Below are 56,465 nucleotides of genomic sequence, written 5' to 3'. Positions count from 1 at the left end.
TGCTGCCCGGCGGGAAGTTCGACCTCTGTGGCGGTCAGGGGGAGTTGCGGGTCAGGGGGAGTTGCGGGCGGGTCAGGGGAGCAGGGTGGGGAGGTGGCGTTCGACCAACGGCAGGACCTCGGCCACGGTGACCGGGCGGCCCAGTTCGGCGGTGAGCGAGGTGACCCCGACGTCACGCAGCCCGCAGGCGACGATCCGGTCGTACGCGGCGAGGTCGCAGTCACAGTTGATCGAGAACCCGTGCTGGGTCACGCCCCGGGCCACCCGGATGCCGATCGCGGCCACCTTGCGTTCCGGCCCGCGCTCGTCGGCCGGTACCCAGACCCCGCTGCGCCCCTCCACCAGCATCACGCTGGTCAGTCCGAGTTCGGTGCAGACGTCCAGCAGCAGTTGCTCGGTACGCCGGACGAAGGCGACCACGTCCACCGGCAGCCCGGTGTCGGCGCCGGGGAGCTTGAGGATCGGATAGCCGACGAGCTGACCCGGCCCGTGCCAGGTGATCTTGCCGCCCCGGTCCACGTCGATCACCGGCGTACCGTCCATCGGCCGGTCCCAGGGCTCGGTGCGCTTGCCAGCCGTGTAGACGTCCGGGTGTTCGAGCAGCAGTACGCTGTCCGGCCGCTCCCCGGCGACCACCGCCTCGTGCACCCGACGCTGCTCGTCCCAGGCCGCCAGGTAGTCGACGGTCCCGAGCCGGACGCTTGTCAACCCGGCCATTGTGCTGGTCACCGTCCCAGCTTAGTTCGCTACCGGCGGGTCGCTCCGGTTCGTGGCGGGGCTCACCGGCGCGCGGGCGGGGGGCCGGGGCGGGCATGATGCCCGGATGGACGCGTTGTTGACCATGATGATTCTGCTGCATGCCGGGGTCTCGGCGCTGTGGCTGGGCTCGATGGCGTACAGCCTCTTCGTCGTGGCACCGAAACTGACCCGGATGCTCGGCGGCTCCGACGGGCCGGATCCGGCGCAGCAGGCGGAGGGCCGGCAGCGGGTGGCGGACGCGCAGCAGGCGGAGGCGCAGCGGGTGGAGGAGGCGCAGCGGGTGCTGGCGCACGGCAACCGGTGGCCTGTCGTCGGGTTGATCGGGGTGCTCTGGCTGACCGGACTCGGCCTGGTGCTGCTGGCCGGCGACCGCTCGGCCGGCTGGTGGGCGCTGGTCGCCGTCAAGGCGGTGCTGCTGGCTGCCGCGACGGGGCTTTTCTGGTGGGTTTCCTGGCGGGGCTGGCCGCGCCGGGTCTTCGCCCTGCCCGCCGAGCGGCCGGCGCTGGCCCGCCGGTTCCGCCGGGTCGCGGTGCTGATGCTGGCCCTGGTCGCCACCGCCTACGCCCTCGGCATCCTCGCCGGACATCCCGCATCGTCATGATCACGTAGCGTCCGGCCGGCCAGGACAGGCCGGACGCTACGTGACCATGAGGGGCGGGGTGGGGGTGTTACGGGGTGGGGCGCCAGAGCCAGACGTCGGCGACTCGCTCGGGCGGGCCGAGCAGTGCGGTGGTGACCTCGCGCAGCGCGTCGGTGTGGATCGGGAACTTCGCCCCGTGCGCCCGATCGGTGAGCACCACCGCCTCGACCCGCCAGTAGCGCAGGTCGGCCCGGGCGGCTGCCCGGTCGGCATCGGTGATCACCGGCCGTTCGCCGGTCTCGGCCACCCGCAACAGCAGCGCGTCGGTGGCCCGGGGCACCGGCCCGATCCGACCCCGGCCGTCCGGCCCACCGGGGCCGAGGAAGAAGCCGGACGGGATGCGGAACTCGCCCTGCCGGTGGCTGAGCGCGTACGCCTGCCAGCGTTGCCCGTCCGGGGCCAGGTCGAGGGTGAGCGGCAGCGGGGTCAGCACCCCGCCGGGTGAGACGTACTCCCGCCAGGTGCCGGCGGTGATGAACTCCGGGATCGGTTCCCGGGCGACGGTGAGCAGCGGCACCGGCAGCAGCGGCACGAGTGCCACGGCGAACCCCGCCACCCAGCCGACCCGCGCCCTCGGCAAGACCACACGGGAGACCGGGCGGGAGTCCGCACGGGAGTTCGGCCGGGAGTCGGGGCGGGAGTTGTTCGGACGGGTCAGGAGCAGGTCGACGGTGTGCGCCAGCAGCAGCCCGATCAGCGGGGCCACCACCAGGGCCAGTCGGGACGGCAGGGCGGCGTTGAACACCGGCAGGTGACCGAGCAGGGCGTACGGCAGCGGGAAGTCGGTGTGGGTACCGAAGATCTTCACCCGGGGACCCCAGGAGAGTACGGCGAAGACCAGCGTGGTCACCCCGATCGCCCGTACCGTGGCCCGGCGCTCCAGCCCGGCGCGCCGCCACAGCGCCACGAAGCAGACCACGGCCAGCACCAGCAGTGGCAGCCCGAGGAAGGAGTTCTCCTCGGTCGGGTTCGGGGCCAGCGAGGTGCCCAGCCCGACCTCCCCGGCCAGGGTCCGCTGCGGGTACGCCCCGTACGCGGCGATGTCCTCGGCGTGGATCACCGGATCGAATCCGGTGCCGTGGAACCGCTGCGGGCCGAGGAAGTGCAGCCACAGCGGGTACGCCAGCAGCACGAACGCCACCAGTGCGGTGACGCCGAGCCCGCGCAGGAAGTCCGGCAGCGCGGCCCGCGCCTCGGCCCGACGGTGCCGGTCGAGTGCCCAGGTGCCGAAGAAGACACCGCAGGCCAGGGCGGTGAAGAAGAGCCCCTCGGCGGCGATCGAGAAGGCGACCGCGACCAGCACTCCGAGCAGCAGTCCGCCCCCCAGCCAGCCGCCGGGCCGACGCAGCCGGAGGATGCCCCAGAGCAGCATCGGGACCACCCAGCCGGCGCTCCAGTTCAGGTGCGCGTTGGCGTGCGCGACCATGCCGGGGGCGAAGCCGATGAAGAGCCCGCCGAGTACCGCGGCCGGGGTGCTCCGGACGAGTTTCCGGGACAGTAGCCAGTACCAGCCGAATGCCGTGGCGGCGATGTTGCCGGTGAGGATCACCAGGAAGGTGGCCGGGGCGCCGACGGTGTAGGTGAGCGGGGCGAAGACGGCGGCGTAGACCGTGACCGAGGTGTTGACCGCGAGGTTGACCCCGTCCGGGACGTTGATCAGGTCGGTGAAGAACGGGTTCTGCCCGTGGCTGAGCGCGTGCGCGCCGTACGCGAGGAGCCACTCGAAGAGGGCCTGGTCGCTGGAGTTGACGGTGATCGCCCGCCCGTTGGGGTCGAGCCAGAGCCCACTGGTGACCCAGACCGCGCCGACGATCGCGACCAGCGCGACGAGCAGGTCGGTCCGGCGACTCCGTCGGGCGCCCGGGGGCGGAGGCGACGGGGGCGTGGTCGGCCCGGCGAGCGCGGGCGGGGAGTGCGGCACGGGCCGGAGGTTACCAACCCCGGCTCGACACGCCGAGGAAGCGGGCCGCTTGACGAGTCTGATGGAAATGATTTCCAATTGGATTAACGTCGCAGAGTGCACCGGAGGAGCCGTACCGTGAAAATCTCGTTCGTCGGCAAGGGCGGTAGCGGCAAGACGACCCTGGCCGCCCTCTTCGCCCGGCACCTCGCCGCGCCCGACCCGCCCGGCGGCGCTCCGCCGCCGCTGCTCGCCATCGACGCCGACATCAACCAGCACCTCGGGACCGCGCTCGGCGCCAGCGAGGCGGAGGCGGCCCGGCTGCCGACGCTCGGCGACCACCTGCCGCAGATCAAGGAGTACCTGCGCGGCCAGAATCCCCGGATCTCCTCGGCCGCGGTGATGGTCAAGACCACCCCGCCCGGCCGTGGCTCCCGACTGCTGCCGGTCGACGGCGACAACCCGATCTACGCGGCGGTGGTCCGCGAGGTGTCCGGTGTCCGGCTCGCGGTGACCGGCCCGTTCGGCGCCGACGACCTCGGGGTCTCCTGCTACCACGCCCGGGTCGGCGCGGTGGAACTGCTGCTCAACCACATGATCGACGGCCCCGGAGAGTACGTGGTGGTGGACATGACAGCCGGGGCCGACTCGTTCGCCTCCGGGCTGTTCACCCGGTTCGACGCGACGTTCCTGGTCTGCGAGCCGACCCTGCGCAGCGTCGGCGTCTACCGGCAGTACGCCGGCTACGCCCGGGAGTACGGCATCCGGGTGCACGTGGTCGGCAACAAGGTCGACGACCAGGCTGACGTGGAGTTCCTGCGCCAGCACGTCGGTGCCGACCTGCTCACCTGGCTCACCCGCTCGGACTACGTGCGTGACGCGGAACGGGGCGTACCGGCACCGCTGCACGCCCTGGAGCCGGCCAACCGGGCCGCGCTCGACCTGCTCCGGAGCACCGTGGACGCGCAGGTGCAGGACTGGGCGACATTCCAGCGGCACGCGGTGGAGTTCCACCTGCGCAACGCGGCCGCCTGGGCGAACGACCGGACCGGCGAGGACCTGGCCGGCCAGGTGGACCCCGACTACCTGCCCGGCCCACAGGCGGTGGCCCGCCCACAGGCGGTGGCGGGTTCAGCGGCGGTGACTGGATCGCAGGCGGTGGCCGGGGCACCTGCGGTGGTTCGCTGACCGCCCCGGTGGCCGGCACCCCGATCGGTGCCGGTCGCGATGTGCCGCCGGTCCGGGCCAGCCAGTCCGGGCCGGGTCGAATCCACGACAGGAGGAGAAAAGATGTCCCTGGAGGTACCCGCCGCACTGTTGGAGCGGGCCGAGGCGGGCCGGGTCGACGACGAGGAGTTCGTCGACTGTGTCCGGCGGTCCCTGCCGTACGCCTGGGCGGTGGTCGCCGAGGTGTCCACCCGGGTTCACGCGAGCACCGCCGACTACGCCGACCATGCCGTACCGCCGCCGAGCGAGGCGGAGCGGGGTCAACTGCTCCGCGCACTGGCCAGCGACGCCATCCGGAGTGGGCTGGAACGCCACTTCGGGGTACGCCTGGCGTTCCAGAACTGCCACCGGGTGGCCGCGTTCCGGCCGGGGGCGGTGGGCGGTACGACGTACCAGCGGTTCGTCTCGCCGCTCGCCCAGATCCGCAACCAGTCGCCGGAGTTGCGTGACTGCTGAGTGCGCGGTGCGGGGCCGGCCGGCTGTCCGGTCGGCCCCGCACCGGCTCCGGTCCGGCGACAGCGGTTCGTCTGCGGCGACAGCGGTTCGTCGGGAAGGGCCCGAGGTGGGGCGCGACCGGTCAGCTGTCGGTGGCCACCGGCTCGTACGTCAGCAGAAGCGCACCCGATGTGAACTGCCGGGTGCCCGTCAGCCGCAGGTTGGTGCGCGGGTACCGACCGTCGAACAGGCGCGTGCCGCCGCCGAGCAGCACCGGGTTGACGATGATGCGGTACTCGTCGATGACGCCCAGCCCGGCGGCGGCGCTCGCGGCTCGACCGCCCGCGAAGAGCGCGATGTCCCGGCTGCTCTGCTGCTTCAGCCTGGCTATCGCGTCGGCGGGGTCGTGGTTGAGGATGTGGGAGTTGTGCCAGTCGCTGTGCCGGAGGGTGCGTGACAGCGCGTACTTGGGCAGTTCCCGCATCCGGCGCACCTGGACCGGCGAGGCTTCCGGGCCGGCATTCGGCCAGTAGCTCGCCAACTCCTCGAAGGCCACCCGCCCGAACACCATGCCATCGATGTCGTTGAGCAGGTCATCGAGGTACCGCTGGAACTCCTCGTCCGAGAAGTGCCAGTCGATCTCGCCGTCGGCGTCGTTGATGTAGCCATCCAATGACACGTTGATGTGCAGAAACAGTCGTCCCACGGGTGCTCTCCAGCGGATCGGGGTTATTTTTGGTCATGTGACCAAGAAGTTGCCCTCAAGCTAGCTCTTCTTGGACGAGCGGTCAAGAAATGACGTAGCATCTGCGTCATGGCGCGCACGGGTCGACCCCGCTCCTTCGATGACACGCAGGTCACCGAACGCGCCAAGGAGGTCTTCTGGCGGCGCGGATATGCCGGCACGTCGATGCGGGTGCTCAGGGACGAGTTGGGTGTCCTGCCCGGCAGCCTGCACGGAGCCTTCGGCGACAAGCACACGTTCTTCCTACGGGCGCTAGAGCAGTACGCCGAGGATGTGCGGGAGACTGCCGCAGCGGTCCGGGCGGACGGGCCGGCGCTGTCGGGCGTACGTCAGTTGCTCATCGAGGTGCTCGACGCGGCACAGTCCACGCCGGGACGCGGCTGCATGCTCGGCAACACGGCTGCGGAAGTGCTACCCGAGGACGAGGAGGCTGGCCGGATCGTCCGGCGGGCATTCGGTGAACTGGAGGCCGGCCTCGAGGAGGCGCTGATCAACGCACAGCGGGCCGGCGAGGTCCGTACCGATGTGGACTGCGGCGCTCACGCTCGGCTGCTGCTCGCACTCATGCAGGGACTGCACGTCGTCGCCCGGGCGGAACGCGAGCCGCGCCGGCTGCTCGATGCCGTCGACGCGGCTCTCGCACCCATCATGACGTCCTCCGGCAGGCCGTGAAACCAGCTGCCACCCGGGCCAGGCCAGCTCAGCGGTCGGCCAACGCCGCCTCCAGCGCGCTGGGCAGGTCGGGATGCCGAAAGACGAAACCGGCCCGGTTCAGCACCCCGGGCAGTACCCGCAGGCTGCGCAGTGGCTCGATCGACATCTCACCGAGCAGGATGCGCAGCGCGATCCCGGGTACCGGCATCACGGTCGGTCGGTGCAGCGCCCGGCCCAACTCCCGGGTGAACTCCGCATTCGTCGCCGGCGCCGGCCCGACCACGTTGACCGGCCCGGCGATGTCCTCTCGCTCCAGCAGGAACGTCATCGCGGCCAGCCAGTCCGCCATCGAGATCCACGGAATCCACTGCCGCCCGCTGCCGAACTTGCCCCCGATGCCGAGCCGGTACGGCAGCAGTTGCGGCTTGAGCAGTCCGCCGGTGTGCTCCAGTGGCAGTCCGATGCGCAGGCGTACCACCCGTACCCCGGCCTGCTCGGCCGGTGCGGTCGCCGCCTCCCAGACCCGGCACAGATCGGCCATGAAGCCGTCGCCGGGCGGCTCGTCCTCCTCGACCGGGCGGTCGCCGGTGTCGCCGTACCAGCCGATCGCCGAGCCGTTCAGCAGCGCCCGGGGACGCTGCTCGGCCGGCAGTGCGGCGATGGCCCGAGCAAGTGTGGTGGTGGTGTCGACCCGGCTGGCCCGGAGCACCTCCTTGAAGCGGGGAGTCCAGCGCTGGTCGCCGATGTTGGCGCCGGCCAGGTTGATCACCGCGTCGACGCCGGCCAGGCTCGTCGGGTCGAGCTGACCGGCGGCAGGATCCCAGCGCACCTCGTCCGGGCCCTGCGCCGGGCGCCGGACCAGCCGGACGACGTCGTGGTCCGTTGCCCGGAGCCGCTCGATCAGATGGGTGCCGAGCCAACCGGACGAGCCGGCGATCAGGATACGCATCCCTGTATCTTCGCCCATCCCGTCTGGATCGGCCGGAAGCGGCTCTGCGGCTCCCCCGGACCGGCGGGTGGGGCGGGGGCGCGAACGGCGGGTGGGGCGGGGGCGCTAACGGCGGGTGGGGCGAGGGCCGTAAACGGCGGTGGGGCGCCCGGCCGACGGCCGGGCGCCCCACCGGGACACTGCTTCGGTCAGGAGAGCCCGAGTTCCGCCTCGAACTGGGCGGCCTCCAGCCGCTCCTTGACCGCGGTCAGGAACCGGGCGGCATCCGCACCGTCGACCAGCCGGTGGTCGTAGGAGAGCGCCAGGTAGACCATCGAGCGCGGCGCGATCACCTCGCCGAGCTGCGGGTCGTTGACCACCATCGGACGCTTGACCACCGCGCCGGTACCGAGCATCGCCGACTGCGGCGCCGGCACGATCGGCGTGTCGAAGAGCGCACCCCGGCTGCCGGTGTTGGTCAGCGTGAAGGTGGCCCCGGCGATCTCGTCCGGGCTGATCTTGTTGGTACGGGTCCGCTCGGCGAGGTCGGCGACCCGGCGGGCGATCCCGGCCAGGTTCAGGTCACCCGCGTTGTGGATCACCGGCACCATCAGGCCGCGCTCGGTGTCGACGGCGATACCCAGGTGCTCCGCCTCCGGATAGGTGATCGTCCCCGCTTCGAGGTCCATCCGGGCGTTGACCACCGGGTAGGTCTGCAACGCCTCGACGGCGGCCAGCGCGAAGAACGGCAGGAACGACAGCTTGACCCCGTGCCGCTGGAGGAACGTCTCCTTCGCCCTGGCCCGCAGCCGGGCCACCTTGGTGACGTCCACCTCGACGACCGTGGTGAGCTGCGCCATCTCGTGCAGCGACTCCTGCATCCGCTTGGCGATGACCGCACGGATCCGGGGGAGCTTCTGCGTGCTGCCCCGCAGCGGGCTCGGTGCCGCCTTCGGGGCCGGTGCGGCGGCCTCCGGGGCCGGCTGGGCGGCCGGGGCCTGCGCAGCCGCCCGGGCCCGCTCCGCCGCTTCGAGTACGTCCTGCTTGCGGATCCGGCCACCGACCCCGGTACCGCTGACGGTGGAGAGGTCGACGCCCTGGTCGCTGGCGAGCTTACGCACCAGCGGGGTGACGTATCCGGCACCGTTCTGACCGGAGGGTGCCGGAGCCGGCGCGCCGGTCCGGGTACCCGTCGGTGCGGGCTGTGCCGCCCGCTCGGTCCGGGCGGGCTGCTCGGACCGCTCGGTCTCCGGCGCCGGGGTCTGGTAGGACGCACCGGCCGCCGGGGCCGACTCCTCCTTCGCCGCCGGCTTGGCGGGCTCCGGCTCGGGGGCCGGCTTCGCCGCCTCCGGAGCCGGCTCCGCTGCTTCGGGGGCCGGCTTCGCCGGTTCGGCGGCCGGGGCGGCACCGCCGGCCTCGCCGATCACCGCCAGGTCGGCACCGACCGGCGCGGTCTCGTCCTGGCCGACTCGGATCTCCAGCAGGGTGCCGGCGACCGGGGACGGGATCTCGGTGTCCACCTTGTCGGTGGAGACCTCGACCAGCGGCTCGTCGGCCTCGACGGTGTCGCCGATCTCCTTCAGCCAGCGGGTCACCGTGCCCTCGGTGACGCTCTCGCCCAGTGCCGGCATCTTGAGGACGGTGCCCGAGTCGCCGGCCGGCGCGGTCTGCGCCGCCACCGTCTCCGGCTCGGCCTGCTCCTGCTGGCCGTCCTGCTCCTCGGCCGGCGCCGCTGCCTCGGCGGGCGCCTGCTCCGCCTCGGGCTGCTCCGCCTCGGGCTGCTCCGGCTCGGCCTGCTCCGGCTCGGCCTGCTCCGCCTCGGCCTGCTCAGGCTGGGCCGGGCGGGCCTCGCCGCCCGCCTCACCGTCGCCGTCGATCACCGCCAGCTCGCTGCCGACCTCGGCGGTCTCGTCCTCGCTCACCACGATCCGGGCCAGCACGCCGGCCGCCGGGGAGGGGATCTCGGTGTCGACCTTGTCGGTGGAAACCTCGAGCAGGGGCTCGTCGACCTCGACGCGGTCGCCCTCCTGCTTCAACCACCGGGTGACGGTGCCCTCAGTGACGCTCTCGCCCAGCCGGGGCATGGTGACCGATACCGGCATCTTCAAAGACTCCTTCGTGGCCTGTGCGATCCTGGCCCGGTTGGTGCCGGGCGCGGGCGCGGAGATTCTGTGGTCAGGCGTGTGTGTGCAGCGGCTTGCCGGCCAGGGCCAGGTGAGCCTCGCCGAGCGCCTCGCTCTGGGTGGGGTGGGCGTGGATGAGCTGCGCCACCTCGGCCGGGTACGCCTCCCAGTTGAAGATGAGCTGCGCCTCGCCGACCAGCTCGCCGACCCGGGCCCCCACCATGTGCAGGCCGACCACGGGACCGTCGTCGACCCGGACCAGCTTGACGAAGCCGGCGGTCTTGAGGATCTGGCTCTTGCCGTTGCCACCGAGGTTGTAGTTGTAGGTCTTCACCTTGTCGGCGCCGTACTGCTCCTTGGCCCGGGCCTCGGTGAGCCCGACCGAGGCCAGCTCCGGGTCGGAGTAGGTGACCCGGGGGATGCCGTTCTCGTCGATCACGGCGGGGTTGCGGCCGGCGATCTCCTCGGCCACGAAGATGCCCTGCTGGAAGCCCCGGTGCGCGAGCTGGAGGCCGGGCACGATGTCGCCGACCGCGTAGACGTTCGGCACTCCGGTACGCAGCCGCTCGTCAGTGATCACGAAGCCCCGGTCGAGCTTGACGCCCTGCTCCTCGTACCCGAGGTTGGCGGTGTTCGGGCCACGGCCGACCGCGACGAGCAGCAGCTCGGCCTCGAAGGTCTCGCCCCCCTCGATGGTGACCTTGACGCCCTTCTCGGTGTGCTCCACCTTCTCGAAGCGCTTGCCGGTCTTGAAGCCGATGCCGCGCTTGCGGAACGCCCGCTCCAGCGCCTTCGAGGACTCCTCGTCCTCGGCCGCCACCAGCCGGGGCAGCGCCTCGATGATCGTGACGTCGACGCCGAAGGACTTCCAGACGCTGGCGAACTCGACGCCGATCACGCCACCGCCGAGCACGATCGCCGAGGTCGGCACCCGGTCCAGGGTCAGCGCGTGGTCGCTGGTGATGACCCGCTCGCCGTCGACCTCCAGGCCGGGCAGGGTCCGGGCGTACGAGCCGGTGGCCAGGATGACGTTGCGGCCGGTGTAGCGGGCCCCGTTCACCTCGACGGTGTCGGCGGAGACGAGCTTGCCCTCGCCCTCGACCAGAGTGATCTTGGCGCCCTTGACCAACCCCTGCAGGCCCTTGTAGAGCCGCGAGATCACGCCGTCCTTGTACGAGTTGACGCCGGCCATGTCGATGCCGACCAGTTCGGCCTTGACGCCGAACTGCTCCGACTCGCGGGTCTGGTCGGCGATCTCCGCCGCGTGCAGCAGCGCCTTCGTGGGGATGCAGCCGTTGTGCAGGCAGGTGCCGCCGACCTTGCCCTTCTCGATCATCGCGACCGAGAGGTCCAGTTGGGCGGCACGCAGCGCCGCCGCGTAACCGCCGCTGCCACCTCCGAGGATGACGACATCGAACGTTCCGCCGTTCGGCTCGCTCACAGTTAACTCCCAGGTCGCGTCGCTGCTACGAGGGTGATGCCGGTCAATCGGGCATACCGCCACCCCGAGCCGGGTTCTCCGGCCGGTGTGGCGTGGACTTTCTCCGGAACTGACAGTAGGACCGGGGACCGCCCACCTCGGTCATCTTGTCACTAGTGCAACCGGGCCGCGTACCGAGGTGCCCAAGGACACGTCGTCGGGACGTACGCTTGCCGGAAGTCGCCAGTTTCGCCGCAGGGCGGCCGTGCCGGGGAGGAGAGGGTCGGGTTGGCCTGGTTTCGCCGACGGAAGAAGGCCGTTGTCACGGCGGGTGACCGTCCCGCCAACCGTGCGGATCTTGACCATCTTGAACAGTTCGTCCGGTCGAGGCGCGGGGTCGAGGCGTTCATCGAGCCCCGCACGACCGTGACCGAGACCACCGTCATGCTTATCGCACACGACGGCGAATGGACCCGGCGCCGGATCGACGGCCCGGACGGCGCCCGCCGGTTCGCCCACAAGCTGGCGATCCCGATCTACGACGTCCGGCTGGTCGGCTATCCGCAGCGGATGCGCGACTTCAACGAGCGCCGCAAGCGGCGCCCCACCGCCGACCCCACCGCCTGACCGTCGAACCGCCGCCGGCCCGCTGCCTGACCGCCGCCGCCTTCACCACCTGGCCGTCGAACCGCCGCCTGACCGCCGACCCCAGCTTCCGGGGTCGGCGGCCTACCGGCGTCAGTCGTTCGCGGCGATGTCGTCGACCAGCTCCAGCAGGGTACGCACCGGCACGCCGGTGCCGCCCTTGGTCCAGTACCCGGTCGGCTCGCCCGAGTGGTAGCTCGGCCCGGCGATGTCGATGTGCGCCCACGGCACCTCGTCGGCGACGAACTCGCGCAGGAAGACGCCGCCCTGGAGCATGTGACCGGCCCGGTCCATCGACGCGTTGACCTGGGAGATGTCGGCGACCTCGGAGTCCATTCCCTTGCGGACGTCGTCCGGCAGCGGCATCGGCCAGGCCGGCTCGCCGGCCGCGTCGCCGGCCCGCTGCACGCGCTGGCAGAGGTCGGTGCTGCCCATCACCCCGGCCACCCGCTTGCCCAGCGCCACCACCTGGCCGCCGGTCAGCGTGGAGGTCTCGACCAGGTAGTCACAGCCGTCCTCGCAGGCCCGGGCCATCGCGTCGCCGAGCACCATCCGACCTTCGGCGTCGGTGTTGAGCACCTCGACCCGCTTGCCGTTGTACATCGTCACCACGTCGCCCGGCCGGTAGGCGGTGCCCGACGGCATGTTCTCGGCCATCGGCAGGTACGCCGTCACCGCCACCGCCGGCTTCAGCTCGGCGACCGCCAGCATGGTGGCGGCGACCGCCGCCGCGCCCGCCATGTCGGACTTCATCTCCCACATGCCCTGGGCCGGCTTGATCGAGACACCCCCGGTGTCGAAGGTGATGCCCTTGCCGACCAGCGCGAGCCGCTTCACCGACCCGTTGGCACCGGCGGCGGCCGGGTCGTAGCTGAGCTTCACCAGCCGGGGCGGCGCCTCCGAGCCGAGCCCGACGGCCAGGATGCCGCCGTAGCCACCGGCGGCCAGCGCCTGCTCGTCGAGAACCTCGACGCCGAGCCCCGCCTCCCGGGCGGCGGCGGCCACCGAGTCGGCGAAGGAGGGCGGGCGCAGCTCGTTCGGCGCCGTGTTGACCCAGTCCCGGGTACGGGTGACCGCCCCGGCCACCACAACGGCCCGGGTGATCTCCGCCTGGGCCCGGTCGTCTCCGGCGTCCGGCACGTGCACCGCGATCGCGGCGACCGGCGGGCGTCGGGTCGGCTGCGGCCGGGTCTTGTAACCGGCGAACCGGTACGCCCCGAGCAGCGCACCCTCGGCGGTGGCGCGCAGCGCCGCCGGGGCGTCCTCGTCATCGGGCAGCGGAAGGGTCAGCGCGACCCGCTCGGCACCGGCCAGCGCCCGGACGGCCGAGGCGGCCGCCCGGCGCAGCGTCTCGGGTGCCGGGGCCGCGCCGGTCGGCTCCGAGCCGAGCCCGACGGCGACGACAAGCGGCGCGGTGACGGTGCCCAGGGTGGCCAGCTTGATCACCTCACCCGGGCCGCCGGTGGCGCCCAGCAGCGCCAGGGTCTCCGTCAGCCGGCCGTCGAACGCCGCGGCGATGCTCTCCGCGCCGGTCGCGAGGAGCAGAGCCCCGGCGGCGTCGGCGCCGGAACCCGGGTCGTCCGCCGGCTGGCTGTGCAACCCGATGACGACGGCATCGACGGCGAGTTCGGCGGGGTCTGTGTCGACCAGGCTGAGGCTGGTGCTGGGCGATGTCACTGCGCGGCTCCGGACGGGCGTGTGGCCGGCCGCCTGGTTGCGGCCGGGGCGTTGTGGTCTCCGGCGCAACCTACCCGCCGGACGAAGGGGCTGTCCCGCCGACGGTCTGCCGGAGGGGTCCCGCCGATGCTAACCATCAGCCGGATCGCAGGTAGGTTGCGACCCATGACCGACCCGACGCAGGTGACCGGCGAGACCCCGGAACCTTCCGCCGACGTACTCCGCCAGTCGCCGCTGCACGAGCGGCACGCCGCGCTCGGCGCCAAGTTCGCCGCCTTCGGCGGCTGGTCCATGCCGCTGGAGTACGCCGGGGGCGGAGTCCTCCGGGAGCACACCGCGGTACGTACCGGGGTGGGTGTGTTCGACGTCTCGCATCTCGGCAAGGCCCGGGTCACCGGCCCCGGGGCGGCCGACTTCGTCAACGACTGCCTCAGCAACGACCTCGGCCGGATCGGGCCGGGACGGGCGCAGTACACGCTCTGCTGTGACGAGGCCACCGGCGGCGTGGTGGACGACATCATCGCCTACCTGCACGGCCCCGAGCACGTGTTCCTGATCCCGAACGCCGCCAACACCGCCGAGGTGGTACGCCGGCTGCGCGCCGCCGCCCCGGACGGGGTCACCGTGACGAACGAGCACGAGGCGTACGCCGTACTGGCGGTGCAGGGGCCGCGCTCGGCCGAGCTGCTGGGCACCCTCGGACTGCCGACCGAACACGGCTACATGAGCTTCTCCACCGCCGAACTCGGCTTCTCCACCGCCGGGGCGCCCACCCCGGCCGGCGACCTGGTGTCGCTGGTGGTCTGCCGGACCGGTTACACCGGCGAGCACGGCTACGAACTGGTGGTACCGGCCGAGGCGGCGACAGTGGTCTGGGACGCGCTGCTGGCGGCCGGCGAGCCGTACGGGATCCGCGCCTGCGGGCTCGGCGCCCGGGACACCCTGCGTACCGAGATGGGCTACCCGCTGCACGGCCAGGACCTCTCCCCGGAGATCACGCCCGTGCAGGCCCGGGCGGGCTGGGCGGTCGGCTGGGACAAGCCGGCGTTCTGGGGGCGGGAGGCGCTGCTCGCCGAGAAGGCGGCCGGGCCGCGCCGCACCCTGTGGGGGCTGCTGGCGCTGGACCGGGGCATCCCGCGGCCGGGCATGACTGTGCTCTCCGCCGACGGCACGCCGGTCGGCACGGTCACCAGCGGCACCTTCTCGCCGACCCGGAAGGCCGGCATCGCCCTCGCCCTGCTGGACAGCGCCGCCGGGTTGGGCCAGGACGACGAGGTCGTGGTCGACGTCCGGGGCCGCCGCGCGACTATGCGGGTGGTCCGGCCGCCCTTCGTGCAGCCCTCGGTCAGGTAGCCGGGCCGCGCCGCCGACGGGGCCACGGCGGACGGCTGGGGTCAGCGCTGTGAACGGTCGCCGATCCCGGGTACGCGAGGGTCGGCTGGCCGGGTCAGCGCTGTGAGCGGTCGCCGGCGTCGAGTACGGCCTGCGTCCAGCCGCCCTCGATCACACCGCTGCCGTCCAGCAGGGCCCAGTCGACCACGTCGACGGCGTCCACCACGACCGGCCGGCCGACCCGGACCGCCGGATCGGCAGTGGCGTCGCTGGCGCTGGCCCCGATGATCCGGTCCGGTGTCGCCCACGAGGTCACCCCGGCCCAGACGAACTCGGGCCCCTCGTCGGTCGGCAGGCCGTACTTGACCAGCAGTTGGACCCCCTCGGGCAGGTTGCCGGCGAGGAACCGTTCCCGGATCCCGGGCAGCCCGTCCCGGGCGGTGGCGATCGCCCGGGCCATCGCGTCGTCCGGTCGGGCGTACCGGACGTCGGACTGGGCGGCGGCGCCGAAGAGGGCGGCGCAGACCGCGGCGAAGTACCGGCCGGCCGGGCCGGGGTGGCCGGCCGGCGGCAGCAGGGTCAGGAACGAGTCGGCGTCCGGGTCGGTCGCCGGGTCGAGTTCGAGCCGCAGCGCCGCCGGGCCGGTGGTGTCGTGCTGCTGCGGATTGCCGTACGCCACCGCGATGTCGTGCCCGGTGACCGAGGTGACCACCGGCAACTGGACGAAGGCCGGCACCTCGCTGTCGGAGAGCCCGTCGGTCCAGGCCCGGAGCAGTCGCCGGGCGGCACCGGTCATCACCGCGCCCCAGGCCCGGGTCAGGTGCGTCGGCACCCCCTGCGCCTGCAACTCCAGCAGCCCGAAGCGGCGCAGTCCCTTGGTGGTGAACCAGAGCCCGTCGTCGTCGGAGGAGTACGGCACCAGTACCCAGTCGATCAGGCGTACCCGACCCTCGGTGTCCGGCAGCGAGCGCAGCGCGGTGGCCGGGTCGAGGAACTGCAACGCGAAGACGTCCACCAGGTCCGCGTCGAGGGACTCGGCGACGGCGCAGGCGACGGTACGGGCCGCCCACTCGTGCGCGGGTGGCCAGCCGGGCCGGTAGCTGGCCTGCACCACCACCAGGTCGGTGGCGGCGTCCAGCCGGGCCAACTGGGTGTCGGTGGCCCCGAATGCGGTGAGCAGGTCCGGCGGCAGGTGCGGGAACTCGGCGATCGGCCGGGTGTCGACGGTCATCAGCGGGCTGTCCAGCATCTGCCGGGCCAGGTCGTGCACCGGTCCGGAGAGCCGGCCGCCGAGCGCCGCCACCGCCTCGGCCGGGGCCGGGTCGACCTGTCCGGTCGTGGGCACCAGGTAGGTCGCGGTCAACGACTCCGGGACCGGCACGGGCAGAAAATCGTCCGTGATGAGCATTACGTCCCCCGCTCGACCGCCTGTCGGCCTGTTACTCGTGCTGTCGTCCTTTTCGCGAACGCTACCCGCGAACGACTGTCCGGTCAGCCGGTCAGCACGACCCCGAGGTAGAACAGCGTGCCGCCGAGTTCGACGCTGGCGCCGAGCACGTCGCCGGTGATGCCGCCGACCCGGCGTACCACGTGCCGGACCAGCAGCAGCGTGCCGGACAGCGCCACGGCGACCGCCAGCGGCCCCTGCCAGGGGCGGTCCGGCACCGCCGGCACGGCGAGCAGGGCCACCCCGGCGGTGAGCCCGAGCAGTGCGGCCGGACCGACGGTGCCGGCGACGAGCGCGCCGAGTCCCTCCGGACGGGCCGCCGGGACACCACGCCGGCAGGCCCAACTCACCGCCAGCCGGCCGGTCGCGGCACCGGCGGCCAGCGCCGCGAGCAGCGCGGTCCACGGCCGGTCAGCCAGCGCCGCGAACGACGCGGCCTGAAGCAGGAGTACGAGGACCAGCGCGGTCACCCCGAACGGGCCGACGTCCGGCTGCCGCATGATCCGCAGCGCCGCCTCTCCGGAGCGGTACGAGCCGAGCGCGTCAACGGTGTCGGCCAGCCCGTCCAGGTGCAGTCCCCGGGTCAGCAGTGCCGCCGCGGCCACGGTCACCCCACCGGCGACCAGCGGCGGGGCGATCGCCCCCAGCCCGCCGAGCAGTCCGGCGAGGAGGACGCCGAGCAGCGCGCCGACCAGCGGGGCCAGGCTCATCGCCGTACCCGCGGTGGCGCGGTCGACCCGACCGGCCCGCAGCGGCGCGACGGTGAAGGTGGTCAGGGCCAGCCGGCCGCCGGCCGCGAACCGGCCCTCAGACACCTGGCGGCACGGTGGCGCCGCCGACCCGCCCACCGTCCCGGTCGTCCGCCGGCCCGGTGCTCCCGGTCGCCTGCTGCCCCGGCAGTTGCGTGTCGGTCGTCTGCTGCCCCGGCAGTTGCGTGTCGGTCGTCTGCTGCCCCGGCAGTTGCGTGTCGCTGGTCTGCTGCTGGCCCGGCGGTGGTGTGTCGGTGGTCGGCTGGCCGGTGGCGTCCTCCGGCAGGGTGGTCGGACCGGGACCGGCCGGCGGAGGCTCGATGAACTCCCTGTCGTCGTCGAGGCTGTCGTCACGCTGCCCCGGCCGGTCCTCCGCCGAGCCGGGTGCCCACGGCTCGGCCGGGTCCGGCACCGGCGGCAGCGAGTCGTCGGACTCCCGATCGCTCCCACCGCCCGCCGGGTCACTTGCCGTCGGGTCACTGTTTGCTGGGTCACTGCCCGCTGGATTGCCGTTCGCCCGGGCGTCGGTGGCCAGGCTCGGGTGCACCGGCAGGGTGCCGGCGAGGGTCAGCGCCGAGCGCAGCAGCGGCAGCGCGGCCAGCGCGGCGGCGCCCTCACCGAGGCCGAGTCGCAGGTCGAGCAGCGGGTTCAGGTCGAGCACGTCGGCGCCGAGCTTGACCGCCGGGTGGTCGCCGTGGTCCGGCAGCAGGCACCAGTGCCGGGCCTGGCCGGCGAGATCCCGGCTGACCAGGCCAGCCGCCACTCCGACCGGTCCGTCCAGCAGCACCGGGGTACGCCGGGCGGTCGCGCCGAGCAGCACGCCGGTGGCGATCGCCAGGTCGGCGCCACCGAGTTCGGCGAGTACGTCCCTGGCGTCCCGGGGACTGCGCCGGGTGCGGTGCATCGCGTCCCGTACCGCCGCGCAGCGCCGCATCCACGCCGCGTCGTCCACCTTGCCGCCGAGCGTCACCACCCGGCCGAGTACCGCCGCGGGTTCGGCTCCGGCCGTGGCGGCGAGTACGGCTGCGGCGGCGGCCTCGGTACCGGCGCCGCAGGCGGCGAGGACCAGCAGGTCCACCCCGGCGTCCACCGCCTCCTCGGCGAGCCGCCAGCCGTAGCGCAGGGCCGCGTCGACCTCGTCGGTGGTGAGCGTCGGGCCGTCCTCGATCGGCCGGGACAGCGGTGCCTCGACCACCTGGAGGGTGGCACCGGCCTCGGCCGCCAGCTGGGCGATCGGTCCGCTGCCCTGCCGGGCCTGCTCGGCGTACCGGGCCGACTCGCCGGGTACCGCCCCGGCCGCGGCACCGCCGGAGTGGTCGCCGTGCAGCAGCAGTACCCGGACCGAGCGCCAGGGCTTCGGGTTCGACGTACCCTGCGTGGCGGCGGCGAACGAGACGACCCGCTCCAGGTGACCGAGGCCGGCGCCGGGCAGGTCCAGCGTGCCGAGTCGGTCGACGGCGGCGGGTCCGGAGTGATCGTCCGGCATCGGAAGGTCCATCCCGGGCTGGATGACCAGGCCGGTGGCGACCATCGGCAGTGCCATGGTCGGCGCGGTCCAGCCCGCCGCGTTCCCCGTCGCGTTCGCCGCCCCGCTCGACGGCGCGGATTCGGCCGTCGGGGCCGGGATCACGGTCGGGCGGAGGACCTGCGGCACCGCGCCGAGTACCTCGGTCCAGGTCGACGTGGCCGGGGCGGCCTGCTCGGCTGTGGTGCGGCCGGCCTTGCTGCGGTCCGCGGTGGTGCGGTCGGCGGTGCTGCGGTCCGCGGTGGTGCGGTCGGCCTGCGCGGGTACGCCGGGCTGGCCGGCGCCGTCCGGGGCCGGCGCCGACTGGTCCGCCCCGAGCTTCAGCCAGGCGGGCTGTCCGGCGATCACCAGCACCACGGCGTCGCAGGCGTCCGCGACCGTCCGGTTGGTGGTGCCGAGCGCGTCGGCGAAGGCTCGCCCGAGCGGGGTCACCGGGACCGTCGACAGCCCCACCTCGGGGCTGACCAGCACCAGCCGGGCCGGGCAGTCCCGGATCGCCGCGCCGAGTTCGCCGATGGTGGCGACATCGTCGGCGGGCTGGTGCGCGGGGTCCAGCAGCACTGTCACCCAGCCGCCGAGGTCGTCGACGAGCAGCGTGTCGCCGGGGCCGGCGTCCGCGATCAGTCCGGCGAGCCGGGACGGGTCGGCATTGGCCTCCTCGGTGGTCCAGCCCGCCGGCCGGCGCAGCTTGTGGGCGTCGATCCGGGCCGTCCACTCCGGGTCGTCCGGGTCGGTCACGGCTGTCGCGACATAACGGACAACTGGTACGTCCTTCAGCAGCGACTCGGCGAACTCGGATTTGCCGGAGCGGATCCCGCCCAGCACCAGGAGCCTGCTCCACCCGTCTACGGACATGCCCGTACCTTAGAGCGCTCGGCTGGGCAGTTCGCGGTGAGGTACGGGTGGCAACCCGCTCCCGGACCGCTCTGACTGGCTGGCACCGGCCGGCCGACTAGGCTGGCGGAGGTTTGTGGGCGTGATGATCGGCGAGGGGAGACGCGACATGCCGTGGAGCTGGCGGTACGAGGGCGCGGACGGCGATCCGGTGAACGGACCGGCCGAGGCGTTCAGCAGCCAGGCCGACGCCGAGTCCTGGATCGGCCAGACCTGGCGTGAGCTCGCCGCCTCCGGTGTCGCCGCGGTGCTGCTGGTCGAGGACGACCGGGTGGAGTACCGGATGAGTCTGCTGCCCGCAGCCGAGTGACGCCGATGGAATTCGACCAACGCGGCCGGGACCGGCTGATCCTCGGTGTGCCCCGGGAGGCGTTCCGGCCCAGCCCGATCTTCCTGGCCCTGGTCGCGCTCTTCGTCACAAGTGGCGTGATGGCCTGGAACGGGTTCGGCAACGTCCGGCTGGACGTCTTCCTCTTCGTCGTCAGCGGCTGGCTGGTCTCGCTCTGCCTGCACGAGTACGCGCACGCCGTGGTCGCGTACCGGGCCGGTGACCGTAGCGTGGCGCATCGCGGCTACCTGACCCTCAACCCGCTGAAGTACAGCCACCCGCTGCTGTCGATCATCCTGCCGGTGGTGGTGGTCCTGCTCGGTGGCATCGGCCTGCCCGGCGGCGCCGTCTGGGTGGACCGGCACCAGATTCCCGGCCGGCTCCGGCACTCGCTGGTCAGCCTGGCCGGTCCGGCCACGAACGTGCTGTTCGCGCTGCTGCTGGTGATCCCGTTCGCGATCGGGGTGGACGTCTTCACGCACACCGAGTTCTGGGCCGGTGTCGGCCTGCTCGCCTTCCTCCAGGTGACCGCGAGCGTGCTCAACCTGCTGCCGGTGCCGGGCCTGGACGGCGGCAACGTCATCCAGCCGTGGCTGAACGCGCAGTGGCGGCGCGGCTATGACCTGATGGCCCCGTTCGGCTTCATCCTGCTCTTCGCCCTGCTCTGGAATCCGCGCCTCGGCGGCTGGTTCTTCGACGGGGTGTTCGCGATCGGCGACCTGATCGGCCTGCCCGACTACCTCTACGTCGAGGGCCTGCGCCTGATCCGCTTCTGGCAGAACTGAGGCGTAAGGAAGGGCCCCCGCTTATCGCTTTTTGTATAAGCGGGGGCCCTTCCTTACACCGTTGCTACGGGCGCTTCGCGGGGCTCTGGGTCTTGGCCGGGTCCCGCTCGGTGATCGGGTCGAGGATCTCGTCGATCGACTTGAGCAGCTCGGCGTCGAGCTTCACCCCGGCCGCCTTGACGTTGTCACGCACCTGCTCCGGGCGGGAGGCGCCGATGATCGCCGAGGAGACGTTCGGGTTCTGCAGTACCCAGGCGACCGCGAGCTGGGCCATGCTGAGGCCGGCCTGCTCGGCGAGCGGCTTGAGCCGCTGCACCCGGGTCAGCACGTCGTCGGACATGAACCGGGCGATGAAGCCCGCCCCGCCCGAGGTGTCGGTCGCCCGGGAGCCGGCCGGCGGCTCCTGACCGGGCAGGTACTTGCCGGTCAGCACGCCCTGGCCGATCGGCGAGAAGACGATCTGGCCGACGCCGAGTTCCTCGCTGGCCGGTACGACCTCGCCCTCGATGACCCGCCACAGCATCGAGTACTGCGGCTGGTTCGAGACGAGTTGGATCTTCAGCTCACGGGCGAGCGCGTGCCCGGCCCGGATCTCCGACGCCTTCCACTCCGAGACGCCGATGTAGTGCGCCTTGCCGGAGTGCACGATGTCGGCGAACGCCTCCATCGTCTCCTCCAACGGCGTCTCGTAGTCGTACCGGTGCGCCTGGTAGACGTCGACGTAGTCGGTCTGGAGCCGGCGCAGCGAGCCGTTGATCGACTCCATGATGTGCTTGCGGGACAGGCCGCGATCGTTGCGGCCCGGGCCGGTCGGCCAGTAGACCTTGGTGAGGATCTCCAGACCCTCCCGGCGCTCGCCCTTCAGCGCCCGGCCCAGCACCGCCTCCGCCTTGGTGCCGGCGTAGACGTCGGCGGTGTCGAAGGTGGTGATCCCGACGTCGAGCGCCGCGCGTACGCACTCCAGCGCGGCCTCCTCCTCGATCTGGGAGCCGTGAGTGATCCAGTTGCCGTACGAGATCTCGCTGACCAGCAGGCCCGAGCGGCCAAGGTGTCGGAATTCCATACCAACGACCCTAGTCCTCGTACCCCGACCGGCTCTGGTTGGGCGACGGGGTGAGGTACGCAGATCACAGCCCCGGGGCCTGCCGCCCTACAGCACGGGCTTGGTGTCGGCGAGCAGCCGGTCGATCTCCTCCATCACGTCGTTGCGGCTCGGGTGCACCACGTCGATCAGCGGCTCGCCCCGGCGGTCGAGTGCACCCCACTGCCCGGTGCCGTTGCCGATCAGGAACGCGACCGGGTGGATCACCAGCGCCGGGTGGGCGGGGGTGACCAGTACCTGCCCGGACCGGTCCACCACGCCCTTGCGACCGCCCGCGTCGACGATCGCCAGCCCCTCGTCGGTGAAGCCGTCGACGTACCGCCCGTCGGTGAGTGCGGTGGTGAAGCCGGTGTAGCGGGTCGGCAACACCACCTTGCCGGCCCGGTCGACCGCGCCCCAGCCGCCCCGGCGCACGGCGGCGACACCCCGCCGGAACGGGCGTACGTCCTCGAAACCGGCCGGGATCACCACCTTGTTCGCCTTGTCGATCGCGATCCAGCCGCCGGTGCCGTCCGGGGAGACCCAGGCCAGCCCGTCGGAGAAGGAGCCGACGCCCAGATACCCGGTGGACGCCTCGATCAGCAGTTCACCGGTCTCGTCGATCAGCTCCCAGGTGCGCGTCTCCGGCCGGCGTACCCAGGCCACCCCGTCCCGGAACGGCTGCACGTCCGCGTAGCTCGGCGCGATCGCGAGCTGGCCGTCGGGATCGGCGTACCCCCAGCGCTGCACCTTCTCGCTGAACTTCGGCACCGGTGGCTTGTGCACCTGGAGGATCTCGTCCCGGTCGCGCGGGTACGGACCCCAGCCGTTCTGCGCGACCTTGTTGAAGACCGCGTCGAGGGCGAGTTCGGTGCGGGCGATGAGATCCGGGTCCTCGACCTTGCGCAGCTCCAACGCCTTCTCGAAGTGGTTGCAGGCTTCCATGTAGCGACCCTGGTCGTAGCAGGACCGTCCGGCGTGCTCGTGCATGGTGGCCCGCAGCCGGTCCGGAAGCTCCGAGGAGTTCGCCTCCGCGAAGAGCCGGTCCGCCTCGGCGAAGTCCCCCCGCCACTGGAGTACGTGCGCCAACCGGGCCTGCGCGATCGCGATCCGTCGCAACTGGCCGGTCGCCTCCGCGTGGGCCAGTGCCAGTTTGCCGTCGGCGAGCGCCTTGCCCAACTCGCCGAGGATGCGGGAGACCACCGCGCGCAGGCTCAGCAGCCGGGCCCGGGTGCCGTTGTCCTTCGCCGGTTCGAGCTTCTCCGTCAACCGGTCCCGGATCGCCCGCAGCGACTCGGGGTCCTCGACCAGCTCGCGCAGGGTTTCGTGGTGGAACCGCCACTCGTACGACGCGAGTACCTGTTCGGGGTCGGTGACGGCCGGCTCCGGCGTGACGTCGGCGGGTTCCGGCTCGGCCGGCTCGCGTTTACCGCCGGGCCGGACGATCGGGGTGAGCATGGTGGGCGCGCTCAGCGCGGTCGCCGCTCCGGCGGCGGGCCCGGTCGGCAGCACCGTGTCCGGGCTCGCCTCGGCGACCGGTGAGCCCGGCGGCGAGGTGGCCAGTGGCGGTCCAGAGATCGGCGCCTCGGCAGGCGGCCCGGAGGTCGGCGGTCCAGAGTTCGGCGGCCCGGAGGTCGGCGCCTCGGCAGGCGGTCCCAGGGTGGACGCGTCGGCGGGCGGCCCGGAGGTGGACGCCTCGGCAGGCGGAGGCGGTCCGGCGGCGGGCTCCTCGGCCGGTGGTTCGGTGGCGGGCTCCTCGGCCAGCGGTCCGGCGGTGGGTGTTCCGGAGACCGTGGCGAGGGCCGGGGTACCGGAGCCGGCTGCCGCCGCCGGGGAGCCGGCGCTGGTGGGCGGCACGCTCTGCCCCGCCGGGTCGGCCGGGTTTTCCGGAACCGGTGCGTTCTCGGGTGCCGATTCGTCCATAGTGGAAGCCGGTGCTCCGGCGCCGACCGTCAGCTCCGGGTCGCCGCCGTGCGGCTGGTCTGCCGCGCCGGCACCTTCGTCGGCGGCCAGGGACGGGTCGGCCTCCGGCTCGGTGGGGGAGGGGGCCGCCGGGGCGGCATCGGTGAGCGGTCCGACTGGGGCATGGTCCGCGACAGGTCCGGTCTTTGGCATGGAGGGTACGGAAGTCTCACTCGGATCGGTGGCCCGTCCGGTCTCCGGCGCGGGCCCGGCGGCGGCCGGTTCGATCGGAGGACCGGACGAGGGGACGGGCGAGGCGGGTTCGATGTCGTGGACCGCCGCCGGGGTGGCAGCGGCTGGCTCGACCGGTACGCCGGTCTCCGCTCCGACCGCTGTGCCCGAGTGCGGGCTCGCGGGCGGTGTCGACTCGACGGGTGTGGTCGGAGACGGTGTACCGGCGGGCGTCGGCGCCGGAAGGAACTCCAGCCGCAGGCCGGTGGTCGGGGGCGGGGTGACCGGGGGACGCTCTCCGGTCTCCTCCGTCGACGGCTGGCGGGGCGGCTTTTGCGCCGGACTCGGCGGTGTGGCCGGGGTCAGCCAGCCCGTCGCCCGTTCACGCGGCGGCTCCGTCGGTGCAGCGGACTCGACGAGCGGAGGCGTGAGCCAGGGTCCCGCTTCGGCGGTCGGGGCCGGCTCGACCCGATCCGGTTGCCGGGGCGGCTCGGCAGCCCTGGCCGCCGGCTCGGCGGTCCGCGACGTGTCGACCGGCGGTACCGGCTGAGCAGCCCCTGTCGGTTCGACCGGGCGTGCTGACTCGACCGGCCGAGGTACCTCGACGGGTCGTGCTGCCTCGACGGGTCGTGCTGCCTCGACCGGGCGTGCCCGCTCGACGGGTCGTGCGGGTCGTGCCGGCTCGACCGGACGTGGTGGCTCGGCGGGGCGGGGTGGCGTGGCGGGCCGAGCCGGCTCGACCGGACGTACCGCCTCGACGGGTCGCGGTGCTTCGACTGGACGTACCGCCTCGACTGGACGTACCGCCTCGACTGGACGTACCGCCTCGACTGGACGTACCGCCTCGACTGGACGGGGTGGCTCGACCGGACGTGGTGGCTCGACCGGACGTGGTGGCTCGACCGGACGTGGTGGCTCGACCGGACGTGCTGGCTCGACTGGGCGTGGTGGCTCGACCGGACGTGCTGGCTCGACTGGGCGGGGTGGTGTGGCGGGGCGCGGCGGTTGGACGGGGCGGGACGGCTCCAACGGGCGCGGCGGTTCCACCGGCCGGGTCGGCTCGGCCGCGCGGGTCGGCTCGACCGGGCGGGGTGGTTCCACCGGACGTCCGGCGTCGACCGGGCGGGGCTCGATCGGCCGGGACTGCTCGACCCGGCGTACCGGCTCGACCGGGCGAGGCTGCTCGGGGGCGCGGGTGGGTTCCCCAGCCCGGGGCGGCTCGCCGGTCCTGGGCGGTGCGGCCGGGCCGACCCGGTCGGTCGGGCTCGCCGGTCCGGCGGCACTGACCGGATATCCGGCGACCCGGTCCGGGCGGATCGGCGCGTCGTCCGGCTGGCCGGTGCGCGGCGGGACGCGGTCGGGGCCGGAGACCGGCGTCCGGTCCGGTCGCCCGTATCCCGGCGGAAGTTCGGCGGCGGGCCGGTCGACGGCGGGCGGGGGCGGCCCGACCCGGTCGCCCCGGGGCACCGGGCCCGGCCGGACACCCGGATCGGCGCCGCGCGGGTCGCGTACCGGTGGGCGGCCGGAGCCCAGGTCGGGGAAGCGCCGGCCCTCGCGCGGCTCCTGGGCTGGACCGCGCTGTGCCGGCCAGCTGGGCGCACCGGACGGTCCGGCAGCGGGCCGCCGGACCGGAGGCTCGGCGCCGGGCCGGTCGGGGCGGGCCCGGGGCGGGGTGCGGCCCGGGGGCACCTCGCGGCTTCCCGGAGGCGGTTGGCCACCGGAGCGCGCTGCCCAACCGTCGGCGCGGTCCTGCCCGGGAGCGCTTCGCTCCGGGCCGTGGGTGCCGTCGAACGCCGCCGGCATGGCGGGGCGTCCGCCCGGCCCGACCCGCCCCCGGCCGTCCCGTGGTCCGGGCCGCCCGTCCGAAGGCATCGGGCGTCCGTCAGAGGGCATCGGGCGTCCGTCAGACGGCATCGGGCGGCGGTCCGGCAACGGCTGGGTTTCCTCGGACGCGGGTCCGGTGAGCCACCGGCCGCGCCGCTCTGGCGCGGTGCCGGAGCGGCCCGGCCGATCGTCGCCGGCCCGGCCGGCCCGGTCGTCGCCGGAGCGGTACGGATCGTGCTGCGACGCCGCCCGGCCACCGGCGAAGCCGCTCTCGCCGCGACCTCCGCGTGGTCCGGGGCCGCCGCCGGGCGACCGCCTGTCGTCCCGGCCGACCGGCACCGAACCGCCGGTGCGGTATTCCACCGGTGGCCGGCCGCGTCCGTTCGACGGCTGGTCCCAGGAATCCGGACCGTCGTCCCGGGAGTCGGGCGGCGGGTTCCAGCCGGCGGATCGGCTGTCCCAGCGGTCGAGTCGTCCGGTACGGGTCTCGCGCGGTGGCACCTCGCCCCGGGCGGACGGGTGTGCTCCGGCCGGCTGCCCGGGACGTCCGTTCGGCAGCGGTTCCGGACGGCCGTTCGGCAAGTTGTCGGGGCGCCCGTTCGGCAGCGGTTCGGGGCGGCCGTTCGGCAGGTTGTCGGGGCGCCCGTTGGACAGCGGTTCGGAGCGGCCGTTGGAAGTGGTTCCGGGGCGGCCGTTCGAGACCGGTTCGGGACGGCCGAACGTCTCCGGCTCGCCGGGGTGTGCACCCGGCGGCGGTACCTTGGCCCGGCCGGTCGGCACCGGCGCCCGGCCAGCCGGCCGGCGTCGCCGCTGGTGGCCGATGTCGCCGGGATAGCGCTGACCGGGAAACTGCGGCTCCCACTCCGCGGTCGGTTCGACCACCCAGGACGGTTCGGCGGCCTCGCCCCAGCGGCCCGAGTACCGCCCGCTCACAGCGCCGCTCCCGCGCATACGGCGTTGGCTCGACCGGCCGGGAACCGTACGCCGCTGGCTCGACCGGCCGGGAGAACTGTGTCGGGAGCGTTACGCCGAACCGCGCGCGACGCGACCGGGAAAGCCGGCTCGCGTCGCTCACTCACGGAGTGTCACCTCGTCGAAAAATCGCGCTGGGCAGCCGGGCGTTCCGGGTAAAGTCACCCGGCTCGGTGCAGCGTGGTCGCGGAAGGAGGGTAACGGCGTGGGCTCGGTCACCGCCACTGTGGCTCCACCCATCAGCCGAAACATCATCCCATGGTTTCGGACATTTGCTGCCATAGTCGGATCGGGGTTTCGTCGATACTCTACCTATCGGCAAGCTACCGTCGCGGGCGCCTTCACCAACACCGTCTTCGGCTTCCTTCGTTGCTACGTACTGCTCGCCGTCGCGAGCGGTGCCGGTGGCGTCGCCGCCGGCTACAGCCCGGCCCAGTTGGCCACCTTCGTCTGGGTGGGGCAGGGGCTGCTCGCCGTGGTGCTGCTCTGGCGCTGGACCGATCTGGCCGACCGGATCCGCACCGGCGAGGTCGCCAGCGACCTGCTCCGCCCGGTGCACCCGGTGGTCAGCTATCTCGCCGCCGACCTCGGCCGGGCCGGGTACGCCCTGCTGACCCGCTTCCTCCCGCCGGTCCTCACCGGGCTGCTCTTCTTCGACCTCGCGGTGCCGACACGCTGGCAGACGACACCGCTCTTCGCGTTCTCCGTCGGGCTGGCGGTGGTGATCTGCTTCAGTTGCCGCTTTCTGGTCAACGCGACCGCGTACTGGCTGTACGACGTCCGGGGAGCGATGATCCTCTGGACACTCAGCTCCGGGGTACTGGCCGGGCTCTACTTCCCGCTGCGGTTCATGCCGGACTGGATCGCCGTACCGCTCTGGCTGGCCACCCCCTTCCCGAGCCTGTTGCAGACCCCGCTGGACGTGGTCGTGGAGCGGGACGGGCCGGTGATCCAGGCCGGCATGGTGGCGGTGCAACTCCTCTGGGCGGGGCTGCTCCTGCTCGCCTGCCGTACGGTGCAGCGCCGGGCCGAGCGCAGGTTGGTCGTACAGGGTGGCTGAGTGGGCGTACCGGCTGCGTCGGGCACCGGCCTATCTGGCGCTGCTGCGCGGGCAGGCCCGGTCGCAGATGTCCTACCGCACCTCGTTCGTGGTGGACCTGGTCAGCAACATCGGCGTCACCGCGCTCGACGTGCTCACCGTGCTGGTGCTGTTCCGGGTCACCCGGGAACTCGGCGGCTTCGACCGGAGCGAGGCGATGCTGATGGTGGGACTCTCGTCCGCCGCCTTCGCCACCGCCGACCTCGCGGTCGGCAACGTGGAGGCGCTGCGCCGGTACGTCCGGACCGGACTGCTGGACGCGGTGCTGGTCCGCCCGCTCGGCGCGCTGCCCCAGTTGCTGCTGATGGATCTGCCACTGCGCAAGGCTGCCCGAGCCGTCTTCGGGGCGGCTGTGCTGGTGGTCGCGCTGGTCACCGCCGATCTGGTGTGGACGCCGGGTCGGGTGGCGCTGGCCGTGCTGGCCCCGCTGGCCGGGGCGGTCTTCTTCGCCGCGATCTTCGTGGCCACCGCGTCGCTGTCGTTCTGGTGGATCGACTCCGGCGAGGTCGGCTCGGCGTTCACCTACGGTGGGCGGGACTTCACCACGTACCCGATGACTGTCTATAGTGGCTGGTTCCGAACGGCCTTCGCGTACGGGATGGGGTTCGGTTTCGTGGCCTACTACCCGGCTCTGGCGCTGCTCGGCCGGGCCGACCCGCTCGGCCTGCCGGCCTGGGTGGGCTGGGTCGCGCCGGGCGTGGCGCTGCCGGCCGCCGTGCTCGCCGCCGCGGTCTGGCGGCTCGGGGTACGTCACTACCGGAGCACCGGCTCGTGACCGCGCCCCCGCCGGACGCCCCGGTGATCGAGACCCGCGACCTGCGCAAGGAGTTCGTGGTACGGGTCCGGGCCGGTCGGTTCCGCCGGACGAAGCGGGTGGTGGGTGCGGTCGACGGGATCGACCTCACCGTCCGGCGCGGCGAGATGGTCGGCTACATCGGGCCGAACGGTGCCGGCAAGTCGACCACGCTGAAGATGCTGACCGGGGTGTTGAGCCCCTCGTCCGGTCAGGTACGCGTCTGCGGGCTGTTGCCGGTGGCCCAGCGCACCCGGCTGGCGCTGCGCATCGGGGTGGTCTTCGGGCAGCGTTCGCAGCTCTGGTGGGACCTGCCGCTGCGGGACTCCTTCGACCTGCTCCGGCACATCTACCGGGTACCGGCGGCCGAGCACGCCGCCCGGCTGCGCCGCTGCCGCGCCGAACTCGACCTGGACGGGTTCCTGGACGTCCCGGTCCGGCAGCTCTCGCTCGGGCAGCGGATGCGGGGCGAGCTGACGGCCGCGCTGCTGCACGGCCCGGAGGTGCTCTTCCTGGACGAGCCGACGATCGGGCTCGACGTGGTGAGCCGGCAGGCGGTCCGGGCCTTCCTGGCCGAACTCGGCGCGGCCGGCGACACCACGCTGGTGCTGACCACGCACGACCTGGCCGACATCGAGCGGCTCTGCCGGCGACTGGTGGTGATCGACCACGGTCGGGTGGTGCACGACGGGTCGATCGAGTCGCTGCACGCGCGGTACGGCTCGCGCCGGCAGGTTGTCGCCGACCTCGACGAGCCACTCGACGAGCCGCCGGTGCTGCCCGGCGCACCGCTGCTGCGTGCCGAGGCGGACGGGCGGCGGCTGGTCTTCGCCTGCGAGTCGGCGACCGCCTCCGAGGTGGTGGCCGGGCTGGCCCGGGTCGCCCCGCTGCGGGACATCGCCATCGTGGAGCCGGACATCGAGGAGGTCGTCGCCCGGCTCTACCGGACGCCGGCCCCGGCCGACGTCGTCGGGCACTGACCGTCCGGGCGTCCGGCCCCGGTCAGGGGTGCTCCATCACCAGTACGGCGAAGGTGCCGGGGGCGAGTGCCTCGTACCGGTGCGGGACGTCGCCCGGAAAACTGGCGTAGTCGCCGGGGCCGAGTTCGACCGGGTCGGTCGCCGGGCCGGTGCGCAGTCGACCGGCGGCCACCACCAGGTGCTCCACGCTGCCGGGGATGTGCGGATCGGCGTCGCGCGGCTGGCCGGGTTCCACGTCGATCAGGTAGATGTCCCGGCGTGCCTGCGGTGCGCCGGCCGCCAGCAGGGTGCCGGTGAACTCGGCCTGCTGGGAGCGGAATCCTGGCGCCTGTCCGGCCCGGATGACCCGTACCGGCGGCTGGGGCTGCTCGACGAGCCGGCTGAACGGTACGCCGAGGGCGACCCCGAGCGCCCAGAGCGTCTCCACACTCGGGTTTCCGTTGCCGGCTTCGAGTTGCGACAGGGTCGACTTGGCGATTCCGGCCCGGCGGGCCAGTTCGGCCAGCGAGATGCCGTTGCGCTCGCGTTCGCGGCGCAGCGCGGCGGCGATGGCGGGCACCGGGGAGTTGCCGGAACGGGGCTGCGTTCGATCCATCGGTCCATCCGTTCGGGTTGACGAACAGGGCGGCGGGTGTTCATTATTCTGAACCATGCGTACGGCAGATCGAACAGCGGCATCCGGACCGGTCCCGGCCCGGACCCTGCTGCGCGACATCGGCGCGATCGGGGTCGCGATGCTGGCGGTCGGCGCCTCCTTCGGCGCCGTCGCGCTCGCCGCCGGCCTCCCGGTGCCCGCGATCGTCGCGATGTCCACGCTGCTGTACGCCGGTGGCGCCCAGTTCATCGCGGTCGGGTTGGTCGCGGCCGGCAGCCCGGTCGCGGCGGTCTTCGCCGGCCTGCTGCTCAACGCCCGGCACCTGCCGTTCGGGCTGGCCCTCGGGGACGTGCTCGGCCGGCGCTGGCGGCACCGGCTGCTCGGCAGCCACCTGATGACCGACGAGGTCACCGCCTTCACCCTGGCCCAACCCGACCGGGCGGGCCGGCGCCGCGCGTTCTGGCTGGCCGGGATCCTGCTCTTCCTGGCCTGGAACGTCGGTACCTTGCTCGGGGTGCTACTGGCCAGCCGGGTCGGCGATCCGCTCCGGCTCGGGCTGGACGCCGCGTTCCCGGCCGGGTTGCTCGCGCTGCTGTTGCCCGCGCTGCGCGACCCGAGGACCCGTCGGGTGGCAGTGGTCGGCGCGGCGATCGCGCTGCTGGTCACCCCCGTGCTGCCGGCCGGCCTGCCGGTGCTGCTGGCACTGGCCGGACTCGCCGTACTGCTGCTGCCCCGGCGAGCCCGGGAACGGCCGTGCTGAGCCGTGGCACCGACGGGTGCTGCGGGTCGCCGCTGTCAGACAGTCGACCGAGGGAGCGGGAATGCTGATCGTGGTGATCTTGGCGCTGGCCGTCGGCACCTACGCCTTTCGACTCTCCGGAGTGGTGCTGCGGGACCGGCTCGCCCTGCCAGACGGGGTGAACCAGTTGCTGCCGATGGCGGCGGCCGCCCTGCTCGCGGCGTTGGCGGTCACCGCCGCGCTGACCGAGGCCGGCGCCTTCGCCGGCTTCGCCCGCCCGACCGGGGTACTCGTCGGCGCCGTACTCGCCTGGCGCCGTGCCCCGTTCGTCGCGGTGGTGGTCGCGGCGGCCGGTACGGCGGCCCTGCTCCGCCTGCTCGGCGTACCGTGAGCGGCGCCCGTGACGGCCGTACCGTGAGCGGCGCCTGTGGCTGCCGCACCCTGAGCGGCGCCTGTGGCGGCGCACCGTGGTGAGCGTGGCCTGTCCCGCCATGCCGTGAGCGGCCGTTCGGGGACGGTTCGTTGCCCGGGTGCCGGTCGGTGCGGGTGGCTCAGATCTTGTCGCCGAGGTTGACCCGGGGGACCGGGGCGCGCATCCGGCGGAACGTGATGGAGCGCATGATCGCGTAGAGGTAGAGCGAGCCCATCCGCTGGTCGGTCTTGGGGAACCGCTGCCGGACCAGCTTCTTGATCTTTCGAGAGATCAGAATCGAGTCGATCACCAGGGCGATCGCCAGCAGCCCCCAGAGCAGGTTGGAGGCGAACCGCACCACCGGCGGCATGGTGTTCGCCGAACCGATCAGCACCACCAGGGCACCGCCGAAGAACCAGGTGCCGACGGTACGCCGGGAGTCGACCACGTCCCGGGCGAGTCCGCGCTCGGGAGCCCGGTCCCGGGGACCGCCCTCGCGGCGGAACTCGGCCGCCGACTCCGCCCGCAACTGCCGGCGTCGTTCCCGGGCCTCCTGCTTGCTGAGCGGCTTGGTGTCGCCGGCCACCCGTCGACCCGCGCTCGGGCGCTTCGGAGTCTCCCTGCCCAGCTCCTTCTTGCTCGGGGTGTAACCCCGGGGGCGGGCGGGCGCGGACTCCTCCTCGGGGGTCACCTGAGCGGTGGACTCCTCGACGAGGTCGGTGGGCTTGCGGCGAAACAGCGACGGCACGCGGCAAGGGTAGCCAACCGCCGGAGCGTCCCGCACCTCGCGGTACGCCCCACGGCCGCGCACCGCCGCCCGGAACCGGGTGAGGGTCGTCTCACCCGGCCTCCGGCTGGCGCGCACCCGGCCCCGTCGGGCCCGGGTGCGCGGGTCAGGGGCGCTCGACGTGCGCGCCGAGGTCGGCGAGCTTGGCCTCGAAGTCCTCGTAACCCCGGTTGATCAGGTCCACGCCGTAGACCCGGGAGGTGCCCTCGGCCGCCAGCGCGGCGATCAGGTGGCTGAACCCGGCCCGCAGGTCGGGGATCACCAGGTCGGCGGCGTGCAGCTTCGACGGCCCGGCGATCACCGCCGAGTGCTTGAAGTTGCGGCGGCCGAACCGGCAGGGGGTACCGCCGAGGCAGTCCCGGTAGACCTGGATCGTCGCGCCCATCTTGTTCAGCGCCTCGGTGTAGCCGAGCCGCTGCTCGTACACCGTCTCGTGCACGATCGACAGGCCCCGGGCCTGGGTCAGCGCCACCACCAGCGGCTGCTGCCAGTCGGTCATGAACCCCGGGTGCACGTCGGTCTCCAGCGCCACCGCCCGCAGTTCGCCGCCGGGGTGCCAGAACCGGATCCCGCCCTCCTGACCCGGGCTGCCCTGCCGGGGCGGCCGGGTGTCGGTCACCTCGTACGCCCCGCCGACCGAGCGGAACACGTTGAGGAAGGTCATCATGTCGGCCTGCTCGGCGCCGAGCACCTCGACCCGGCCACCGGTGGCCAGCGCGGCGGCGGCCCAGCTCGCCGCCTCGATCCGGTCCGGGATCGGCCGGTGGGTGTAGCCGCCCAGCCGGGACACACCCTGCACCTCGATCACCCGGTCGGTGTGCACCTTGATGATCGCGCCCATCTTCTGCAGTATGCAGATCAGGTCGATGATCTCCGGCTCGACGGCCGCGTTGCGCAGCTCGGTGACGCCCTCGGCGAGTACGGCGGTCAGCAGCACCTGCTCGGTGGCGCCCACGCTCGGGTACGGCAGCTCGAACTTGGTGCCGTGCAGGCCGCTCGGCGCGGTCAGGTGCATCCCCTCGGGGGCCTTGTCCACCACCGCGCCGAACTGCCGCAGTGCCTGGATGTGGAAGTCGATAGGCCGCGGGCCGATGTGGCAGCCGCCGAGGTCGGGGATGAAGGCGTGGCCGAGCCGGTGCAGCAGCGGGCCGCAGAACAGGATCGGGATCCGGCTCGACCCGGCGTGCACGTTGATCTCGTCCGTGCTGGCGCGCTCGACGTTGGCCGGGTCGAAGACCAGTTCACCGTCGTCGGCCCCGTCGGTGACCTTCACACCGTGCAGTTCGAGCAGGCCTCGGACCACCTCGACGTCGCGGATCCGCGGCACGTCGAAGAGCCGGCTCGGCTCGTCGCCGAGCAGGGCCGCGACCATCGCCTTGGAGACGAGATTCTTCGCGCCGCGCACTCGGATCTGCCCGGAAAGGGGCGTACCTCCGTGTACGACCAGGACGTCGTCGGTCAACGCAACCTCCAGCGGGTTGATGCTGCTCTACGTCGATGCTCTCCGCGAGGGTGAACCACCAGGTCCACACAGCCGTCGCCCCGTGGTCCGGCCGGCACGGCGCGATCACACCATCCGGCCCGGACGCGCTGTCACGGCCCCGGGCAGCATAGCGCTCGGTTACGAAAAAGGAGCGGTCACAGCGCAACGGATGGCACGAAACGGGGACAGAGGCAGGAATCCGCGCCCGCCTATTACTGTCAGTAGTTGCTTGCGTCCGCTACGGCAGGGCCAGCATCTGGTCCAGCGCCACTCGGGCGTGGTGCGCGGTGTCCGGATCCACGGTGATCTGGTTCGGCACCCGGCCGGCGACCAGTTCCTCGAGCGACCAGACCAGGTGCGGCAGGTCGATCCGGTTCATCGTGGAGCAGTAGCAGACGGTCCGGTCCAGGAACATGACCTGCTTGTCCGGGTGGGCGTTGGCCAGCCGGCGGACCAGGTTCAGTTCGGTGCCGACCGCCCAGGCCGAGCCGGCCGGCGCCGCCTCGATGGTGTTGATGATGTACTCGGTCGAGCCGACGTGATCGGCCGCGGTCACCACGTCGTACCGGCACTCGGGGTGGACCAGCACGTTCACTCCGGGGACCCGCATCCGGACCTCGTTGACACTGCTCAGGGTGAACCGGCCGTGCACCGAGCAGTGCCCTCGCCAGAGGATCATCTTGGCTTCCGCGAGCTGCTTCGCGGTCAGGCCGCCGCCGGGCTTGTGCGGGTCGTAGAGCACGCAGTCGTCGGCGTCCAGCCCCATCTTCAGTACCGCCGTGTTGCGGCCGAGGTGCTGGTCGGGAAGGAAGAGCACCCGCTGCCCCCGCTCGAACGCCCAGTGCAGCGCCCGTTCGGCGTTCGACGAGGTGCAGACCACCCCGCCGTTGCGCCCGACGAAGCCCTTGATGTCGGCGGACGAGTTCATGTAGGTCACCGGCACGGTCGAGCCGGCCACACCGAGCTCCTCCAGCGCCTCCCAGGCGGTCTCGACCTGCGGCAGCGCTGCCATGTCGGCCATCGAGCAGCCGGCGGCCAGATCGGGCAGCACCACCCGCTGGGCGTCGGTGGTGAGGATGTCGGCGCTCTCGGCCATGAAGTGCACGCCGCAGAAGACGATGTACTCCGCGTCCGGCCGGGCCGCCGCCTCGCGGGCCAGCTTGAACGAGTCACCGGTCACGTCGGCGAACTGGATCACCTCGTCGCGCTGGTAGTGGTGGCCGAGCACGAACACCCGGTCACCGAGCGCCGCCTTGGCGGCCGTGGCCCGGGCGACCAGGTCCGGGTCGCTCGGCGCCGGCAACTCGCCGGGACAGTCGACCCCGCGCTCGCTGGCCGGGTCGGCGCCCCGGCCGAGCAGCAGCAGGGCGGTAGCGGTGCTGGACGGCTCTACCCACGTCGAAGTCACGATCCCATGCTTCCACAGCCGGGACCGCTTTCCAGTCGTCCCGGTGTGGGCTGCCACACTCGTGATCCATGCGGATCCTGATCTGTCCGGACAAGTTCGCCGGCACCCTCTCCGCGACCGAGGTCGCCGAGGCGGTGCGGGACGGCTGGCGGGAGGTGGCCCCCGCCGACGACCTGGTGCTGCGCCCGCTCTCCGACGGCGGGCCGGGGTTCGTCGAGGTGCTCGCCGCCGCACTGCCCGGACGCCGGGTGCCGGTGCCCACGGTCGACCCGCTGGGCCGGCCGGTCACCGGGGAGATCCTGCTCACCTCCGACGGCGGCACGGCGTACGTGGAGAGTGCCCACGCGTGCGGCCTGCACCTGCTCGCCCCGGACGAACGCGCCCCGAGGCTGGCCACCTCGTACGGCCTCGGCGCGCTGCTCGCCACCGCCGCCGAGGCGGGTGCCCGCCGTGCCGTGGTCGGGCTGGGCGGCTCGGCCGTGAACGACGCGGGCGCGGGGCTGCTGGCCGCGCTGAACGCCGTACCGGTGGACGCCTCCGGGATGGCCCTGCCGTACGGCGGAGCCGCGCTGCTCGCCGTCGCCGGGCTGACCGGACGGCCACAGTTGCGCGGGATGGAGTTTGTCGCGGCGACCGACGTCGACAACCCGTTGACCGGATTGACCGGCGCGTCGAACGTCTTCGGACCGCAGAAGGGTGCCACCCGGGAGGACGTACTCCTGCTCGACGACGCGCTGGGGCGCTTCGCCGAGGTGCTGGAGCGGGACCTGCCCGGCTGCCCGCCCGGCCTGGCCGGGCTGCCGGGTGCCGGTGCCGCCGGTGGGCTCGGTGCGGCACTGCTCGCCATGGGTGGCCGGTGCGAGTCGGGTATCGGGCTGGTCACCCGGTTGATCGGGCTGGACGCCGCCTACGACGAGGCCGACCTGGTGATCACCGGGGAGGGTTCCTTCGACCACCAGTCGCTGCGCGGCAAGGTGGTTGCCGGGGTGGCCGGGGCGGCCCGGGACCGTGGGGTGCCCTGCGTGGTGCTGGCCGGCCGGGTCAGCGCGGGTCGGCGCGAGGCGGCGGCGGCCGGGGTGACCGAGACGCACAGCCTGGTCGACCACTTCGGCGGGGAGCCGCACGGCGGCGTCGAGCGGGCGATGAGCCGGCCGGCCGAGGGCCTGCGGGCGCTGGCGGCCCGACTGGCCGGACAGTGGAGCCGGTGATCGACTCAGCCCAGTCCCTGCCCTTGAGCAGGTGAGGCGTCAGCGACCCGAACCGGCCCGAGTCCGCTGCCGACCGCTCTGGGGTGTTCGTCACATCCGACCGCGTCGGGACAGCTGCGCGGCCCGGTGGAGAGGTCGGACGATGCGGCGCAGGGAGACAGGTTCCGCCCGAGCGAGCGTGACCTGCGTCCCGCGGGCCTAGAATCGATTTTGTACCCGCATTGGGAATCATCGGCCAGCCGGCTAGCGTTGGCCAGTACGGATAAACATCGCACCGGCGTAGGGGAGACTTTCATCGTGACAACGCCAGCGCAGACCGAGTCGACCGCGGAAACCGCTCCGAGCAGCATCGTCCTGACCGACGTCGCGGCGGAAAAGGTGAAGGCCCTGATCGAGCAGGAGGGCCGCGACGACCTGCGGCTGCGGGTCGCGGTGCAGCCGGGTGGCTGCTCCGGCCTGCGTTACCAGCTCTTCTTCGACGAGCGTTCGCTCGACGGTGACGTGGTCAGTGACTTCGGCGGGGTCGAGGTCGTCGTCGACCGGATGAGCGCGCCGTACCTGACCGGCGCGACCATCGACTTCGCCGACCGGATCGACGCCCAGGGCTTCACCATCGACAACCCGAACGCGCAGAACTCGTGCGCGTGCGGCGATTCGTTCCACTGATCGGTACTTTGTCCCGGTTTACCCGGTGCATCCCGATCTACTGTCGCATACTGGTTACCTGAGCGGGTCGCCCCGCGCGGGCGGCGTGACGTTTACCCGGAGAGTCCGTCACGCCGCCGCGTGGGAGCGGCCCGTTCGGCGTTTGGGGTGAAAGGAGGGGCCCCTTCTTATCGCTTTCTGTTGTAGAAGGGCCCCTTCCTTGCACCCCAGGCGTGGGTGACGTCCGGTTGGCCGGTACCCGATCGATCGGGGGCGTGGCCGACGACGGACCGGTAGGCTGACCCGGCCGTAATCCCCGTCTCCGACCCCGAGGGCCGACATGAAGATCGCCGTCACCGGCTCGATCGCCACCGACCACCTGATGCACTTCCCGGGCCGGTTCGCCGATCAGTTCATCGCCGACCAGCTGCACAAGGTCTCACTCTCCTTCCTCGTCGACGAGTTGGTGCTCCGCCGGGGCGGGGTGGCCGCCAACATCGCCTTCGGGATGGCGCAGCTCGGCCTGCGGCCGGTGCTGCTCGGCGCGGTCGGTGCCGACTTCGACGACTACCGGTCCTGGCTGGAGCGGCACGGCGTCGACTGCACCTCGGTGCACATCAGCGAGGTGGCCCACACGGCCCGGTTCGTCTGCACCACCGACACCGAGATGTGCCAGATCGCCTCCTTCTACGCCGGCGCGATGAGCGAGGCCCGCAACATCGAGCTGGCCCCGGTCGCCGACCGGATCGGCGGGCTCGACCTGGTGCTGGTCAGCGCCAACGACCCGGACGCGATGCTGCGACACTCCGAGGAGTGCCGCCAGCGCGGGTACGCCTTCGCCGCCGACCCGTCGCAGCAGCTCGCCCGGATGGACGGCTCCGCCGTACTCGGCCTGATCGACGGCGCGGACTATCTGCTCACCAACGACTACGAGAAGTCGCTGCTGCAGAGCAAGGCCGGGCTGACCGACGACCAGCTGCTGGAGCGGGTCAGGATCCGGGTCACCACGCTGGGCAAGGACGGCGTCGAGATCGTCGGCCGGGACATCGAGCGGATCCACGTACCCATCGCCCGCGAGTTGCACGTCGCCGACCCGACCGGGGTGGGCGACGGCTTCCGGGCCGGATTCTTCGCCGGCCTCTCCTGGGGATTGGGCCTGGAGCGGTCGGCCCAGATCGGCTCGCTCCTCGCCACGCTGGTGCTGGAGACCATCGGCACCCAGGAGTACGAGGTCCGCAGCGATCTCTTCGTCAAGCGCCTCGCCGAGTCGTACGGCGACGAGGCCGCCGAGGAGGTCCGGCAGCACCTGGGTTGAGGCGTACCGGCGGTCGTCCGGCGCTGCCTCAACGGCGCTGCGTCAGCGGCCCGCTGCGTCAGCGGCCCGCTGCCTCGGTCGGCGCGCTGCCTCGGTGGGCGCGTTGCCTCAGTGGGCGCGGCGGATGTCGTACGCGGGGGAGCCGTCGACGGTCGGGGTGTCGACCAGCTCCTGTCCGCGCATCCGGCACCAGGCCGGAATGTCGATCGCGGCTGCCGGGTCGTCGGCGAGCACCCGGAGCACGCCGCCGACCGGCAGTTGGGGCAGTCGCCGGGCCGCCGCGATGACAGGCAGCGGGCAGCGCTGGCCCAGACAGTCGACGACCTCGTCCGGAGCGTTCACCACTGACCTCCCGGCACCCGCGTCCGTCCCTTCGCTCGTCGTCGGCCCTCCGGCGATTGTCCGACGCCGGGCGGGGTGGAGCCAACCGGCGCGGCCGGCGTCGTCCTCCGAGTCCGACCCGCTGCGCCTCGGCGCGCAGGGCGGCTCAGAGTCCGACCACCCCGGCCTCGGCGCGCAGGGCGGCCACGATTCCCGGCAGCTCGGCAAGGAACCGCCGCACCTCCGCCTCGGTGCTCTCCCGGTGCAGCGAGATCCGTACGTTGCCGTGCGAGAGCACCCCCATCGCCTCGAGCACGTGCGACGGGCGCAGCGTGGACGAGGTGCAGGACGAACCGGACGAGACCGCGAAGCCGCGCCGGTCCAGGGCGTGCAGCAGCGCCTCGCCGTCGACGTAGAGACAGGAGAAGGTGACCAGGTGCGGCAGCCGGTGCACCGGGTCACCGACCACCTCCACGTCCGGCACCGTCGCGGCCACGGTGGCCCGGATCCGGTCGACAAGCGGTCCGAGCCGGGCGGCCTCGGCCGCGGCGTCGGCGTGCACCGCGCGCAGCGCCGCTGCCGCCGCCACGATCGCGGGCAGGTTTCCCACCCCGGGGGTACGGCCGGCCTCCCGCTCGTCCGCCGGGTACGGCGACTCCCAGCGGGTGCCCTTGCGCACCACCAGCAGCCCGACCCCGGGCGGGCCGCCCCACTTGTGTGCACTTGCCGACAGCAGCGACCAGCCCTCCGGCACCGGCAGCCGGCCCACCGACTGGGCGGCGTCGACGTGCAACGGCACCCCGGCGGCGGCGCAGGCCCGGGCGGCTTCGGCAACTGGCTGGAGGGTACCCACCTCGTGGCTGGCGCTGATCAGGCTGCCGAGCGCCACCCCGGGGGCGGCCACCGCCGACGACCAGGCGTCGAGGTCGAGCCGTCCGGCCCGGTCCACGGGTACCGAGCTGGCGGAGCCGCCGGCTGCCACGTGCCGCTGCGCCGCGTGCAGTACCGCCGAGTGCTCGATCGCCGAGCGCACGAGGGTGCCGCCGGCCCGGCGCCGCCCGGCCAGCCCGCCCAGCACCGCGGCGTGCGCCGCCGCCGTACCGCTGGGGGTGAAGGAGAGCTCGTCGGGGCGTACCCCGAGAACCTCGGCGGTGGCCGCCCGCGCCGCGTCGAGGAGCTGGCGGGCCCGGCGGGCCGGCGCGTAGAGCCGGGACGGATCCGCCCAGCCGTCCTCCAGGGCGGCCAGCATCGCCTGCCGGGCTACCGGGTGTAACGGTGCCGCGGAGGCCGCGTCGAAGTAGACCGGTGGCTCGCTCACCAGCAAACCGTAACCCGGTGCCGGATCGGACAAGATCCCCCGGCAGAGTGGGGACGTGGACCCCAAGGCCGTCGAGCCGACGCAGGTCGAGTAATCTGCGACCGTCGGTGACGCCTTTGCCGCCGGTGTCGACAAGGCCGACGCCGCGGCGCGCTAGGGAGGCAGGACCAGGTGGTCGCAAGGGGTTCGGAGGTACGGCCGTCGGCCGTACGGCAGAGCAGTCCCCGGGACGCCCGAGGGCGCGGCTCGCGCCCGTCGGTGGGCCGGCTGGCCGCGCTCGGAGCCGGTGGCGCCGCGCTGCTCGTCCTGCTGACCGGTTGTGACGTCGGTCGGGCGTTCGACGGGTTCGGGTGGCCGCAGGGTGGCATCAGCCCCGAGTCCCACCGCATGTACGACCTCTGGATCGGCTCGACGATCGCGGCTTTGGCGGTCGGCGTCTTCGTCTGGGGCCTGATCTTCTGGTGCATCATCCGCTACCGCAAGCGGGGCGAGGCGCTGCCGGTGCAGACCCGGTTCAACATGCCGATGGAGTTCCTCTACACCATCGCGCCGATCCTGGTCGTCGCCGTGCTCTTCTACTACACGGCGATCGTGCAGACCGGGGTCAACAAGGTCACCAACAACCCCGACGTGACCGTCGAGGTGGTCGCCTTCAAGTGGAACTGGCAGTTCAACTACCGGGACCGGCCGGGCGAGGACGCCAGCACGGTGGCCTCGACGCTGGGCACCAGCGAGGTGATCCCGATCCTGGTGCTGCCGACCGGCCGCAGCATCCGGTTCGAGGAGACCAGCCGGGACGTCATCCACTCGTTCTGGGTGCCGGAGCTGCTCTTCAAGCGGGACGTCTTCCCCGGCAACGTCCGCAACGTCTTCGAGGTCACCAGCCTCGACACCGAGGGCGCGTACGTCGGCCGCTGCGCCGAGCTGTGCGGCACGTACCACTCGATGATGAACTTCGAGCTGCGGGTCGTCTCGCCGGAGGACTACGACCGGTTCATCGAGGCCAAGCGGGCTGGCCAGTCGACCCAGGACGCCCTGATCGCGATCGGCGAGGCGCCGCTGGCCCAGACCACCCGGCCGTTCGACACCCGGCGGGACGTCAACAACTTCGGTAACGCGAGCGCGGGAAGCTGAGGAGCGTTCAAATGAAGACCGAGTGGAAGCTCTTCGGCATCGTCTCGATCTTCCTGGCCCTCGCGGCGGTCGTCTACGGGGTGTGGACGGCTGCCGACGCGGACGGTCGGGTGGAGTGGATCGGTACCCTCGCGCTGGCGCTGTCGTTCCTGCTCACCGCGATGTGCGGCGGCTTCTTCTGGTTCGTGTCGCGCCGGATCGACCTGCGCCCGGAGGACCGGCCGGACGCCGAGATCTCCGACGGCGCGGGTGAGGTCGGCTTCTTCAGCCCCGGCAGCTACTGGCCGTTCGGGCTGGCCCTCGCCGCCACCATCGCCGGCCTCGGCCTGGTGTTCTGGCAGGTGTGGCTGATCGCCGCCGGCCTGATCGCGGTGATCTTCGGCGCCTGCGGGCTGCTCTTCGAGTACTACACCGGCACCCGCCGCACCGCGGAGCACTGACCGGCGGAACAAGCGTCTCCGACGACCCGTGGCCCTTCAGGGCTACGGGTCGTCGTCGTTCATGCCCCGTCAACGGTCCTGAGCGGGCCGTCTGGCGAAGATCTGGTCCAGGTGGTACCCGAGCAGGCCACGGGCCTCCGACGCGCCGCGCAGACTCGCCATGACGCTGTCGGCGAGACCGGTCGCCAGCGCGACCAGGTTGCCGGCCTCCGCCCGGGGATCCCGGCCCGGTGCCAGTTCGCCGGCCCGGTCCGCCCGGTCGAGCCGGTCGGCGATGGCCCGCTCCAGCTCGTCCGAGCTGCGGGTGTGCGGGAGCGCGGCCAGCGCGGGCTCGGTCAGCGTCAGGGCCCCACCCGGTTGATCGTCGCCGGGCGAAGCTCGCTGCTGCCTCCGCAGCGGGCCGTGGCCCGCGCGACGGCCCTGATCCCGGACGTGCACGCCGACATCGTGCCGGGGGTCGGGCACGGCCTGCCGATGGAGCGGCCGGCGCTGGTGAACCGCCTCATTCTCGACTTCGTCGAGGCGCACACCCCGGAGGTCCCGGCCCGGTGAGCGCAGCTCAGGTGTTGCGGGGCTGAAAAGGCGTGGCGCCCGCCGGAACGTTCCGGCGGGCGCCACGTCGTGCTGTGCGTTGGTCAGCGGCGGTCGCCGCTGCCGATCTCCTCGCGCTCGGGGCGCGGCTCGACCGGCGGGTGGCCGGGCGAGACCGGCGCCTCGGCCGGCTTCTCGATCGGGTAGAAGAAGCCCCGGATCGCCGGGCCGAGCGCGCCGAGCCGGTTCATCTTCTTCGGTACGACCCAGCCGACGTACTCCAGCTCGCTGTGACCGTGCTCGTCGGTCCGGCCCAGCGGCTGGTGCACCTCCACGAACTGCCCGTTCGGGAGCCGGCGGATGATGCCGGTCTCGACGCCGTGCGCGAGTACCTCCCGGTCGTGCTGCTGGAGCCCGAGGCAGATCCGGTAGGTGATGTAGTAGGCGATCGGCGGAACGATGATCAAGCCGATCCGGCCGGCCCAGGTCATCGCGTTCAGGCTGATCCAGAACTTCTCCGCGATCACGTCGTTCGCCCCGGAGAGCGTCAGCACCAGCCAGAACGACACCGCCATGGCGCCCAGGGCCGTACGGCCCGGCACGTCGCGGGGACGCTGGAGCAGGTGGTGGATCCGCCGGTCCTTGTTGATCCGGGCCTCGATGAACGGGTAGAGCAGCGGCACCACGGTCAGGATCCCGGGGAGTACCACGGTGGGCCAGAACAGCGGCGGGATCACGTAGCCGTCGCCGATCGGGATCGAGATCTCCCACGGTGGCATCAACCGGGTCGAGCCGTCGAGGAACATGACGTACCAGTCGGGCTGGCTCGCCGCCGAGACCACCGCGGCCTCGTACGGGCCGAAGAGCCAGATCGGGTTGATCTGCGCCAGGCCGCCGAGCAGGGCGATCACCCCGAAGACGATCATGAAGAAGCCACCCTGCTTGAGCGCGTAGCGCGGGAACATCCGTTCGCCGACCACGTTCGTGTTGGTCCGGCCGGGGCCGGGCCACTGGGTGTGCTTCTGCTTGAAGACCAGTCCGAGGTGCACGCTGATCAGGGCCACCAGCAGGGCGGGGATCAGCAGCACGTGCGCGATGAAGAACCGGGGGATGATGAGCCCGTTACCGGGGAACTCCCCGCCGAAGATGGCCGCGGTGACCCAGGTGCCGACCACCGGGATGGACAGCATGATCGAGGAAGCGATCCGCAGGCCGGTGCCGGAAAGGCCGTCGTCCGGGAGCGAGTAGCCGGTGAAGCCGGCCAGGAAGCCGACCCAGAAGAGCAGGTAGCCGATCATCCAGTTCAGCTCGCGCGGCTTGCGGAACGCTCCGGTGAAGAAGATCCGCATCATGTGCACGATGATCGAAGCCATGAACAGCAGCGCCGCCCAGTGGTGCATCTGCCGCATCACCAAGCCGCCGCGGACGTCGAACGAGATGTCCAGCGACGAGGAGTACGCGGCGGACATGTGCACGCCCTGCAACGGCCGGTAGCTGCCGTCGTAGGTCACCTCGCGCATCGACGGCTCGAAGAACAGCGTCAGGTAGACGCCGGTCAGCAGCAGCACGACGAACGAGAAGAGCGCGATCTCGCCCAGCAGGAACGACCAGTGGTCGGGGAAGACCTTGTTCAGCAGGGACCGTAGCGGGGTCGCTACCTGCAACCTGTCGTCGACCTCACGGGCGGCCTTGCCGGGCACCGCCGCCATGTCGAACCTTCGACGCTTCATGGCCGCTCCCAGAAGTCTGGCCCTACGGTCTCGGTGAAGTCGGACTTCGCCACGAAGAAGCCACCCTCGACTTCGAGCGGCAGTTGGGGAAGTCGCCGGTTCGCCGGGCCGAAGATCGGGCGGGCGTTGTCGGTGATCAGGAACTGGGACTGGTGGCAGGGGCAGAGCAGCCGGTTGGTCTGCTGCTCGTAGAGGCTGGCCGGGCAGCCCGCGTGCGTGCAGATCTTGGAGTAGGCGATGTAGTTGCCCCACATGTAGTCCGGCTTGTCCTCCCGGGCGTTCGCCTGGCGCGACTTGATCGCGTCCTGTTCCCGGAGGTGGATCAGCAGCACCGGAGAGTCGGCGTACTTGTTGGTGGCGCCGCCCGGGATGCCGGGGAAGACGGTGATCTGACCGCCGGGGCTGACGTCCTCGGGGCGTACCGGGGTGCCGTCGTGGTGGGTCAGGTGGATGCGCTTGCCGTCCTGCGGTTTCCAGCCGGTGGTGAACATCTGGTTGTCCCGGTGCGGCTGCTCGATCAGACCACCGATCAGCGGTGCCGCGGCGACCGCGCCCACCGGAGCGAGGCCGGCGAGCAGCGAGATGCCGAGCAGCGGCCGACGGCGTACGCCCATCTCGTCGGCCAGGTAGAGCATCGTGTTGCCGGTGAGCTTGCGCTGGTCCTCGTCGACGATCTCGTCGTGCCGGCCCTGGATCGACACCTCCTTGGGCAGCAGCTTCTTGCCCCAGGCGAGGAGGCCGAAGCCGACCAGGAGCAGCGCGAGCCCGAGGGTGACGCCGAGTAGCGGGGTGTAGAGCACCCCGAGCCCGTCCTGGGACTCGAAGGTCCAGGGCCACCAGATGTAGATCGCCACGAACGCGGTCGCCAGCACGCCGACCAGCAGGAACATCAGGGTGATCGTCCGGGTCAGCCGGCGTTCCGCCTTGGTGCCCGGCACCGGGAACTGCGCCTCGTAGTGGACGATCTCGATGTCGTCACGCCGGGCACCCTCCCGGACGATGTCGAACCGGGACAGCGTCGGGTCGTTCAGGTCGACCGGCTGCTGCCCGGCCGCGTACGGCTCTACGTCGTTGGGAGTGCTCATGACTTACCCGCAATCCACAGGGCGGCGAAGATCAGCGCCACGATGCCGACCAGGAAGATCACCAGCGCCTCGGTGGCCGGGCCGTACCGGCCGAGGTTGAGCCCGCCCGGGTCGCGGTCGGACTGCACGGTCTCGTTCAGGTACGCGATGATGTCGGCCTTCTGGTCCGGCCGGATCTGGTTGTCGCCGAAGACGGGCATGTTCTGCGGGCCGGTCAGCATCGCGCCGTAGATCTGCCGGTCGGTCGCGCCCCGCAGCGTTGGGGCGAACTTGCCGGAGGAGAGGGCGCCGCCGCCACCGCCGAAGGCGTGGCAGGAGGAGCAGTTGATCCGGAACAGCCGGCCACCCTCGGCGGCGTCGCCGCCCCGGTGCAGGTTCTCGCCCTCGGGAAGCTGCGGCCCGCCCCCGAGTTCCTGCACGTACTGCGCGAGCTGGGTCGTCTGGTCACGGGTGAAGACCGGGGGCTTCTCCTCGGCCTGGACCTCCTGCCGGGCCAGCGGCATCCGGCCGGTGCTCACCTGGAACTCCACCGAGGCGGCGCCGACGCCGATCAGGCTCGGCCCGCGTCCCTCGACGCCCTGGGCGTTACGGCCGTGGCAGCTTACGCAGCTCGTGTCGAAGAGCGCCTTGCCCTCCTGCGCGGCCGAGGTGAGCTGCGGAGTGTCCTGCGCCGAGAGGCCCGGCGCGAAGACGGTGTAGGCGCCGCCGGCCAGCATGAGCGCGGCCAGCAACCGGACCGCGGCGCCCAGTCGACGCCGGGCCTTGCCGCGCGGCCTCGACCGCGCGCGGCGCAGCCGCGAGAGCAGCCCGCGAGAGCGGTCGCCGCCGGGGGTGTCAGAAGTCATGGCCTGTGTCCTTAACGGTTTTCTCGACCTTGTCTCAGGGACGGGGCAACGGGGCGGAACGTGACATGACCAAGATCACTGGAGCCAGTAGATCATGCCGTAAAGAGCGATCCAGACCACATCGACGAAGTGCCAGTAGTACGAGACGACGATCGCCGAGGTCGCCTGCGCCGGGGTGAACCGGCCCATGGTTGTCCGGATCATGAAGATGATGAAGGCCACCAGGCCACCGGTCACGTGCAGCGCGTGGAAGCCGGTGGTCAGGTAGAAGACCGACCCGTACCCGTCTCCGTTGATCTTCACGCCGTGGTGCACCAGCTCGCGGTACTCGTTGAGCTGACCCAGGACGAAGACCAGGCCCATCACGAACGTGATCGTGAACCAGCGGCGCAGCGCGTGCACGTCACCCCGCTCGGCGGCGAAGACGCCGATCTGGCAGGTGACCGAGGAGAGCACCAGGATCACCGTGAACGTCGTCGCGTACGGGATGTTCAGCACCTCGGTGTGCTTCGCCCACTGCTCGGGCGCCGCCGCCCGGATGGAGAAGTACATCGCGAACAACGCCGCGAAGAACATGAGTTCGCTCGAGAGCCACACGATCGTCCCGACGCTGACCATGTTGGGACGGGTCAGCGAGTGGATCCGGCTCTTGTCAATGGCTGAGGCCGCAGTCACGCGGTCATTATTGCCCCTGATCGGCATCGCCCATCGTCGGGGTGGCCTAACTGCCTCGTCGGACGGGGTGAAGTACCCCGCCCGGTTAGTCTGGCCTAGCCTGAAAAGCGTGCTGCACCTCGATCCCGGTACCGCTTCCGCCGTGCTCCCGGCACCCGCCGTTCTGGCCGGTGGGGGCGCCGAGACGGAGCCGTTCACCGTCTCCGCCATCTTCACCGAGGCCACGCTGAACAGCTGGCTCGCCGTCGGTCTGGTGCTGGCCGCCGGCCTCTACCTGTACGGCGTACACCGGCTGCGGGTGCGCGGCCACTCCTGGCCGGTACTGCGCACCGTGCTCTTCCTCGGGCCGGGGCTGGGCGGGATCGCCTCGGTGACGCTCACCGGGCTGGGTGCCTACGACACCACCCTGCTGTCGGTGCACATGGTCCAGCACATGGTGCTGTCGATGGTCGCGCCGATCTTCCTCGCCCTCGGCGCACCGGTGACGCTGGCGCTGCGTACCCTCGGCAAGGCGCCCCGGCGGCGGCTGCTCGCGGTGCTGCACAGCCGGGTGGCGAAGGTGCTTTCCTTCCCGCTCTTCGCCTACGCGATCTTCGTGGTCAACCCGTTCGTGCTCTACTTCTCCGGGCTCTACCGGTGGACCCTGGAGAACCCGTTCGGCCACGAGCTGGTGCACGCGCACTTCATCCTCACCGGCTGCCTCTTCTTCTGGCCGCTGGTCGGGTTCGACCCGCTGCCCGGCCGCTGGCCGTACCCGGCCCGGGCCCTGCTTATGGTGCTCTCGGTGCCCTTCCACACCGTGCTCGGGCTCACCGTCATGCAGAGCTCCACGCTCTTCGGCGGCGACTGGTACCCGTCGCTGGGGCTGGACTGGTCCGACCCGTGGAACGACCAGAAGGTCGCCGGTGGCGTCCTCTGGGCCGGCGGCGAGTTCGTCAGCGTCACCATGCTCGGCGTACTCGTGGTGCAGTGGGTGCGGCAGTCCGAGCGGGAGGCCCGCCGGGTGGACCGCGAACTGGACCGCCAGGAGGCCCGGGAACGCGCCGCCGGCAGCGCGGTGTAACGGGCCGGGCCGGGTACGCCGCCCGGCGTACCCGATGTCCCGGGATTCGGGCGGTGCCGGCCCCGGACGCCGGGCGGGCCGGTCGGGCCCCGGAGCCGACCGGTACGATCGGCGGGCAGCTACGAGGTGGGAGCACAGCGAGCGATGAGCGATCGTCAATACACCGTCCTGCTCTACAGCGACGACCCGGAGGTCCGGGACCGGATGCGGCTCGCCGTCGGCACCCGGCCGGCGGCCGACCTGACCGTCGAGTTCGTCGACGCCGCCACCTACGAAGAGTGCATCCGGCTGGTCGACGACTACGAGATCGACCTGCTGCTGCTCGACGGCGAGGCTAGCCCGACCGGCGGGCTCGGCATCGCCCGGCAGATCAAGGACGACCGGGACGACGCCCCGCCGACCTGCCTGGTGATCGCCCGGGCCGCCGACCGCTGGCTCGCGGCCTACGCCCAGGTCGACGCCACCCTGGTGCACCCGCTCGACCCGGTGACCACCGGCCAGACCGTGGCCGGCCTGCTCCGCGCCCGCGCCAGCGGGGCCAGCGCGCGCTCCTAGGGCTCCGGGTCACGCACCACCACACACCGCCAACCACCCGCCCCGCCCGGGAGGCCCGCATGGGGGAACGGACCTGGCCCAACCTGCTCGCCGCGCTGCTGCGCAACGAGGAGCTCTCCACCGCCGACACCGCGTGGGCGATGGGGGAGATCATGTCGGGGTCGGCGACCCCGGTCCAGATCGCCGGGTTCGCCACGGCGCTGCGGGCCAAGGGTGAGACCCCGGCCGAACTCGCCGGTCTGGTCGAGGCGATGCTGGGCCGGGCGACCCTGGTGGAGTTGCCGGAGTCGACCCGGGCCGAGTCCCTGGACGTGGTCGGCACCGGTGGCGACCGGGCGCACACCGTCAACATCTCCACCATGACCGCGATGGTGGTGGCCGGCGCCGGGGTACGCGTCGTCAAGCACGGCAACCGGGCCGCCTCCTCCTCGTGCGGCGCCGCCGACCTGCTCGAATTCCTCGGGGTTCCGCTCGACCTCGGCCCGGCCGGGGTGGCCCGGTGCGTGACCGAGGTCGGCATCGGGTTCTGCTTCGCCGCCCGGTTCCACCCCGGTATGCGGCACACGGCGGTGCCGCGACGCGAGATGGGTGTGCCGACGGTCTTCAACTTCCTCGGCCCGCTGACCAACCCGGCCCGGCCCCGCTCCGGCGCGGTCGGGTGCTTCGACCCCCGGATGGCTCCGGTGGTGGCCGAGGTCTTCGCCCGGCGCGGCGACTCGGTGCTGGTGATGCGGGGTGAGGACGGGCTCGACGAGTTCAGCACCGCCGCGCCGACCCGGCTGTGGATCGCACACCAGGGTCGGGTGACCGAGACCGTGGCCGACGCCGCCGACCTCGGCCTGCCCCGCTCGGCCCCCGGCGACCTGCGCGGCGGTGACGCCGCCTTCAACGCCGACGTGACCCGCCGGCTGCTCGCCGGCGAGCGCGGCCCGGTCCGGGACGCGGTGCTGCTCAACGCCGCCGCGGCCCTGGCGGCCAACGACGGCTTCTCCGGCGGGCTGCTGCCGGCGATGCGGGACGGGCTGGCCCGGGCGACCGAGTCGATCGACTCCGGCGTCGCCGCACGCACCCTGGACACCTGGGTCGACGTCGCCAAGGATGCCAAGGCCGCCGAGCTGTAGCAGAGACACGGGCGCACCCTCACCAGCCCGGGAGCTGGGCCTCGGCGCCGGTCGAGGGCAGCACCTGACGCTTGTCGCGGGGCGGCCGATGGTCTCCCGGGTACGCCGTTCCCGCCGGATTCGGCATACCCGGCGGGACGAACCGGAAACGGGGCAGCGGTGCGGGTCCGGCGGGATCGTCGGCGGAGGTTGCCGATCCCGGATGCCATAGGTCCGCGTGTGTACGGGTCAACCGGGTACCCCCGAAGTTCAACGACGGAGGGGGGAACAAACATGTTGGTCGTCAAACGCTTGGGCGTGCTCGTCTCGATGGCGCTGCTCGGCCTCGTACCGGCGGGTGCCGCGTACGGTGCTGCCGCTGCCGCACCGTCGGGGACGCCGTCGGCCACGCCGTCCGCTTCGCTGTCGGCGCAGGACAAGCAGTTCCTGCAGTCGATCCATCAGGTGAACCTCGCGGAGATCGCCACGGGGAACCTGGCGAAGCAGAAGGGCGCGAACCAGGAGGTCAAGGACCTCGGCGGTCGGTTCGTGACGGATCACACCCAGCTCGACCAGAAGGTGCAGAGCGTCGCATCGGCGGCCTCCCTGACGCTGCCGAACAAGGTGACCAGCGAGCAGCAGGCGGTCATCAACCAGTTGCAGAACGTCTCGGGTGCGGACTTCGACACGCAGTGGGTCACTGCCCAGCTGACCGCGCACACCCAGGCGATGCAACTCGTACAGGCCGAACTGACCCAGGGTTCCGACCCGTCGGCCAAGCAGGTGGCGCAGCAGGCGGCTCCGGTGCTCCAGGCGCACCACCATGCGCTGGTGGCGCTGGCGCAGAGCCTGGGCATCCCGATCCCCGGCGGTACCACGGTGGCACCGAGTCCGGGAATCAGCTCCGGCGCTCCGACGCCGGGCGGCACGGGTACGCCGAGCCCGACCATCAGTTGATCCGCTGCCGCGACGCGGCGGCCTGACGGGTCCTCCGGCCACTACGCCGGGGGACCCGTCGTCGGGTCGACCGCGTTCACGACCACGGCGCCCCGCGACCGGTGCAGGGGTCGGCGGGCCGGGTGCCGGAGCGCCCTACCGGTGCGGCAGCTCGGCGGTGAACGCCGCCACCCGGGCGACGACCGGCGCCGAGGCGCGTACCCAGGTGAAGTGGTCGAGTCGGGCACCGCTCTCGGCGACCGTGTAACGGGTACGCCGGACCGGGGCGGCGACCAGCTTGTCGCAGAGGTAGTCGACGGTCCCGTGCGGCGTGTACTGGTCATGGTCGACGCTGACCGCCAGCACCGGGGTACGCACCTCCCGTACGGCCGCCTCGGCGTCCACCCCGTCCAGCCGGGGGAACCGCCCCGTCCGGGCGGTGTACGCCCAGTCCCGGATCACCCCGCGCGCCTGCCTGCCGCCGAAGCCCCAACCCGGCCAGCTACGCAGCGCGACCGCGCAGCCGTGGATGAGCTGGGTACCGGCGAGGACCGCCAGGCGGCGGCTCGGATAGGCCCGCCAGTACGGCAGTCCCACCGCGACCAGGGCCAACCCGTCGACCTGGGTGGCGGGTTCGAGTGCCAGGTGCAGCAGCGCGGCCTGCCCGCCGAGCGAGTGGCCGAGCAGGATCCGCTTCCGGCCGTCGAGCCTCGGCTTCAGGCTCTCCAGCACCGCGCCGACGTCACCGGCCAACTCCGCGTAGCCGTACCGGGAGGCGCGGCTCGGTGCCGGGGTGCTGCCGCCGGTACCCCGCAGGTCCGCCACCACCACGGCCAGGCCCGCCTCGCGCAGTGCGGCGGCGAACGGCGCGTAGTAGCTGGCCCGTACCCCCATCGCCGGCCAGACCAGCACGACAGGCGCCTCCGGTGCGCCGACCGGGTCCGGATAGCTGCGCAGGGCGATCCGCCCGCCGTCGCGCTCGACGAAGGACTCCTCGTAACCCGGAGTGGGCGTGCTGGTCATCCGGCGAGCGTAGCCGGCTTACGTTACCGACGGGTAGCCAGCGTCCGCCCCGGCCCCCAGTGGCTCGGTCGGGTCAGTCCGGGTCGGGGAGGCCGATCGCGAACGCCTCCTCCAGGTCGTGCTGCGAGTATGCCCGGAAGGCGATGTGCGACTCCGTACCCAGCACGCCCTGGACCTTCGAGATCCGTCCGGCGATCACCTCGGCGATCTGCTCGAACTCGCGTACCCGGACGACGGCGATCAGGTCGACGTGGCCGGCGACCGAGTAGACCTCGCTGACGCCGGGCACCGCCGCCAGCGTCTCGGCCACCTCGGGGATCGAGTCGGTGGCGCAGTCGATCAGGACGATCGCGGTGATCACCGGTGGACTCCTCTCGTCGACGTGCCCGCTGGCGTGACCCCCGCGCTCGACGGAGACCGGATGCCGTGCTGCGGCTGCCCGCCATGCTAGAGGTTGCCGCCCTCGGTGGCGGGCAGCGGCCCTGCAAGCGCCGACCCGGCCGCGCCGCCGCGTCCGCTCCCCGCAACCGCCACGCGTCGCCGGGGCCGTCACGGCCACCGTCAGTGCGTCGCGGCCACCGTCAGGATGTCGCGCGGGCACGGTCAGCACGGTCAGGATGTCGCGGCCGCCGTTCGAAGTGTCGCGGCCACCGTCGGCGCGGTCGCGGTCAGGATGTCGCGGGCACGGTCAGGGTGTCGCCGACCCGGATCGCGTCGGTCAGGTGCTCGCCGGCCCGTACCCGGCCGCCGGGCCAGACCACGCAGCGCTCGACGCTGCCGTGGACCACCGCGCCGGCACCGATTACCGCCGCCCGGGCTTCGCCGGTCACCTCGGCGGTCGGGTCGACCAGGCTGCGGCCGCCCGCCGCGTGCAGGTTCGCCGCCAGGTAGTCGGCGGGCGTGCCGGTGTCGAGGTACCGGCCGGAGAACTCGACCACCTCCAGTTGACCGGCCTCCTCGGCGGGGCGCCAGACGGTGCGCACCAGTTCCGCCGGCTCGACGGGCAGGTCTCGGACCCGGGACCAGGGCAGCAGCGAGAAGCCGGCGAACCGGTGCCGACCGAAGTCGCCGGGCCGGCGGGCTCCGTCGACCGGCTGGCCGAGCAGTCGTACCGTCATGCCGTCCCAGTCGGCGAGCAGCGCGGCGACGTCGGGCCCGGGTGGCGTGTCGGGCGCGGCGAGATAGGCGTCGGCGTTTCCGACGAGTACGCCCCGGCCGTCGATCCAGTTTCGCAGGTTGGCCACCCCGCCGGAGGTACCGAGTGGGTCACCTGGCTCGACCGAGAGCGCGGCCCGGCCGCCCACGTGCCGGACCACCCGGTCACCGAGGTAGCAGGCGTTCACCGCGACCGTCGCCGGGTTGTCGAAGCCGAGTGCCGCCATCCGGTCGAGCGCCCGGTCCAGCAACGGCACGTTCCCCACCGGGCAGAGCGCCTTCGGCAGGTGTTCGGTGAGCGGGCGGAGCCGGCGGCCCTCCCCGGCGGCCAGCACCACCGCACACACCTCGACGCCGGCACCGGGCGGGTCGGCGGCGATCCGTGCCGGGTCGGCGGGTGGTACCGGGCCGGGATCGGTGGTCACGACGGTGGCGGGGCGCCGGCCGGGTCGGTCTCGGCGAGCGGGCCGATCCGGTAGTGGGCGAGCAGCCGGGCGGTGGCGGTGCTGAGCGGAGGCAGATCGTCGAGCGGGTGCCAGACGGCCTCGAACACCTCGGCACCGTCGACCACGAGTTCGGTCGTCGAGGCCGGGACGCGTGCCTCGAAGACCATGTCGACCCAGCCCTTCAGGTGTACCACCGCGTTCGGCACGGCCGGTTCCAACTCCGTAAGCGGCAGCTTGATGCCGGTTTCCTCGTGCAGTTCGCGGGCGGCGCCGACCAGTGGGGTCTCACGGCGTTGGAGCAGTCCGGCCGGCAGGGTCCACTTCCGACCCGGCGGCTGGCGCAGCAGCAGGATCCGGCCCGGGGCCGCCGCCTCGGCGTCGTAGACCAGGGTGACCGCGCCGACGATGTACTTCGGCACCGCCATTCGGACCAACCGGCGACGCACCCCGATGGGCAGGCGATAGAAGATCTTGTAGCCGACGGCGCGCGTCGACGAGCGGCGGGAGATCACTCGACCAGGCTAGAGGGCTCACCGGCCGGGTGGGTGTCCCGGGGCACACCCTCTCACTCCTGGTGGTCCACCATCGCGATCAACTGTTCGACCACCGCGTCCGGCTCGACCGTCCGGTCGACCACGGCGACCAGCAGGGTTTCCAGGTCGGGATAGCCCTGCTCCTCGGCGAGCCGGCGCAGCGGCAGGTCGTTGGCGAGCCCCCGGTCGTGCTTGCGCAGCGTCAGCCCGATGGTGGCCCGGCCCAGCCGGACCTTGTCGGAGATCGAGATCGCCGGCTCCTGGTGCTCGGCGAACCAGCGGTTGATCTGCATCTGCGCTTGCGGCGACTTGACGAAGCCGAGCCACTCCTTGCGGGGGCCCGGCGGGGCGACCGTCAGGTCGAACTCGCCCTGCGCGTCGGTCTCGCTGAAGATCTCGACCACGTCGCCCTCGTCCAGTTCGGACGAGAGCGGAGCCAGCCGACCGTTGATTTTCGCGGCGAGGCAGTGGTCGCCCCGGTGCGGGCCCAACTCGTACGCCAGGTCGACCGGGGTGGAGCCGGCCGGCAGGACGATCTGTCGACCCTCGGCGAATACCTGGATCTGGGTCTCGGCGAGGTCGCAGCGCAGCGACTGGAGGAACTGTGCCGGATCGGCGGTGTCCCGTTCCCAGTTGAGCACCCGTTGCAGCCAGTCGAGCTGCTCGGCACTGCCCGCCGCGTCCACCCCGGGCTTGGGGAAGCGGAAGTCGGCGGCGATGCCGTACTCGGCGGACTCGTCCATCGTCTTGGTCCGGATCAGCACCTCGACGGTCCGCTCGTCCGGCCCGATCACCGTGGTGTGCAGGGACTTGTAGAGGTTGTTCTTCGGGGCGGCGATGAAGTCCTTGAACCGCCCGGCGACCGGCCGCCAGAGCCCGTGGATCGAGCCGAGCGCGGCGTAGCAGTCGGTGTCCGGCCCGTCCACCACGATGGCGATCCGGGGCAGGTCGAACGGGGTGGTCTGGTCCCGGGCGACGGTGTCCTTCCAGATCGAGTAGTAGTGCCGGTCGCGTCGCCGTACCGTGGAAATGATCTTGTCGCGCCGGAGTATCACCTTGGCCTGGGCCACCACGTCGTCGAGATAGCTGGCCCAGTTCGGCCGGTTCTTCACGTACTCGTCGATCCTGGCGTACGCCTCGGGTTCGAGGTGGCGCAACACCACGTCGTCCAGGTCGCGCTTGAGCGCCTGAATGCCGAGCCGGTCGCAGAGCGGGACCAGCACCTCCTGGGTGGCCCGGGCGATCCGGGCCCGGGAGGCGAGCGAGCGGGCGTCGAGGGTACGCATGTTGTGCAGCCGGTCCGCGAGCTTGATGATCAGCACCCGGACGTCCTTGCCCGCCGCGATGATCATCTTGCGGATCGTCTCGGCCTCGGCGGCCTTGCCGTAGAACGCCTTGTCGAACTTGGTCACCCCGTCGACCAGGTGCGCCACCTCGCGTCCGAAGTCACCGGTGAGCGCCTGAAGGGTGTAGCGGGTGTCCTCCACGGTGTCGTGCAGCAGCGCGGCGACCAGGGTGACGGTGTCCATCCCCAACTCGGCGCAGATCTGCGCCACCGCCAGCGGATGCGTGATGTACGGCTCGCCGCTCTTGCGGAACTGGCCCCGGTGCATGCTCTCGGCAATGGCGTAGCTGCGGCGCAGCACCCCCACGTCGGCGCTCGGGTGGACACTGCGGTGCGCCCGGACCAGTTGGGTGACCGGATCGTCCTCAGCGGACGGCCAGGACAGCAACGAACGCAGCCGTCTGCTCAGCGTGATCTCCGTCGGGCGGGCGCTTCCGAAGGCAGCGCCGTGACCGGCTTCGAGGTCCACGCGGAGCCACCTCCTCACTCACCGCCACGTCCGGTGCCGACGGACGCGCGGAAGACCAGTGCGAACGCAAGCCCAGAAATCGGGCAGGACTGCACTTCTCTAACAGCCTAAAGGAGTGAAGGTCGTCCGATCGGTTACTTGCTTATGTGCGTTCGGTCGGGAGTTGGCGTCGACGACGCCGCCTCGGCCCGGACCAGCAGGTCACGGAACCGCCCGGCGCCCCTGGCCGGAGAGGCCCAACCAGCGGATGTCTCGACCAGCCGCGTGTCGGGGCGTTCCAACCAGGACAGGATGCGTTCGGACTCCTCGGCCGAGGCGTTGGGGACCGGACCGTGCCCGGGCAGTACCGTCTCGGCGGTTGCCCGGACCAGGTCGAGCACCCGCCGGGGCGGCACCCCCGGGGCGGCGGTGCCGGCCCCGGCGAGCCGGCCGTGCCGGATCACCGCGATCTCCCAACCGCCGTTGGCTGCCCGCCGGGCGGCGGCCAGCTCGCCGATCCGGGTCAGCCCGACCAGGCGTTGCATCCGGACGGTGGCCCGGAGTACCGCCGCCAGCCGGCTCCGGACCACCGCCGCATCCTCGTAGCGCCGGGCGTCGGAGAGCACCCCGATCCGGGCCAGCAGCGCCTCGACCAGCACCTGCGGGTCGTCGGCCAGGGCCGAGCGGACGGGCTCGACGGCGCGGTGCGCGTACTCGTCGACCGAGATCCGGTGCTCGCAGGGTGCCGGGCAGCGACCCAGCTCGGCCAGGGCGCAGGCCGGGCTGGTGGTCCGGACCGAGAGCCGGGGGGTGCACTGGCGCAACGGGACCGCGTCGTGCACCCCGGCGGCGGCCAGTTCCGCCGAGCGGCGGGAGCTGAACGGGCCGAGATAGGCGGAGTCGTCCGGGCCCAGCGACCGGACCAGGGACAACCTCGGGTACGGCTCCGAGGTCAACTTGAGCCAGACCACCCGCTCCGGAAACTTCGACCGGCGGTTGTACGGCGGAGCGTGCGCCCCGATCAGCCGCAGCTCGCGCACCTCCGCCTCCAGTGGATGGGCGCACTCGATCGCCTCGACCCGCTCGGCGGCGGCGAGCATCTCCGAGATCCGGGCCCGCTTCTCGGCGGCGGTGAAGTAGCTGCGGACCCGGGTGGCGATGTCCCCGGAGGTGCCGACGTAGAGCGGCCGGTCGTCGGCGGCCCGGAAGATGTAGACCCCCGGCACCCTGGGCAGTCCCTCGGCCAGGTGCCGTTTGCGCCGCTGGGTCGGGGTGACCGCCTTGGCGAACTCGATCGCCTCGCCGAGGGTCTCCACCCGGTGCCCGCCGAGTCGGGCGATCAGCCCGTGCAGCACGTCCACGGTGGCCCTGGCATCGGCCAGCGCCCGGTGACTCGGCTGGTGCGGGGTGCGGAAGTAGGCCGCCAGGGTGCCGAGCTTGCGGTTGGGCACCTCGTCCCGGGTGAGCACCCGGCGGGCCAGCGCCGCCGTGTCCAGCACCCGGGGGTTCGGCCAGGTGTAGCCGTGCCGGGCACAGGCCGCCTTGAGGAACCCCACGTCGTACGGGGCGTTGTGCGCGACCAGCACCGCACCCCGGAGGAACTCCAGCAGGCTCGGCAGCACCTCCTCGACCGGCGGGGCGGGCAGCAGCATCGCCTGGGTGATCCCGGTCAGCACCGTGATGAACGGCGGGATCGGCTCACCCGGGTTGACCAGGGTGGCCAGCACGCCCAACTCCTCGCCGCCGCGCACCTTGACCGCGCCGATCTCGGTGATCCCGCCGCCGTCCGGGGCGCCGCCGGTGGTCTCCAGGTCGAGCACCACGAAGGTGGTCTGGCGCAGTGACGCCGCCTCGTCCGGCCAGTTGTCCGCGCCGGTGGTGCCGTCCGGCAGGCCGTCCAGCGTGCCCTGGACATATTGAGGTGAGACCACGGCGGGCAGGTTAGGCGATACGTACGACACTTCCGCATCATCCGTACCACTCGTTCCCAGGACCGGTGGGGCGAGATCATCTGAGGTGTTGGGCGCTCGGTAGGCTGTCGGTGGGAGACTGGCGACATGCCCCGCGCCGAACCGTCCGACCACCGCCTTCCTGA

The 56,465-nt window shown here is 72.4% G+C and carries 52 protein-coding genes and 1 pseudogene (1 of these 53 running past the window's edge); 24 read left to right on the top strand and 29 right to left on the bottom strand.

Annotated elements, in window-relative coordinates:
- Nucleotides 1-72 precede the first annotated feature (72 nt).
- Nucleotides 73-717, bottom strand: a complete 645-nt coding sequence (lipB, locus tag CLT71_RS12790; protein WP_486483674.1) for a lipoate-protein ligase B — start codon at nucleotides 715-717, stop codon at nucleotides 73-75.
- A 106-nt stretch (nucleotides 718-823) separates the two neighbouring features.
- Here lipB and CLT71_RS36965 point away from each other — a divergent pair, with 106 nt between their 5' ends.
- Nucleotides 824-1,360, top strand: coding sequence for a hypothetical protein (locus tag CLT71_RS36965; protein WP_158242222.1), 537 nt, complete (start codon nucleotides 824-826; stop codon nucleotides 1,358-1,360).
- Between the two features lie 67 nt (nucleotides 1,361-1,427).
- On the opposite strand, the gene CLT71_RS12780 is transcribed toward CLT71_RS36965, so the two are convergent.
- The gene (locus tag CLT71_RS12780) at nucleotides 1,428-3,320 is read right to left on the bottom strand and encodes a DUF6311 domain-containing protein (protein ID WP_199187585.1); all 1,893 of its coding nucleotides are present in this window, start codon (nucleotides 3,318-3,320) and stop codon (nucleotides 1,428-1,430) included.
- Nucleotides 3,321-3,437: 117 nt separating this feature from the next.
- Here CLT71_RS12780 and CLT71_RS12775 point away from each other — a divergent pair, with 117 nt between their 5' ends.
- Together CLT71_RS12775 and CLT71_RS12770 are read left to right on the top strand one after the other, a co-directional pair.
- Nucleotides 3,438-4,487 (top strand): ATP-binding protein, encoded by a 1,050-nt coding sequence (locus tag CLT71_RS12775; RefSeq protein WP_486483230.1) that lies wholly within the window; start codon nucleotides 3,438-3,440, stop codon nucleotides 4,485-4,487.
- Nucleotides 4,488-4,589: 102 nt separating this feature from the next.
- Nucleotides 4,590-4,982, top strand: a complete 393-nt coding sequence (locus CLT71_RS12770) for an SCO5389 family protein (RefSeq protein WP_101367290.1) — start codon at nucleotides 4,590-4,592, stop codon at nucleotides 4,980-4,982.
- 121 nt (nucleotides 4,983-5,103) lie between these two features.
- Here CLT71_RS12770 and CLT71_RS12765 read toward each other — a convergent pair whose 3' ends face one another.
- Nucleotides 5,104-5,667 carry a dihydrofolate reductase family protein gene (locus tag CLT71_RS12765; protein WP_158242221.1) on the bottom strand — a complete coding sequence of 188 codons (564 nt, stop codon included), beginning with the start codon at nucleotides 5,665-5,667 and terminating at the stop codon, nucleotides 5,104-5,106.
- A gap of 108 nt (nucleotides 5,668-5,775) precedes the next feature.
- On the opposite strand from CLT71_RS12765, the gene CLT71_RS12760 reads away from it, so the two are divergent.
- Nucleotides 5,776-6,378: a TetR/AcrR family transcriptional regulator gene (locus CLT71_RS12760; RefSeq protein ID WP_101367288.1), complete on the top strand. Its 603-nt coding sequence runs from the start codon at nucleotides 5,776-5,778 to the stop codon at nucleotides 6,376-6,378.
- A gap of 28 nt (nucleotides 6,379-6,406) precedes the next feature.
- Here the strand turns inward: CLT71_RS12760 and CLT71_RS12755 are convergent, their stop codons facing one another.
- From CLT71_RS12755 to lpdA, 3 genes are all read right to left on the bottom strand, one after another.
- Complete coding sequence (locus tag CLT71_RS12755) at nucleotides 6,407-7,309, bottom strand: TIGR01777 family oxidoreductase (protein ID WP_101367287.1); 903 nt, start codon at nucleotides 7,307-7,309, stop codon at nucleotides 6,407-6,409.
- Nucleotides 7,310-7,497: 188 nt separating this feature from the next.
- On the bottom strand, nucleotides 7,498-9,390 hold the full coding sequence (sucB, locus tag CLT71_RS12750) for a 2-oxoglutarate dehydrogenase, E2 component, dihydrolipoamide succinyltransferase (RefSeq protein WP_101367286.1): 1,893 nt from the start codon (nucleotides 9,388-9,390) through the stop codon (nucleotides 7,498-7,500).
- Between the two features lie 73 nt (nucleotides 9,391-9,463).
- On the bottom strand, nucleotides 9,464-10,852 hold the full coding sequence (lpdA, locus tag CLT71_RS12745) for a dihydrolipoyl dehydrogenase (protein WP_101367285.1): 1,389 nt from the start codon (nucleotides 10,850-10,852) through the stop codon (nucleotides 9,464-9,466).
- A 267-nt stretch (nucleotides 10,853-11,119) separates the two neighbouring features.
- Between lpdA and CLT71_RS12740 the strand changes: the two genes are divergently transcribed.
- A complete protein-coding gene (locus CLT71_RS12740) occupies nucleotides 11,120-11,458 on the top strand; it encodes a hypothetical protein (protein WP_101367284.1) in 339 nt (112 codons plus the stop codon).
- 111 nt (nucleotides 11,459-11,569) lie between these two features.
- On the opposite strand, the gene CLT71_RS12735 is transcribed toward CLT71_RS12740, so the two are convergent.
- Nucleotides 11,570-13,153 (bottom strand): leucyl aminopeptidase, encoded by a 1,584-nt coding sequence (locus CLT71_RS12735; protein WP_101367283.1) that lies wholly within the window; start codon nucleotides 13,151-13,153, stop codon nucleotides 11,570-11,572.
- A gap of 165 nt (nucleotides 13,154-13,318) precedes the next feature.
- On the opposite strand from CLT71_RS12735, the gene gcvT reads away from it, so the two are divergent.
- Nucleotides 13,319-14,506: a glycine cleavage system aminomethyltransferase GcvT gene (gcvT, locus tag CLT71_RS12730; RefSeq protein ID WP_101367282.1), complete on the top strand. Its 1,188-nt coding sequence runs from the start codon at nucleotides 13,319-13,321 to the stop codon at nucleotides 14,504-14,506.
- A gap of 94 nt (nucleotides 14,507-14,600) precedes the next feature.
- Here gcvT and CLT71_RS12725 read toward each other — a convergent pair whose 3' ends face one another.
- The 3 genes and pseudogenes from CLT71_RS12725 to CLT71_RS12715 all read right to left on the bottom strand — a co-directional run.
- Entirely contained in the window at nucleotides 14,601-15,893 is a 1,293-nt protein-coding gene (locus tag CLT71_RS12725) for a DUF2314 domain-containing protein (protein WP_101367281.1), read from the bottom strand.
- A gap of 83 nt (nucleotides 15,894-15,976) precedes the next feature.
- Nucleotides 15,977-16,747 carry an adenosylcobinamide-GDP ribazoletransferase gene (locus tag CLT71_RS12720; RefSeq protein ID WP_101371403.1) on the bottom strand — a complete coding sequence of 257 codons (771 nt, stop codon included), beginning with the start codon at nucleotides 16,745-16,747 and terminating at the stop codon, nucleotides 15,977-15,979.
- A 202-nt stretch (nucleotides 16,748-16,949) separates the two neighbouring features.
- Nucleotides 16,950-19,061: pseudogene (locus CLT71_RS12715) on the bottom strand (bifunctional adenosylcobinamide kinase/adenosylcobinamide-phosphate guanylyltransferase); the annotation flags it as partial.
- Nucleotides 19,062-19,209: 148 nt separating this feature from the next.
- On the opposite strand from CLT71_RS12715, the gene CLT71_RS12710 reads away from it, so the two are divergent.
- A complete protein-coding gene (locus CLT71_RS12710) occupies nucleotides 19,210-19,410 on the top strand; it encodes a hypothetical protein (protein WP_101367280.1) in 201 nt (66 codons plus the stop codon).
- A 5-nt stretch (nucleotides 19,411-19,415) separates the two neighbouring features.
- Nucleotides 19,416-20,213 carry a site-2 protease family protein gene (locus CLT71_RS12705; protein WP_101371402.1) on the top strand — a complete coding sequence of 266 codons (798 nt, stop codon included), beginning with the start codon at nucleotides 19,416-19,418 and terminating at the stop codon, nucleotides 20,211-20,213.
- Nucleotides 20,214-20,277: 64 nt separating this feature from the next.
- On the opposite strand, the gene CLT71_RS12700 is transcribed toward CLT71_RS12705, so the two are convergent.
- Nucleotides 20,278-21,276, bottom strand: a complete 999-nt coding sequence (locus CLT71_RS12700) for an aldo/keto reductase family protein (RefSeq protein ID WP_101367279.1) — start codon at nucleotides 21,274-21,276, stop codon at nucleotides 20,278-20,280.
- A gap of 87 nt (nucleotides 21,277-21,363) precedes the next feature.
- Nucleotides 21,364-23,409: a WG repeat-containing protein gene (locus CLT71_RS12695; protein ID WP_486483229.1), complete on the bottom strand. Its 2,046-nt coding sequence runs from the start codon at nucleotides 23,407-23,409 to the stop codon at nucleotides 21,364-21,366.
- Nucleotides 23,410-23,854: 445 nt separating this feature from the next.
- Here CLT71_RS12695 and CLT71_RS37960 point away from each other — a divergent pair, with 445 nt between their 5' ends.
- The 4 genes from CLT71_RS37960 (at nucleotide 23,855) to CLT71_RS12680 (ending at nucleotide 29,095) form a co-directional block, all read left to right on the top strand.
- Nucleotides 23,855-23,977 (top strand): hypothetical protein, encoded by a 123-nt coding sequence (locus tag CLT71_RS37960; protein ID WP_486483228.1) that lies wholly within the window; start codon nucleotides 23,855-23,857, stop codon nucleotides 23,975-23,977.
- 2,472 nt (nucleotides 23,978-26,449) lie between these two features.
- Entirely contained in the window at nucleotides 26,450-27,283 is an 834-nt protein-coding gene (locus tag CLT71_RS12690; protein WP_486483673.1) for an ABC transporter permease, read from the top strand.
- A 67-nt stretch (nucleotides 27,284-27,350) separates the two neighbouring features.
- A complete protein-coding gene (locus CLT71_RS12685; RefSeq protein ID WP_101371400.1) occupies nucleotides 27,351-28,097 on the top strand; it encodes an ABC-2 family transporter protein in 747 nt (248 codons plus the stop codon).
- A gap of 23 nt (nucleotides 28,098-28,120) precedes the next feature.
- Nucleotides 28,121-29,095, top strand: a complete 975-nt coding sequence (locus CLT71_RS12680) for an ATP-binding cassette domain-containing protein (protein ID WP_101371399.1) — start codon at nucleotides 28,121-28,123, stop codon at nucleotides 29,093-29,095.
- Between the two features lie 22 nt (nucleotides 29,096-29,117).
- Here the strand turns inward: CLT71_RS12680 and CLT71_RS12675 are convergent, their stop codons facing one another.
- Nucleotides 29,118-29,690 (bottom strand): XRE family transcriptional regulator, encoded by a 573-nt coding sequence (locus CLT71_RS12675; RefSeq protein WP_199187583.1) that lies wholly within the window; start codon nucleotides 29,688-29,690, stop codon nucleotides 29,118-29,120.
- Between the two features lie 55 nt (nucleotides 29,691-29,745).
- Here CLT71_RS12675 and CLT71_RS12670 point away from each other — a divergent pair, with 55 nt between their 5' ends.
- Together CLT71_RS12670 and CLT71_RS12665 are read left to right on the top strand one after the other, a co-directional pair.
- A complete protein-coding gene (locus CLT71_RS12670) occupies nucleotides 29,746-30,450 on the top strand; it encodes an AzlC family ABC transporter permease (RefSeq protein WP_101367277.1) in 705 nt (234 codons plus the stop codon).
- Nucleotides 30,451-30,511: 61 nt separating this feature from the next.
- On the top strand, nucleotides 30,512-30,820 hold the full coding sequence (locus tag CLT71_RS12665; protein ID WP_101367276.1) for an AzlD domain-containing protein: 309 nt from the start codon (nucleotides 30,512-30,514) through the stop codon (nucleotides 30,818-30,820).
- A 160-nt stretch (nucleotides 30,821-30,980) separates the two neighbouring features.
- On the opposite strand, the gene CLT71_RS12660 is transcribed toward CLT71_RS12665, so the two are convergent.
- From CLT71_RS12660 to nadA, 3 genes are all read right to left on the bottom strand, one after another.
- Nucleotides 30,981-31,589: a DUF3043 domain-containing protein gene (locus CLT71_RS12660; RefSeq protein WP_101371397.1), complete on the bottom strand. Its 609-nt coding sequence runs from the start codon at nucleotides 31,587-31,589 to the stop codon at nucleotides 30,981-30,983.
- Nucleotides 31,590-31,734: 145 nt separating this feature from the next.
- Entirely contained in the window at nucleotides 31,735-33,090 is a 1,356-nt protein-coding gene (gene murA, locus CLT71_RS12655; RefSeq protein WP_101367275.1) for a UDP-N-acetylglucosamine 1-carboxyvinyltransferase, read from the bottom strand.
- A gap of 259 nt (nucleotides 33,091-33,349) precedes the next feature.
- A complete protein-coding gene (nadA, locus tag CLT71_RS12650) occupies nucleotides 33,350-34,519 on the bottom strand; it encodes a quinolinate synthase NadA (protein ID WP_101367274.1) in 1,170 nt (389 codons plus the stop codon).
- Nucleotides 34,520-34,587: 68 nt separating this feature from the next.
- On the opposite strand from nadA, the gene CLT71_RS12645 reads away from it, so the two are divergent.
- The 3 genes from CLT71_RS12645 (at nucleotide 34,588) to CLT71_RS12635 (ending at nucleotide 37,687) form a co-directional block, all read left to right on the top strand.
- Complete coding sequence (locus CLT71_RS12645; protein WP_101367273.1) at nucleotides 34,588-35,727, top strand: glycerate kinase family protein; 1,140 nt, start codon at nucleotides 34,588-34,590, stop codon at nucleotides 35,725-35,727.
- A 297-nt stretch (nucleotides 35,728-36,024) separates the two neighbouring features.
- A complete protein-coding gene (erpA, locus tag CLT71_RS12640) occupies nucleotides 36,025-36,393 on the top strand; it encodes an iron-sulfur cluster insertion protein ErpA (protein ID WP_101367272.1) in 369 nt (122 codons plus the stop codon).
- A 319-nt stretch (nucleotides 36,394-36,712) separates the two neighbouring features.
- A complete protein-coding gene (locus CLT71_RS12635) occupies nucleotides 36,713-37,687 on the top strand; it encodes a carbohydrate kinase family protein (RefSeq protein ID WP_101367271.1) in 975 nt (324 codons plus the stop codon).
- A 108-nt stretch (nucleotides 37,688-37,795) separates the two neighbouring features.
- On the opposite strand, the gene CLT71_RS12630 is transcribed toward CLT71_RS12635, so the two are convergent.
- Entirely contained in the window at nucleotides 37,796-38,029 is a 234-nt protein-coding gene (locus CLT71_RS12630; protein ID WP_101367270.1) for a sulfurtransferase TusA family protein, read from the bottom strand.
- A gap of 145 nt (nucleotides 38,030-38,174) precedes the next feature.
- Complete coding sequence (locus tag CLT71_RS12625) at nucleotides 38,175-39,326, bottom strand: aminotransferase class V-fold PLP-dependent enzyme (protein WP_101367269.1); 1,152 nt, start codon at nucleotides 39,324-39,326, stop codon at nucleotides 38,175-38,177.
- Between the two features lie 171 nt (nucleotides 39,327-39,497).
- Here CLT71_RS12625 and ctaC point away from each other — a divergent pair, with 171 nt between their 5' ends.
- On the top strand, nucleotides 39,498-40,460 hold the full coding sequence (gene ctaC, locus CLT71_RS12620; protein ID WP_101367268.1) for an aa3-type cytochrome oxidase subunit II: 963 nt from the start codon (nucleotides 39,498-39,500) through the stop codon (nucleotides 40,458-40,460).
- Between the two features lie 11 nt (nucleotides 40,461-40,471).
- Entirely contained in the window at nucleotides 40,472-40,900 is a 429-nt protein-coding gene (locus tag CLT71_RS12615) for a cytochrome c oxidase subunit 4 (RefSeq protein WP_101367267.1), read from the top strand.
- A gap of 69 nt (nucleotides 40,901-40,969) precedes the next feature.
- Here CLT71_RS12615 and CLT71_RS12610 read toward each other — a convergent pair whose 3' ends face one another.
- From CLT71_RS12610 to ctaE, 5 genes are all read right to left on the bottom strand, one after another.
- Nucleotides 40,970-41,338, bottom strand: coding sequence for a TetR family transcriptional regulator C-terminal domain-containing protein (locus CLT71_RS12610; protein ID WP_101367266.1), 369 nt, complete (start codon nucleotides 41,336-41,338; stop codon nucleotides 40,970-40,972).
- A gap of 197 nt (nucleotides 41,339-41,535) precedes the next feature.
- Nucleotides 41,536-43,161, bottom strand: coding sequence for a cytochrome bc1 complex cytochrome b subunit (qcrB, locus tag CLT71_RS12605; protein WP_101367265.1), 1,626 nt, complete (start codon nucleotides 43,159-43,161; stop codon nucleotides 41,536-41,538).
- Complete coding sequence (gene qcrA / locus CLT71_RS12600) at nucleotides 43,158-44,246, bottom strand: cytochrome bc1 complex Rieske iron-sulfur subunit (RefSeq protein WP_101367264.1); 1,089 nt, start codon at nucleotides 44,244-44,246, stop codon at nucleotides 43,158-43,160. The genes qcrB and qcrA overlap by 4 nt, the downstream gene beginning before the upstream one ends.
- Nucleotides 44,243-45,091 carry a cytochrome bc1 complex diheme cytochrome c subunit gene (gene qcrC / locus CLT71_RS12595; RefSeq protein ID WP_101367263.1) on the bottom strand — a complete coding sequence of 283 codons (849 nt, stop codon included), beginning with the start codon at nucleotides 45,089-45,091 and terminating at the stop codon, nucleotides 44,243-44,245. The genes qcrA and qcrC overlap by 4 nt, the downstream gene beginning before the upstream one ends.
- 75 nt (nucleotides 45,092-45,166) lie before the next feature.
- Complete coding sequence (ctaE, locus tag CLT71_RS12590) at nucleotides 45,167-45,766, bottom strand: aa3-type cytochrome oxidase subunit III (RefSeq protein WP_199187582.1); 600 nt, start codon at nucleotides 45,764-45,766, stop codon at nucleotides 45,167-45,169.
- A gap of 142 nt (nucleotides 45,767-45,908) precedes the next feature.
- Here ctaE and CLT71_RS12585 point away from each other — a divergent pair, with 142 nt between their 5' ends.
- The 4 genes from CLT71_RS12585 to CLT71_RS12570 all read left to right on the top strand — a co-directional run bounded on the left by CLT71_RS12585 (nucleotide 45,909) and on the right by CLT71_RS12570 (nucleotide 49,441).
- Nucleotides 45,909-46,829, top strand: coding sequence for a cytochrome c oxidase assembly protein (locus CLT71_RS12585; protein ID WP_486483672.1), 921 nt, complete (start codon nucleotides 45,909-45,911; stop codon nucleotides 46,827-46,829).
- A gap of 144 nt (nucleotides 46,830-46,973) precedes the next feature.
- On the top strand, nucleotides 46,974-47,384 hold the full coding sequence (locus tag CLT71_RS12580) for a hypothetical protein (RefSeq protein ID WP_101367260.1): 411 nt from the start codon (nucleotides 46,974-46,976) through the stop codon (nucleotides 47,382-47,384).
- A 59-nt stretch (nucleotides 47,385-47,443) separates the two neighbouring features.
- Complete coding sequence (gene trpD / locus CLT71_RS12575; protein WP_101367259.1) at nucleotides 47,444-48,505, top strand: anthranilate phosphoribosyltransferase; 1,062 nt, start codon at nucleotides 47,444-47,446, stop codon at nucleotides 48,503-48,505.
- Nucleotides 48,506-48,778: 273 nt separating this feature from the next.
- The gene (locus CLT71_RS12570) at nucleotides 48,779-49,441 is read left to right on the top strand and encodes a DUF4142 domain-containing protein (RefSeq protein WP_101367258.1); all 663 of its coding nucleotides are present in this window, start codon (nucleotides 48,779-48,781) and stop codon (nucleotides 49,439-49,441) included.
- Between the two features lie 135 nt (nucleotides 49,442-49,576).
- Here CLT71_RS12570 and CLT71_RS12565 read toward each other — a convergent pair whose 3' ends face one another.
- From CLT71_RS12565 to CLT71_RS12540, 6 genes are all read right to left on the bottom strand, one after another.
- On the bottom strand, nucleotides 49,577-50,443 hold the full coding sequence (locus CLT71_RS12565; protein WP_101367257.1) for an alpha/beta fold hydrolase: 867 nt from the start codon (nucleotides 50,441-50,443) through the stop codon (nucleotides 49,577-49,579).
- A gap of 73 nt (nucleotides 50,444-50,516) precedes the next feature.
- Nucleotides 50,517-50,804 (bottom strand): Lrp/AsnC ligand binding domain-containing protein, encoded by a 288-nt coding sequence (locus CLT71_RS12560; protein ID WP_101367256.1) that lies wholly within the window; start codon nucleotides 50,802-50,804, stop codon nucleotides 50,517-50,519.
- A 307-nt stretch (nucleotides 50,805-51,111) separates the two neighbouring features.
- Nucleotides 51,112-51,978: a sugar phosphate nucleotidyltransferase gene (locus CLT71_RS12555; RefSeq protein ID WP_101371396.1), complete on the bottom strand. Its 867-nt coding sequence runs from the start codon at nucleotides 51,976-51,978 to the stop codon at nucleotides 51,112-51,114.
- 41 nt (nucleotides 51,979-52,019) lie between these two features.
- The gene (locus CLT71_RS12550) at nucleotides 52,020-52,553 is read right to left on the bottom strand and encodes an NUDIX domain-containing protein (RefSeq protein ID WP_199187893.1); all 534 of its coding nucleotides are present in this window, start codon (nucleotides 52,551-52,553) and stop codon (nucleotides 52,020-52,022) included.
- Between the two features lie 56 nt (nucleotides 52,554-52,609).
- Nucleotides 52,610-54,391, bottom strand: coding sequence for a RelA/SpoT family protein (locus tag CLT71_RS12545; protein ID WP_101367255.1), 1,782 nt, complete (start codon nucleotides 54,389-54,391; stop codon nucleotides 52,610-52,612).
- 134 nt (nucleotides 54,392-54,525) lie between these two features.
- On the bottom strand, nucleotides 54,526-56,301 hold the full coding sequence (locus CLT71_RS12540) for a DEDD exonuclease domain-containing protein (RefSeq protein ID WP_101367254.1): 1,776 nt from the start codon (nucleotides 56,299-56,301) through the stop codon (nucleotides 54,526-54,528).
- A gap of 126 nt (nucleotides 56,302-56,427) precedes the next feature.
- Between CLT71_RS12540 and CLT71_RS12535 the strand changes: the two genes are divergently transcribed.
- Nucleotides 56,428-56,465 carry the start of an NYN domain-containing protein gene (locus CLT71_RS12535; protein ID WP_101367253.1) on the top strand. 1,519 nt of this gene lie beyond the right edge of the window, so only the first 38 of its 1,557 coding nucleotides appear in the window; its start codon is at nucleotides 56,428-56,430; the stop codon falls past the right edge of the window.

The sequence above is a fragment of the Plantactinospora sp. CNZ320 genome, assembly GCF_002846275.1.
Note: the sequence above shows the minus strand (reverse complement) of the source record. Positions and strands in the feature narration are given on the sequence as shown.

What these genes read in the sequence shown, in the direction of transcription:
- CLT71_RS12770 (WP_101367290.1), top strand. Translation starts at nt 4,590, where the DNA reads ATGTCCCTGGAGGTACCCGCCGCACTGTTGGAGCGGGCCGAGGCGGGC.
- CLT71_RS12685 (WP_101371400.1), top strand. Translation starts at nt 27,351, where the DNA reads ATGTCCTACCGCACCTCGTTCGTGGTGGACCTGGTCAGCAACATCGGC.
- CLT71_RS36965 (WP_158242222.1), top strand. Translation starts at nt 824, where the DNA reads ATGGACGCGTTGTTGACCATGATGATTCTGCTGCATGCCGGGGTCTCG.
- CLT71_RS12615 (WP_101367267.1), top strand. Translation starts at nt 40,472, where the DNA reads ATGAAGACCGAGTGGAAGCTCTTCGGCATCGTCTCGATCTTCCTGGCC.
- CLT71_RS12665 (WP_101367276.1), top strand. Translation starts at nt 30,512, where the DNA reads ATGCTGATCGTGGTGATCTTGGCGCTGGCCGTCGGCACCTACGCCTTT.
- CLT71_RS12700 (WP_101367279.1), bottom strand. Translation starts at nt 21,276, where the DNA reads ATGGAATTCCGACACCTTGGCCGCTCGGGCCTGCTGGTCAGCGAGATC.
- CLT71_RS12570 (WP_101367258.1), top strand. Translation starts at nt 48,779, where the DNA reads ATGTTGGTCGTCAAACGCTTGGGCGTGCTCGTCTCGATGGCGCTGCTC.
- CLT71_RS12705 (WP_101371402.1), top strand. Translation starts at nt 19,416, where the DNA reads ATGGAATTCGACCAACGCGGCCGGGACCGGCTGATCCTCGGTGTGCCC.
- CLT71_RS12635 (WP_101367271.1), top strand. Translation starts at nt 36,713, where the DNA reads ATGAAGATCGCCGTCACCGGCTCGATCGCCACCGACCACCTGATGCAC.
- CLT71_RS12725 (WP_101367281.1), bottom strand. Translation starts at nt 15,893, where the DNA reads ATGCTCATCACGGACGATTTTCTGCCCGTGCCGGTCCCGGAGTCGTTG.
- CLT71_RS12695 (WP_486483229.1), bottom strand. Translation starts at nt 23,409, where the DNA reads ATGCCAAAGACCGGACCTGTCGCGGACCATGCCCCAGTCGGACCGCTC.
- sucB (WP_101367286.1), bottom strand. Translation starts at nt 9,390, where the DNA reads ATGCCGGTATCGGTCACCATGCCCCGGCTGGGCGAGAGCGTCACTGAG.
- qcrA (WP_101367264.1), bottom strand. Translation starts at nt 44,246, where the DNA reads ATGAGCACTCCCAACGACGTAGAGCCGTACGCGGCCGGGCAGCAGCCG.
- CLT71_RS12645 (WP_101367273.1), top strand. Translation starts at nt 34,588, where the DNA reads ATGCGGATCCTGATCTGTCCGGACAAGTTCGCCGGCACCCTCTCCGCG.
- gcvT (WP_101367282.1), top strand. Translation starts at nt 13,319, where the DNA reads ATGACCGACCCGACGCAGGTGACCGGCGAGACCCCGGAACCTTCCGCC.
- qcrB (WP_101367265.1), bottom strand. Translation starts at nt 43,161, where the DNA reads ATGAAGCGTCGAAGGTTCGACATGGCGGCGGTGCCCGGCAAGGCCGCC.
- qcrC (WP_101367263.1), bottom strand. Translation starts at nt 45,091, where the DNA reads ATGACTTCTGACACCCCCGGCGGCGACCGCTCTCGCGGGCTGCTCTCG.
- CLT71_RS12580 (WP_101367260.1), top strand. Translation starts at nt 46,974, where the DNA reads ATGAGCGATCGTCAATACACCGTCCTGCTCTACAGCGACGACCCGGAG.
- CLT71_RS12710 (WP_101367280.1), top strand. Translation starts at nt 19,210, where the DNA reads ATGCCGTGGAGCTGGCGGTACGAGGGCGCGGACGGCGATCCGGTGAAC.
- lipB (WP_486483674.1), bottom strand. Translation starts at nt 717, where the DNA reads ATGGCCGGGTTGACAAGCGTCCGGCTCGGGACCGTCGACTACCTGGCG.
- trpD (WP_101367259.1), top strand. Translation starts at nt 47,444, where the DNA reads ATGGGGGAACGGACCTGGCCCAACCTGCTCGCCGCGCTGCTGCGCAAC.
- CLT71_RS12675 (WP_199187583.1), bottom strand. Translation starts at nt 29,690, where the DNA reads ATGGATCGAACGCAGCCCCGTTCCGGCAACTCCCCGGTGCCCGCCATC.
- CLT71_RS12755 (WP_101367287.1), bottom strand. Translation starts at nt 7,309, where the DNA reads ATGCGTATCCTGATCGCCGGCTCGTCCGGTTGGCTCGGCACCCATCTG.
- CLT71_RS12760 (WP_101367288.1), top strand. Translation starts at nt 5,776, where the DNA reads ATGGCGCGCACGGGTCGACCCCGCTCCTTCGATGACACGCAGGTCACC.
- CLT71_RS12670 (WP_101367277.1), top strand. Translation starts at nt 29,746, where the DNA reads ATGCGTACGGCAGATCGAACAGCGGCATCCGGACCGGTCCCGGCCCGG.
- CLT71_RS12565 (WP_101367257.1), bottom strand. Translation starts at nt 50,443, where the DNA reads ATGACCAGCACGCCCACTCCGGGTTACGAGGAGTCCTTCGTCGAGCGC.